Raw genomic sequence first — 57671 nt, 5'->3', positions numbered from 1 at the left:
ATCAGAAAAATGGACAGAAAAGAATTTATAAAAAATTCAGCAATTCTTGGAGGAGCAACCATTCTTCCTATAAACAATGTTTTTTCCCAAAGTGTTAATGAAGCAAGTATTGACAAACTGGTAGACAGCAACGGAAACTTTATCCAAAAGCCGTTACCATATAAGAAGACCTTTTTAGAGCCTTATATGGACGAAGAGACCTTGCACTTGCATTATGAATTTCACCACGGTGGTGCAGTCAAAGGTGCCAATAAGGATTTGGAAAATATCAAGAAAAATCTCGACTCCGGTGAAATGGATAGTGTCGATTTGTGGACCAGGAAATTGTCCTATCATTTTTCAAGCCACGTACTACACACTATTTTTTGGACAAATCTCACAAACAAGAAAAGCGAGCCCAAGGCAGAGCTTCTAAAGCAAATAGAAAAGGACTTTGGTTCATTTGATAAACTCAAGTCCTACATAGCAAAAGTTTCTAAAAGTGTAGAAGGCAGTGGTTGGGGAATTTTAGGTTACCAGCCTTATTCACAATCCCTCACACTTCTCCAGTGTGAAAATCATCAAAAGCTTACCCAGTGGGGTGTAATCCCGATTTTGGTAATAGACGTTTGGGAACACGCCTATTATTTAAAGCATAAAAACAAAAGAGGTGATTTTGTTGACACAATAATGGAAATCATTAACTGGGATAATGTAGCAGAGCGTTTTGCAAATGCTAAAAAGATTAACTAAGAACTAATATCGTCAAAGGCAATGTCCAGTGTATCAAATACCTCTAAAAACCGGGTGTTACCCTTCAGTGAGGCACTGAAGGTTTGGGTAAAGGTCGCCATTCATAGTTTTGGCGGTCCTGCGGGGCAAATTGCGGTTATGCACAAAATACTGGTGGAAGAAAAGAAATGGATCAGTGAAAACCGCTTTTTGCATGCGCTGAATTATTGTATGTTGCTGCCGGGCCCGGAAGCGCAGCAACTGGCTACATACATTGGCTGGCTGCTGCATAAAACGAAAGGAGGACTGGTTGCCGGACTTCTGTTTATCCTACCAGGGTTTATATCTATACTGGTTCTGAGCATTCTTTATGCCGCTTACAGGGATGTGGCTATCGTTGACGCTATATTTTTCGGCATCAAACCAGCAGTGCTGGCCATTGTAATTGGCGCAGTTATAAAAATAGGCAAGAAAGCCCTCAAAAATGAAGTAATGGTATTTATGGCCGTCTTGGCATTTGTTGCCATCTTCTTTTTTAAGGTAGACTTTCCATACATTGTCCTTGCGGCAGGGATAACAGGATTTCTTGGAGGCAAATTTTGGGAGGATAAGTTTCACGTCATTAAAGGACATGCGGATAAAACAGAGCAGGAAAATGATTACTTGATTGACAGCCATATTCAGCAGGTCAAACCCTCATTCAAGAAGACCCTTCAAACAATTTTATTGTACCTCTCTTTGTGGGCATTGCCGTTAATTTTAACCGCATTATGGGTTGGCGTTGATTCCATCTTCTTTAGCGAAGGAGTGTTTTTTAGCAAAACGGCAGTGGTTACTTTTGGAGGAGCCTACTCTGTTCTTGCCTACATAGCTCAAAAAGCAGTGGAAGATTACGGCTGGCTGAAAAGCGGAGAAATGCTGGATGGTCTGGGCATGGCAGAAGCCACACCCGGCCCGCTCATACAAGTCGTGCAATTTGTAGGATTTATGGGGGCTTACCGTTTTGCGGGTACTATGGATCCTTTACTGGCTGGAATCTTAGCTTCTTTGTTAGTGACCTGGACTACTTTTGTCCCTTGCTTCCTATTCATATTTACTGGTGCACCCTATATTGAATACCTTAGAGGTAATAAAAACCTGACTACTGCCTTGTCAGGAATTACAGCTGCGGTTGTAGGTGTTGTTCTCAATCTGGGTGTTTGGTTTACCATCCATACACTGTTTGGGAAAGTGAACGAAAGCCATTCACTTGGAATAAGATGGTTAATTCCGGAATGGGAAACAATAAACATCCCTTCATTGGTGATCGGACTAATAGCGGCTTTTACATATTTCGTTCTCAAATGGGATATGCTTAAAACCATACTAATCAGTGTGGTATGCGGTATCCTTTATTATTTCCTTTTTTAAAATAGCGGGATATTTCTGTTCCCATATTTCTACAGAATTTGGTTATAGTCTTGTGAAGAATTACATTAATGATTGATCATGAACCGAATATTTAAGTTTATCCTACTGGTATCTATTCTGGCAGTTACCTGGACAAATGTACGTTCTCAAACGCAAGTTCCCTTAAAACAGTTGTTGGATACAGCCACTAAAAACTATCCGGCAATTCTTGCCTCAGCGGCACTTGAAAAGGCATCTGAAGAGAATGTAAAATCCGTCAGGCGGACTGTAATACCCAATGTTAATGTTTCTGTTCAGGCCAATTATTCTACATATAACAATCTCACAGGGATGTTTAATCCCGAACACATTCTGCCAGTAAGCGGACCTCCATCATCCACGAATCTAAATGATATGGTTTGGGGGTCAGCTTCGGGTTTACTAATGAAATGGGAACCCTACACTTTCGGAAGAAGAAATAATGAGATAAAGGCAGCGGAAAGCACCCATGAGGCCAGCACTTCCATAAAGGATCTTACACTTTTAGAGCATAGCGTTCAACTATCGAGTACCTATCTGGATTACCTCCTTGCTATACAAATTCTTGATCTACTGGAAAGTGATCAGGAAAGATCGAGATCAAATTACGAACAGGCTGTAGCCCTGGCTAATTCAGGGTTGGTTTCAGGAGTGGATACTGCACGATTTCGGACGGAGCTTTCCAAAGTGAAAATCAATATACTGCAACAACACAATACCATTCATGAATATAAAGAGAAACTGTCTGAGTTAATTGCGGCTGATTTGCCAGAAAACCTGGCGGATTCTACCTTTTTTAAAGTACTTCCAAAGTCTCCGGGAGTTTCAGGGGTGATTCATCCAAAGGAAAAGCTGGCCATAGCCCAATGGAATGCCTCTCAATATCAATTTAGAGCTGAAAAATTAAGCTGGTTACCCACATTAAGCCTATGGGGTACTGCCTATGGTAGAGGTTCCGGGGTTCAGCTTGATAACAACGGCAACACTTTTGTTAACAACCCTACTGATGGATTTAATCTGACCCGGTTCAATTATGGCCTCGGTTTACAATTGACTATGCCGCTGACCCAAATCAGCCGATACAAAACTCATTGGAAAGCCAAGGAATGGGAAGCTGAAGCCGATCAACAGCAACTTGAAGAAGTCAGACTGGCCCTCAATAAACAAAAATCCATAGCAGATCAGTCATTACAGACAGCTATGGCCATTGCACAGGAAACCCCATTCCAGGTTCAGGATGCTCGTTTTGCTTACGAAACCGTACAATCCCGATATCAGGCCGGGTTGGTGAGCTTTACGGAACTGATTGAATCCCAAAACGAACTGATTACTGCGGAAATAGAACTACGAAAATCCTATTGGGAAGCCTGGAAAGCACTATTGTATACAGCTGCTGTCAATGGTAATCTGGAAATATTCTTAAATCAATTATAGGAGATGATCAAACTAATAATATCTGCACTGCGAAAACCCTTAACCGTCATGGTAGCCCTTTTGGCCATCGTGTTTTTTGCGGTACTATCCATCCGGAACATGTCGGTTGATATATTCCCCAAATTAGGTACCCCTACCATTTATGTGGCCCAAACATACGGAGGTCTTGCTCCTAATCAAATCGAAGGATTTATGACTTCCTATTACGAGTACCATTTTCTATATATCAATGGGATAAAGGAAGTGGAAAGCAAAACGATCCAGGGCGTATCCTTGATGAAGCTTATTTTTCATGAGGGCACAGACATGTCTCAGGCTTTGGCGGAAGTGGTAGCCCAGGTCAACAGATCCAGGGCTTTTATGCCTCCGGGTACGGTACCACCTTTTATCACACGGTTTGACGGAGGAGGTGCTCCGGTGGGCCAACTTGTTTTCAGCAGTGAAACCAGGTCATTGGGGGAAATACAGGATCTGGCACTCTTTAAGGTACGTCCAAAATTCGCTTCAATACCGGGCGTATCCGCTCCTCCGCCTTTTGGAGGAAACCAGCGTACTGTACTTATTAAGGCAGACCCTTCCAAACTGCGCAGTTATAATATCAGTCCGGATGAACTTGTCATGGCTATTGCCAAGAACAATACCATTTCGCCTGCTGGAAATATCCGAACTGCGGACAAACTTTTGATTGCTAACCAAAATACGGTGGTCAGCAATATCCAGGAACTGGCCAATATTCCCTTAAAGATGGGCTCCGGGCCCTCGGTATATGTAAAGGATGTAGCTGAAGTACAAAATGGGTCTGATGTTGCATCAGGATATGCCCTGATCAATGGCAGCCGCTCAGTGTACATTCCTGTAACCAAACGAGCCAGCGCATCAACCTGGGATGTGGTGAAACGCATCAAGGCAAGCCTGCCGGAAATGCAGGCTGCTGTGCCGGACGATATTAAAGTGAGCTATGAATTTGATCAGTCGGGCTATGTAATCAATTCCCTGAAAAACCTGTCCTTTGAGGGAGCTCTTGGAGCAGTGCTTACTGGCCTTATGGTACTGCTGTTTCTTGGTGACAGGCGAAGTGCGCTCATTGTAATTCTTACCATACCACTTGCCATATTATCGGCAGTAGTGTGCCTTTATCTAGCTGGACAGTCGATCAATATCATGACATTGGGCGGACTGGCGCTGGCAATAGGTATTCTCGTGGATGAATCGACCGTGACAATAGAGAATATCCACCGACATCAGGAAATGGGCAAGAAAAAGGGCCGTGCCATTCTGGATGCCTGCAAAGAAATTGCATTGCCCAAACTTCTTATCCTGACCAGCATTCTTGCCGTGTTTGTTCCTTCCTTTTTTATGACTGGCACTCCCAGGGCCATGTTCTTACCGCTTACACTGGCGGTAGGTTTTGCCATGATTGCTTCATTTCTACTTTCTCAAACAATGGTTCCTATTCTTTCCAATTGGTTTCTGAAAGACCATATTACTCAAAATAAAGAAGGAAAATTCCAACAGTTTAGAAACCGGGTTGTAGGATATACAAAGGGTATCACAAACAGGAGCAAGTGGGCCATCGGTATTTACCTGATAACCATTATTGCTATGCTTGCGGTACTCTGGCAGTCTACTGGTACGGAGATATTTCCAAAAGTCAATTCCGGGCAGTTGCAAGTTCGTTTAAGAATGCCTGACGGAACCCGCATTGAAAATACGGAAAGGAAAACAAAGCAGTTTCTGGAAGTTGTAAACGAAGTGGTTGGTAAAGAAAATGTTGAGATCACATCGGCATTTGTCGGTATCCAACCACCCAGCTACCCGGTCAATACTATCTTTCTCTGGACAGGTGGGCCACATGAAGCTGTTGTAAAGATCAAGCTACAGCAGACAGGAAAGCCCCTTGATGAAATTAAAGAAAATATCAGAAAAAAGGTAGCAGAAATCATACCTGAAATGAGACTCTCCTTCGAGCCAGCTGACCTGGTTGACCAGGTAATGAGCCAGGGGGCCAACACATCAGTAGAGATAGCCGTTCAGGGCAAAAACCTTTCTGAATCACGTAAATATGCGCAAGAAATAAAGGACAGGATACAAGCCGTATCTTTTATGCGGGATGTGCAATTTGGCATTCCGCTTAATTATCCTTCCATAGACTTGCAGTATGACCGTGTCCGGGCAGGCCAGTTGGGCTTAACAATTGAAGACATTAGCCGCTCTGTAACAGCCTCCACCTCTTCCAGTCGTTTCACCCAGCCCAATTATTGGTTGGATGCCGGATCGGGCAATGCATACCAGGTTCAGGTAGAATTTCCTCAGTATATGGTGGATCAACCCGATGATGTCGAAAAAGTTCCTTTAAAGTCGGAAAACGGGAAAACCGTCTATGTGGGCGATGTGAGTAAATGGGAACCTTCTACCATGATTGGGGAATACGACCGTCTGAATCAACAACGGTTCATTACCATCACCGGAAACCTGCATAACAAAGACCTGGGAAGTGCCATTAAAACGCTTAAAGACGAAGTAAATGCTATGGGTGAACCCCCCGCGGGGATGAGTATTAAATTCAGAGGACTCGCAGAACCTCTCTCTCAAACCTTTGATGAATTGAGTACCGGCCTTTTGTTGGCAGTAGCCGTGATATTTCTGTTGTTGGCAGCTAACTTTCAGTCATTCCGGCTTTCCTTCGCAGTGCTATCCACTATTCCTGCCGTAATAGCTGGTTCGTTCCTTCTGATTTGGATAAGCGGGAATACGCTCAACATTCAATCTTTTATGGGCAGTATCATGGCCATAGGTGTAGCAGTGGCCAATGCCATATTATTTGTTACCATAGCAGAGCAGTACCGGAAAGATCACAGACAAAACCCCCATCTGGAGGGGATAAAGGATCGCCTGAGGCCCATACTCATGACCAGCATTGCCATGATAGCAGGTATGTTACCGATGGCGTTAGGACTGGGTGAGGGGGGCGAACAAACGGCCCCTTTGGGAATAGCCGTGATAGGCGGATTATCCTTCTCCGTGTTTGCTACTGTATTCATCTTGCCTTCCGTCTATTGGCAGCTTTCCGGAAGGAAACTTTATAAGAGTCCGTCACTTGATCCCGATGACGAGCAGAGTACATACTTTGAACAGCAATAACCTTATATCAAACCTGAAAAGATTAAAATTCAAGAATAATGAGAAAATATATAATACCGATTTTATATGCAGCTATAGTTTCAGCCTGTTCAAATAGTGTTGAAAACAACAAGATGGAAAGCAAAAACGGGTCGTCAAAAAAAGCAGAAATTATAAAGTTAAACTTTGATAACTCCCGAAATACCCTGATGCTTCCTGCTGAATTATTGGCTTTTGAAAAAGCTGGTCTGAATGCTAAAATACAGGGTTATGTTACGGAAGTGCGGGTAGACATTGGTGATAAAGTAATGAAAGGAGAAGTCTTAATCAGGATAGAAGCACCAGAAGTTCAGGCAGCCTATTCAGAAGCACAGAGTGATGTAGAGTCAGCCAGGGCAGACTATATGAGCAGTAAGGATACGTATACCCGGTTGCTAAAAGCTTCCGAAATACAAGGTACAGTTTCAGAATCTGAACTGATTAAAGCAAAAAACAAAGCCATGTCAGACAGCACCCGGCTAAAAGCATTAGATTTTACCGCAAGAGCTAAACGGCAACTCCTGAATTATCTCACTATCCGGTCGCCATTTACTGGAGTTATTACTCAAAGGAATACAGATCCCGGAAATCTTGTGGGAGATACAGATAATAACCCCTTACTGATAATCGAAAACAACCAAAAATTGCGTTTGAAGGTGCCAGTTCCTGAGGCTTTGACCGGAAGTTCCATAGCAGAGGATTCTGCTTCATTTAGTGTAGCACCATTTCCGGGAAAAGTATTTAAGGCAGATTATTACAGGCGAGCCAAAAGTATTGATCCCGACACCCGTACAGAGATGTGGGAATTTCTTGTGGACAATCAAAAGGGTAATTTGAATGCAGGGCTTTTTGCGGAAGCACAATTGAGCATTAAACGTCCGGATGGAAGCCTGTGGGTGCCTCATAGTGCTGTCTTGACCACCCTTCGAAGAAAAGCTGTAGGAAAGGTAGAGGATGGCAAGCTAAAATGGGTAGAAGTCAGCACAGGCATGAAAGATGAAGATAGGGTTGAGATTTTTGGCACACTTAATGAAGGGGATCAAATCCTTCTGCAGCCCAATGAGGAGATGACTGAAGGTATGCCTGTAAATTAGTTCCCATATTTCTACAGAATCGGTTTTTATTTTAGGTAAATAATGAAAGGACTTTTCTTTGTCATAGGTTTACTCATGATTGTAGAATGTAGCATAGCCCAGGTAAGTTTACCAAATAGAATTTACGCAAAGTATACAGATGATGCGATTCAACTTGATGGCAAGATGGATGAACCCGCCTGGGAAAATGCAGTTCGCATTAGCAATTTTACACAGCGGGAACTGAATATTGGGGAACCGGCAACAGAAAGGACAGAAGTAGCCATTGTCTATACTGCCAAAACTCTATATATCGGATTCTGGGGTTACGACAGGGAACCGGATAAACTGGTAGCCCGTGAAATGAAACGGGATTTTAACTGGGGAGTAGAAGACAACTTTGAGGTGATCATAGATACCTACAATGACGACAGAAATGGATTTCTATTTGTAATCAATCCAAATGGCGCCCGTGCAGATGCACAGATTCTCAACAATGGCAAATCCTTTAACCTGTTCTGGAATGGCGTTTGGGATACCAGAACTACAATCACGAGCGAAGGTTGGTTCGCGGAAATAGCCATTCCTTTTTCTACTCTGAAATTTAAAACGAACGTGGAACAACATGCCTGGGGTATCAATTTTGAGCGCAATATTCGCAGGAAAAGGGAACAATTATTATGGCAGGGCTGGTCTCGTGATTCCGAACTGGAGTTGTTGAACAGAGCTGGCACTTTAATTAGTCTCGACAGTATCGTAAGTAAAAAATTCATTGAGGTCAAACCTTATACCATCGGAGGTGGCGAATTTACGCCTGGTAAAGACGAAGGACAACTGAATGCCGGTGGCGACATCAATTACCTTATCACACCTACCCTCCGTATGAATCTGACTTTTAATACAGATTTTGCACAGGTTGAAGCCGACAGACAGCAGATCAACCTTACCCGATTTCCACTGTTTTTCCCTGAACGAAGGGAATTTTTCCTTGAGGGACAAGACTATTTTGATATGGGTATGGGAAACCGCATAATCCCTTTTTATAGCAGGCGGATCGGATTAGCCGAAGATCGCTCTACGGTTCCAATAATCGCAGGGGCAAGGGTATTGGGTAAAATGGGAAATACTACGTTGGGTGCTTTGTCCATGCAGACAGCCAGTAGGGACAGCATACCCTCTACCAATTATACAGTTGTAAGCTGGAGGCAGGATGTCTTGAAACAATCTTCCATAGGCATTTTATCTGCCAATAAATACGAAAATGGACGATGGCATAGCACAACCGGAGGATATGGGCTTTACAGTATGTCCGAATTATTTGGTGACAAAAACCTGAATATTGGTGCATCATTCACACAAAACATTAACTCTGATGATTTTGATGCCAGGGCCAATGCTCACCGTATTTACCTGAGCTATCCCAACGATAAAGTTGAGTTTGATATGGCTTGGCAAAGAAGTGCCACCCCCTTCAATCCGGAAGTGGGTTTTCTGCGCAGGGAAAATTTTCAGGAGTTTTATACTGAACTTGAATGGAAACCCCGACCTAAAAACCATTTCAAATGGATACGACAGTTCAGTTTTAAAGGGTTGGACATGAATTACTTCATTTTTGACGACACAGGTGAACTGCAATCATTTTTCTACGAAATCAGACCATTAGGCTTTGAAACACGTAGTGGGGAATCCTTTGAGTTTAACCTCCAAAGGAGAGCGGAAGGTCTGCGAGAACCATTTGAGATAACGGAAGGAATTGTCATTCCTGAAGGAGAGTATTGGTACAACCGTATGGAAATACAAGCCGCTACTTTCAGCGGTCGAAACTTTGCACTCGATACGTATTTTAACTGGGGAAACTTTTTTAAAGGAAAGAGTACCCAAAGTGCTTTTGAGCTATCATGGAGAACAAGCCGTTATCTAAAGATCGCTGCTAACTACGAAAAAAACTGGATTGACTTACCGGAAGGAAGCTTTGATACAGACCTGATCGGTAACCGCATAGAGTATGCAGTAAACCCGAATCTTTTCGGCTCCCTATTTTCCCAGTGGAACAGTGAAGATGAAGAAGCACTTCTAAATTTTCGTTTGCAATGGATTCCAATTATCGGAGCTGATTTCTTTTTCATCGTCAACCAAGCTTACGACACTTCGGGAAATAGCTGGACACTTGAAAGAACAACTATTTTGGGCAAACTGATATGGAGATTTGTGATCTAAAAAGAAAACTACCAGATACCTGTTTAATGTGATACAATGTAGGTAATTGATTTTATTTGAAATAGTTAATTCAAGTAAGTTCGCAACACAGATGAGACAATAAATCTTCTCCTTGTAATCCCGAATTTCTACAGAATCGGTTTGTATCATTGAAATGGGTTTTAGTAAGAAATAAAAAAAAGATTATTATGCGATTTAAAAATGTATGCTTTGTAATAGCTTGTTTGTTATTCGTGGCTGTAACAGTAAGCTGCGAAAACAAGAACCACAATTTTAAAGAAATCAGCGAAGAGGAAATTGAATATGCTGACTTACCGGCGTCTGTACAGACTGCCTTTGAGAGCTCAGAATACAAGGACTGGGAAATAGAAGAAGTAGAAAAAGTGGAAACCGACATGGGAACTTTATATGAATTAGAAGTGGAAAGTCCTGACGATAAACATCTGGAAATCTACTTCGACAAACAAGGAAAGATTATAGCCTCTGAAAACTAGCAGCATCAAGCGAGTGCAAGAAGAACCCGATAGAGAAAAGATCAAAAACCAGGAGGGATTCAAATAACACGTAGCGGCAAAGAGAAGTTGATTTTTTATCTATTCTTCTGGTTCTTACCATTCTTCTATTATACTTTTTTGTTCTGAAAGGGATTATACACAAACGTTTGATTTAATGAAAAATCTAAAAAATAGTGAACTTAACATAACGAATCATATTCTTGTAAGCGAAGATACCTCTGAAGGCTTGAATTAGGAAAACCCAAAAATTGATACAAAAAAAAGTGGATTATAAAATTTCTCGAATCCGAGAATGTTTCCTCTCATTAAATCATTGAAAAAGCTTATTCTAAGGATAGTGTGTCATTTACCTAAAAAGCCAGGATAACTTTAATGTGCCAAAAATACAATGCCAAGACCAGAAATTTTTAACGATAAGGATTTAGTCATTGATATACTTTCCAGTTCCTTCAAAGAGAACAAATCCGTGAACCTGGTAGTTGGGGGTGATAATGAAAAAATCCCCGCACTAATGAGCTACAGCTACGAAATGGCCGAACTTACCGGTAAAATTTTTATTTCTGAAAATAGAAAGGCTGTTGGGCTAATACTTTTTCCACGAAAGAAAAAATTCAGTTTCAAGTCCTTTTATGAAGACTTAAAGTTGGCCATAAATGTTATTGGTCTAAGAAGGGTGCCGACTATTCTTAAACGAGAATCCTTAATCAAAAAGCATCATCCAAATGAGCCATTTATGCACTTGTGGTATATCGGAGTAAATCCTGTTGACTCCGGAAAAGGTTATGGGGGTATGCTCCTTAAAGAAATAATTGAATTTGCCGATAAGAAAGGGCAGGATATCCATCTGGAAACTTCGACCAAAAGGAATATAAACTTTTACGAAAATCACGGCTTCGAAAACTTTGCCAATATTGATACAGGTTTACCCTATCGACTGATGCTTTTCAGAAGAAGGGCTAAATCCACAATCTGATGACGGTATTTGGCTCTGAAATGCATATCGTCACGTTCTTCATCATAGCGGTTCAATTAATACTGCTTACGAATTTTGTGATTATTTCATTAAAGAAACGAGACAGTAAGTCGACCAACCGCTTCATCTGGTTCACAATCTCGTTGATATCGTATAATTTTTTTTCGGGAATTTTCCCAGACACGAATATTCCTATACCGCTTAGCATTCAATATATCGTGGCTTACGGCGTAGGTCTCTACACAGCCTTGTACTATGTATATTATGTGTATTCTGAATTTGACATTGGTCATTTAAAATTCTTTACCCTACGCCATTTAATGATAATTCTCATTTCCGCATTTATTTTCTTTTTTGTCCTTCCGCTAATCATCTGGCAAGATATTGGTATCGCTAAATATTCATTTATTTTCATTCCTGTTGCAGTCGCCATTGCATTTCTCGTTAAAATCAGCACACCGTTAATTGAGCTCTATAAGGAAAAAGGGGGTGCTACAAATAGGTTTTATAGGGATAGGATTGCCACTGGTTATCTTACTTTGTTATCCATAGTGCTTATGCCTATTATAGTTGCTCTCGGGGATTTTCAGGTAGTGGAACAATTGACTGTAAATGGTGGCTACTTTGTTCTTGCCGTGGCACTCATCCGTATTAACATATATCAAGATTTAAAAAAAGAACAATTCTTGCACAGGTTAGGATATACCGATGATGCTAGAGAAGCAAAAAATATTGCTATCTTAAAATATTTTTCAAAACTCGATTTATCCAAACGGGAAATTGAGGTAGCCAACCTCATACTCGAAGGCAAATCGTATAAACAAATAGGAAGCTATCTGTTTATTGCTGAAGGTACAGTTTCTAAACACGCTTCAAACATCTTTAAGAAGGCGGAAGTACAAAACAGACGCGAATTTGAAAGACGGTTTAAAGGAAAAAGAAAATAGGATTTTTGTTCCGGCACTTTGCGAGTAAGTTAAATCCGTAGTAGAATACGGATTAATCCGTAGTAGATTACGGCTTTTTGTCATTAGAACGCTCGTACTTTTCATTAATTTTAATGGATTTTGAATACGTTCAGTATTCAGTCGGGTCTTTTTGCATCAAGTTGCATCAAGCTACAGTTTGTTTGTTAAGGGACTTCAAAAACTATTACCAAACCACTAGAATCTTAAATTATGTTTTCAAACCTCAACTTGGTTGCTGATGAAACTCGACGTACTATCGGAAAACTTAACAACACAACTAGATGAAATAGCTTCTGAGAATAATTCAATATTGGAAAGGGCATATCTTTCCGTCGAGGTGTGCCGTAATCTTTTAAGCAATCTTAAAAAACAGGTTCTACAAGAGGGCTTTGATACGATGGCAACGGAAATCCGATTCTTCAAACATACGAAACAGGTACCGCTTATTGAGCTTATCTATTTTTCCGAGATTCATTCCTTTGAACTTCAATTCCCCAAGGCAGACAGGCATAGTCAGCTTAAGATCATCAAAAAGAAAGTGAACAAAATCAATCGATTTTTTCTGTATAATATCGATTTTGGCCGCTATATCGACGCTGGCCACACTCATTTTGATAAGGAATATTTTACAAGGGACTATCTGGATAGTTATCATATCACCACTTCAAAATTTTACTTTCAAGACCCTGAATTTTGTACTCCCCGGGATATGCTATTAGGTAAGTATAGGGCTTATCAAAAACTGTTGAAGTATTTAGATGAAAGACGTTTTCAACTAAAGAAATCACTCAATGGGAAAAGACACCCCATAAAACGATTGCACTGGCCTTTTAGCAATACAGATTATGTGGAATTAATTTATGCGCTTCACGCTAAAGGTCTCGGTTCTAAAAACAGTCTGAGTATTGTTAAAATTTCAGATTATTTAAGCCAGATTTTCGATGTTGAGCCAAAAGACATCTACAAAACCTATCAGGACATCAAAAACAGAAAAAAAAGCCGAACCCTGTTTCTTGATGAGTTGACCACTTCCCTTATTTCTGAAATGGATAAAAGCGAGAAATAATAGCTTGTAACAACCATTTATACTTCTAATTAAAAATATTAAGAAAAGACCGTAGTACGGTTGACCTACGGTGTTTTGGTTTTCAGCGAATGTCCATAAAATTCAGCTCGATTTGAGTATAAATTTCGGCATAAACTATATCAAACAGCACCAAAGCATACCAAATTTCAAGATGTTAAATTTTGACCGTAGTACGGTCGTACTGGTGAAGAAAATCCAATAATCCATATCAAATTTGTAGAACGAAAGTCAAATCGGGTTAAGGACTATCATTAAAAATTATAAACCTCTGATAGTCCTTTTCTTTTAAAATCGTTCTATTATGCCGACAAGTATCATCACCACAGACGACCTTCGGGAATTCAAAATGGAATTGCTCGATGACATCAAAAGTCTTTTAGCCAAACAGGCTTCTGGAAAAATCAAGAAGTATCTAAAATCTTCCGAAGTAATGGATTTGCTTCAAGTGAGTCCGGGAACACTTCAAAACCTTCGCATCAATGGCACCTTGCCATACACTAAGGTAGGCGGAATCATCTATTATGATGCCGAAGAAATTCAAAAGGTAATGGATGCCAACCGCGTGCACCACGGACTAAATTCCTGATGTTATGAACTATATAAAGCTACTCAACGCGGCTTTTGAAACGTTCTATTTTGATGACCGCCTAAACCCTACCCATATCAGTCTGTATATGGCGCTGTTCCAGGAATGGAACAGCTGTCGCTTTATGGACGAGTTCTATGTAAATCGAAGAGAATTGATGCGGGTGGCCAAGATTGGGTCAAAATCAACTTACCACAGGTGCATAACAGAGCTTCATTCTTGGGAATACCTATCCTACTTTCCTTCCAACAATCCATACAAGGGCAGTAAAATCAAGATGTCCATTTTAGGGACAAGTGATGAACCAGCTACGGGACAGTACAATCCCATATTGGAACAGCTTGCGGAACAGTACTATCCCAGAGGTGTACCGCTTGAGGGACACCACCATCCCAAAAATGGACAGGCGGTGTACCAACACCGTCCCATAGGTGGACAAGCATTGGTATCTAATACAAACAATATCAAACAAGAAAACTTAATAAAACAGCCAAAGGACTGTCTGGCCGTCATTGATTTTTTTGAAGAAAAGAATTTTGGTAAAGCTGAAGCTGAAAAGTTTTACCAGCACTACGCTGAACGAGATTGGCAAACTGGCGATGGCGAACCGATTAGGGATTGGCGAGCCGTAGCCATCAATTGGATGGATAGAACCGAATTATTTGAGTCAGAAAACAAGCCAAAGAAAAAACAACCGTCCCAAATCAAGGACAACTTGCGAACCACTAAATCGAAAGACTATGGACAACCCCTCTAAAATCATCGAAGGCGGCGTGGAATATTCGCTGGGCAAATTCGATGGAAAAAGCGTACTATACGACTTCCCAAAAATCTTGATTTATTTGAATGCCAAGGGCAAGCTGCTCTTCGGTAAAAAGTTCAGGATTTATGATGAGGACAAGGGCATTCTGTTGAAGCTTTGTTCATATTTTATCAAAGACAAGGACAACTGTGAGAAATTTGAAATAGACATTGAAAAGGGCATCTTGCTTTCTGGACCCGTAGGTTGCGGCAAGACGAGCTTGATGAAACTCTTGCGTCATATCGTTCCCTTACAACGCCCTTATGAAATGATTCCCTGCCGTAATGTAACCTTCAGCTTTAACCATTTGGGCTTTAAAACGGTTGAGGAATATGGTAATACCAAATTCTATTGTTTTGATGATTTAGGTGTAGAACCCGCTGGCCGCTTTTACGGAAAAGGCCTAAATGTAATGGGCGAAGTATTACTCTCTCGATACGAACTATACCTTGATACCAAACGCAAAATAAAGACCCACGCCACCACCAACCTTAATGCCGAAGAACTCGAAGAACGCTATGGCAACCGTGTCCGTAGCCGGATGCGGGAACTATTTAATTTGATTGCTTTTGATACAAAAGCTGTGGACAAAAGGAAGTAGCTCAATTTCTGAAAGACTTATATAGCAGAATCACTTCTGAGATGAATTGTAACACAATATCCTTTAAGCTCTTTGTTAACTCTAAAAATAGTTCTTTCATAATCAAGGTATTTTTAATAGTGATAAAATAGCGAGCGCAATGTGCTTAAGGTTTTCATATCCAGAAATATAATGACTCTCATCTTTATTGCTCAAAAAACCCAATTCCAATAGAACGGATGGCATAAAGTCCGTAGTTTCCCGAAGCACTTGAAAATTGGCAAACTTTACGCCTCTACTTTCAAAACCCAGTTTCTCATTCAAGTCAGCTTGTAATTGAAAGGCAAGCCAAGTCGATTCATCCAAAAACTTCGACCTTTGACTGGACACATATACTTCAACACCTCTTGCATTTGGATTATCGGAATGATTGCAATGCAAAGACAAGTATAAATCTGCATTCAAAGCTATCGCCATTCTTGCCCGATCCCTTAATGAAATTAAGGTATCACTATAACGTGTTTGATAAATTTCCACAGTCTGGTCGTGGTTTTTCTCGGCCAGTTCTGAAATCAACCTTGAAATTTGCAAGGTTATTGTCTTTTCTTCTGTCTGATTTACCCCAATTGCACCCAAATCATTTCCGCCGTGACCAGGGTCAATTACGATAATTTTTTTTGCATCAAATTCCTGACCCAGAAGGATGCAACTTTTGAGAAGCAAAATCATAAAACTGACGTTTTTGAGCCACTTTTTCATTTTCAATTTTTCTCTTATTAACAGTTCCACTTCAAAATTTCATAGAATTTGATGCTAAATAATAGCAACTAAAACCAAATACTATCAAATAATATTTTATTCACAAATATTTGATTTTCAAATATTTATATTCAAATATATGTAAATTTCACATAACGAAAATGAACCAAAATTTTAATCCAATTCGTTATGAAAAAAACACATTATTTGGCAGGCGTTTTTTCGCTCTTATCAACTTCGCTTTTTGCTCAGATTGGTGGTATTGAAGATTCGGTCAACGATGTTTCAGATACCATCAGAACCATTTTTCCCATCATTTTAGGTGTCATATTCCTCATCGGATTCCTGTTTAACGCCGGACACTTCTTTGGTGAAAATGCCGACCTTAAGAAAGGGATTACTCGGGTCTTGGTTTTTGTACTTATTGCTGGTGCAGTTGTCGGAATCTTCACTTATCTCATAGGCATCGTAGTATAGTGAAGAAGTTCGAGGTCTATAGAAATATGCGGAAACGGGCAGTCATCTTCGGCCTGCCCATTTCCCTGTTTGCCTTGATGATGGTTTCCATATTGGCATCATTACTCATCATCATCTTTTCTTTCAGCTTTGGCATCATCATCGGTTTAATGCTGTTCAATGGTGGACTCTACATCGCTCTGACTCGAATAGCCAATAACCCGCAACTCTTTCAGACAGGAAATCCCTTCCCAAGAATCATCAGTAACAAGCGTAATTCTGGATTCGACTATGAATAAGATGAATCTTTCGGCATATCAACCCATTGCAGATATTCAGGATAATATCGTCTTTGCCAACAATGGCAATGTTGTGCTATGCTTCAAAGGGAACTTACCTGAAATCTATTCGCTTTCTGAAAAGGACTTTGAGGATATACACGGTGCCTGGTTTCAGGCTTTGAAGTCTTTACCTGTTGGAACGGTCGTTCACAAGCAAGACATTTATTTAAAGAAATCCTATTCTTCAGAACATTTGCCCAACGAATCCTTTCTCGAAAAGGCAACTCACAATCACTTTAAAGGTCGCAATTACATCGAACATCAATGCTATCTGTTCTTTATCCTGACCAAAAACAAGGCATTCAACAATCCAAAATATGTCAACCCATTCCGTAAGGTTTCAAAAGGAATCGTACAGCAAATGGATTACAATATTAAAGTTTTTGTGAATGCGGTAAGCGATTCCGTGTCGTTCATCAACAATAGCCGAAAGATGCGTTTTGTTTCGCTTCAAGCGAAAGAGATACAGCAACTCACCACCAACTATTTCAACGGATTTAGTGAAGGATTCGATACCGACATACTATTGGAAAAAAAGAACGTCACCATTGGCGACAACCATTTTGATGCCCTGGCCGTCAACAGCGAACTGTGCTTTGGCGAAAGTGTGCAAAGTAGCAAGACCAATGAGAAATTCACTTCAGACGATTTTGTGTTTCATCAAGGGTTTATTGATGGCTTAGGGCTTACGCTTAACGAGAACCATATCGTCAACCAAATCGTGTATCTGGATGATAAACAGAAATGGCGAAAACTACTCGATAAGAAAATCGAAGAGCTAAACAAAAGTTCAAACTTCGGTTCACAGAACAAGGTGGTGCTTGGGAAAATCCGGCATATCCTTGACCAAATCAATGCTGATGACAATGCACGAATCATTCGTGGTCATCTCAACGTAGTGTATTGGGCAAAAGACAAAAAGAGCCTCGATTCAATCACTTCAAAAATCAAGACCGAGTTTAAGGAACTCGATATCACCCCTTACTATCCAAGAGGTGAAGAACGCAAAAATTATATTCTGAACAGTTACTGCTGTTTTTCATCCAACTTCTCAAACAATGATTTGTACGTAACGGATTTAAAGCACGCACTTTGCCTTTTCATCAACAATACCAACTACAAATCTGACGAAACCGGAATCATCTTTAATGACCGAGAGCATAACATTCCTGTTTTAAAGGATGTTTGGGACGAACGAAAGAAACGCATCAAAGCTCGGAACTTTGCCATTTTTGCGCCAACTGGCGAAGGCAAATCATTTTTGGCCAATAACATACTACGCCAATATTTTGAAAGTGGTGTCCGTCTGGTCATTATCGATTTGGGTGGTTCGTACACCAAATTCGCCAAGCTCTATCCTGAAAAGTATACCGTACTCAGATATGAGAGCGGAAAGAATTTGGGTATCAACCCTTTCTTCATAAGCGATAAAAATGACCTCACACCAGAACGGCTTGAAGATTTATCTGTTTTCTTGTTTGAACTCTTTGCTTCAGACTTAAAAGTGACCAAAGCGCAGTCCGTTTCCATTAAAAAGATATTGCGCCATTATTACGATAGCACTTCAGAAAATCATTCGCTGGAAAGCTTCTACAACTTTATAGAAAGGCATCAGGATAGTATTCTGAGCGACCTAAAAATCCATCCCGACTACTTCAACGTGACGAGCTTTCTGCACGTAATATCTGAGTATGTCGGTGATGGTCTATACAGTTTTCTATTTGAAGTCAGCGAAGACCAAACCTATAAAATCGAGGACCAACGATTGATTGTTTTTGAGCTGGACGAAGTAAAGGACAATAAGGAAATACTTTCCGTGATGCTCAAGCTCATCAAATCAGCCATCCAAAGAACCATCTGGCGCAATCGCGCCGAAAAAGGCATCATCTTGTTTGATGAGTTTGCTAAACAGCTGAAGTTTGACAATGTACTGGAAAGTGTGGAATTCTACTATCAAGCTATCCGAAAACAGAATGGTGCTATTGGTATCATTTTACAGTCCATTAATCAGTTACCTAACAATTCCACATCGGCCAGTATTCTGGAAAATACACAGGTCATTTACAGCTTAAACAATGAAAAAGGCTATGACGAACTGGTCAAAAGACTCAACCTTTCCAGCCACGACCTGAACCAACTCAAATCCATAAAGAACAACCTTTCCGGACCACGCAAGTACACCGAAATGTTTATCAAAATCGGGAAGGAAAGTAACATCTTCCGGTTGGAAGTTCCGAAAGAAGTTTACGCCGCCTATTTAACTGATGGATTAGAAAATGAGGAAATAATGAAGCTCTACAACGAGCATCAGGATATGGAAAAAGCAATAATTCAATTCACATCTAAAACATAATGCTATGAAATCGAAGATTCACGAATACCAAAACAAATATTTAGCAATGAGTAAAACAAAAATCAAATCAATTCTAATTGGGTTGGCTATGACAACAGCTCTTTTACTGCCAAGCGGTGCAACCGCTCAGGGTATGCCTGTTTATGACAACACCAACTTCATCAGCTTGGTAAAACAGCTATTGGAATCGGGTAAACAGACCGCGGAAATGATTAAGTCCGTAAAATTCTTGAAGGATGCCAAAGAGGCGATAGAGAAAGTATCGAGCGTTGTCCAACAGCTTAGGGCAGTTGAGGAAATCGCACAGAACAATCAGCGCCTTATCAATGTAATGCAGAATGACCTTCAGGACATTCTTAATTCGCCCTACATCAAACCCGAGGAAATTGACAAGGTTATGGGCTCTTTCGAAACCATTGTACAAAATTCATTAGACACGGTGGATTTTATAGACGAAGTCTTATCCAGCGATTATCTTAAAATGAGTGATGCCGAACGCGCCGAAATCCTGAAAGCCAAGGAACTGGAATCAAAACAGATGGTTTCAAACATCACTACAAAAACGAAACGCTACCGTGATATTATTTCTTTTAGAAAGATGCAGGATAAAGTTAATAACCGCGAAACAGAGTATTAAAAATGACCGCGACCATCATTTTAGGGATTGGGTTGGAATACATCGATACGGTGTTCCAGACTATACAGGCCAGCGACTTTTCGCAATATACCATTGCCGGAATGAAAACGCTTGCTGTCCTATTTTTCTTGGTCAACATCCTTAAAAAATACAACGAAGGTATTGCAGACAAAGACGGTTACACTTGGGGATTGAGTCCGGGTGAATTGGCAAAGAATTTTGCCATTGTCCTATTGGTCATATTCTCAACGCAGGTGTTAGGGTTTTTTGATGGGATTTTAGTGGCCATCGAAGGACAGTATAGAGGAACTGCACCAGCGTTACTTCCCTTGCAAATGCAGGATATACCATTAGAGGAAGATGTCAGCCTTTTTGATGCCGCAAGTTCGGCAATGACGCTTTTGTATGAGGCATTGGTAACACCATTATATGGGTTCAAGATATTGGCCTTCATCTTAAGTACCATTCTCTGGATATTGGATTTATTTATCTATCCGCTGTTTTTGGCAGAACGCTTTTTCCTCTTGGGAATAATGCAGGCGTTCTTTCCATTGGTCATTAGTTTGGCAGTTTTTGAAAAGTTCCGTTCGCTCGCCTATACCTTCTTTAAATTGTATGCTGCCGTGTATATGCTCGTGCCAGCCTTCTTTCTGGTCAATGTGTTTATCAATGCCATTTACACGGAAATAAATACCAATTTCTGGGTCAACCTGTTCGGAACCGATACAGGTCAGGGCTTTTTTGCGCCTGTAGTTCAACTGGGCTCAGTTGGGTTTATCGTTTTTCTGAAATTCAAACTGTATCGACGTGCCACCTCGTTTACCCTCAGATTGTTTACCAACTAATTCCATTCAGAATGAAAACACCTTACAAGAACATATACAAAATATTGAAACTGAATCGGTTTATCGTTTTAGCCGTAGTCATCTGTTCGTTGCTGTCCAGCAGCTTTTCGCTTTTAATGGTTTACAATATGAACAAAACAACGCTCAATAGTGTCTTTGCAATCAATACGGACGGCAGTATCATTCCGCTAAAGCTGGTTACACAAAAGGAAAATTTCAGGGTCGAAGCTTTGGCACATCTCGAACTGTTCCACACGTACTTCTATAACATTGATGCCAGCAACTACGAACGCAATTTGGAAAAAGCGCTGTGGTTGGGTAATAGTTCCGTGGACAATCTATACCGTCAGAAAAAAGCAGATGGTGTGTATAATCGCCTATTGCAATATTCTTTGGTGCAGAAGGTATTGAGCATTGATTCCAAAATTTCAGAGAACAACGGCGAGTATACTTTTACGACCACGACGATTTTTGAAATCAATAGAGGGTCAATCATTGATACTTACGAACTGGTTTCTACCGGAAACTTGATTATGGTAGACCGAAACTTTCCCAACAATCCGCACGGCTTGTTGATTACCAATTATTTCGAAAACACTTTAAGAAAAATAGATTATGAAAGTAGAAAAGAATAAAATCATTTTCGCTGGTGTCCTCGCCATCATTTTCCTCTTCCTTATCTCATATTCAGTGATGCTTATGGAAGATGAGGACAATGATGAAAACACGTTGCAACAGACGCTTGTTCCTGAACTGGAAGATGACCAAAAGGAATACGATTCCAAACTGGATGCCATAAACGACCTCAAGGAAGTGCGTGAAAGCACCGCACCGAGCATCTACGATGAAAAGCTCTTGGATTCTACGGGACTGTATAATCCCGATTTGCCCGAACAAAAAAAGCAACGCATCGTGGATAGCATTTACAAGGCTGGTAAGATAAAGTATTCCGAAAAACGCTACCAAAATTTGGGACATAAGCGAGTTGTTCAGCAAACGGTACCAAAGGTGGATTCTGCTGAAGTTAAAAGGGAACAAAAAATTGAAGCCAAAGAATTGGGCCTGGAACATCAACTGTTCTTTGCGGCCTCGCCAAAGCCCAATGAAATTTCAATTATAGGCAATACTGATGAAACGATTTATGTAGTCGTAGATGGTGACCAAATTGTTCAAGCAAATACCCGATTACGGATGCGCCTTACCAAATCGGCCACCATCAATGGTAAATTGATGCCAAAGAACACACCGGTTTTCGGCTTTATCAGTTTTCAGCCCAATCGTGCTTTAATCGAAATTGAGAATATTAAACACCACCCTACCAAACTAAAAGCCTTCGATTTGCAAGACGGTAGCGAGGGTATCTATGTCGAAAACAACTTTAGGGAAGAAGTAACCAGAGAGGTATTTGATGATGTTATTGGTGATATTAATATTCCCAGCGTACCACAAGTTGGTGGACTTACACAAGTATTTAGGCGTTCTAACCGCAGGGTAAAAGTAACCGTCCTGAACAATTACAGATTAATCCTAAAACCAAAACTATGAGACGATATAATTATATATTCATAATGGTATTTGTTTTCGCTTTCGTACCTCGACTATGCTCGGCACAGGCTACAGCGCAATCAACTATAGTACTCGATACCATTTATGCAAACGACACTAAAAATGTAGCACTATTCTTCCCAGAACCTATCCGGCAAGGTATAACTGGTTCAGATAATTTTGTCTTTACCTACAATCGTGAGAAAGAACAGTATTTTGGCCTGTTGCAAGCCAAGCCTGGAAAGGAAAGTAATTTACTGGTAGTCAACCGAAATGGCTCGATTTTTTCGTATATTGTAAGGTATAAAAAACAGCTTTCTAAGCTCAATTATTTTATTCCGATATCAAGTAGTATCGGGAATGAAAAACCGATTGTAACTGATTCAATTCTTGCTGAATCTTCTGAAGAACGGATAGACAACAGAACATATCATTACCAAAAATTCTGCTCGTATCTTCTCAATAGAAAACAGCGCATAGGTCGAATTAAAAAGCGAAATGAAGGTATTATTGTAAGTGTTGAGAATATCGTTTTTGATAAAGAAGAACTGTACTTCGTTGTTCAGATAGAGAACAATTCAACCTTGGATTACGATTTGAATTTCTTGAACCTTTCGATTGAAACACGACAAAAAGGAAAAAGGAAATCGTTACAACGTTTGTATCAAGAGCCGATTTACAAACATAATCTGCCTTCAAAAATTGTAGAAGGTGAAACGGTACGTTTTGTTTATGTGTTGCCAAAATTTTCATTATCCAATGACCGTAGGGCAATTTTAGAACTGAATGAAAAGGATGGTGAACGAAATATTGAAATGAAGCTATCGCACAGATATATCAATAACCCAAATTAAAGTCATTATGAAAAATATTGTGGTTTTATTGCTCGTACTGCTATTCCTTTCGTGTGCTGATTCCGCAACTAAAGTTTCAGGACCAAGTGCCACAGCCCAAATTGTTATCGAAAGCTTTTATGAAAAGGATGAAGAAGCCTTAAAAGCCAACTCAACGCCACAGGCGTATTCAAACTATATGAATACTATAAATATGTTTAACGCTACACCAAAAGATGATTCCAAGTTTACTGTTTTGCAGGACACGATTATGGGTGATGTGGCTTGGGTAAAATATACAACAGCTTACGATAAAACACCAGGTGTTTTTAAACTGGTTAAGCAAAACGGAAAGTGGCTGGCAGATGCCAGAGGTTCAAAAGATAAATCGCCTTTTTGAAAAGCGTATTTATTTATTTTTATCGAGATTGATTTCCCAATAGCCTCTTGTTCCGCCTACACGCTCTATATATCCAGCATCCTTTAAATTATTGAGGTGTTTTTGAATTGCAGACTCATTGATATGTAATATTTCTGCAATACCGGAACGACTTATTCGATTATCCTGAGCAATTAACTTCAGAACTTCTTTTTGTCTATGTGTTAATTCAGAAATGGCATCGATATCCTTTTCGATTTGACCACCTATTTGACCACCTTTTAGACCACCCATTACACCACCTATTTGACCACCTTTTGTACCACCATCTTCAACAGTAGTTTCTTTAGCTACAAACGTCATTCTAAGAAAGTTATCAGAAAAACTAAAACTCTCTTTGCCATAATGTTCCAAAATACGAGGGATGCCCGAACCCAATTGCTCTACCAGTTCCAAATCCTTGAAAATACGCATCAGTTCTTTATTCCGAGGTACAGAAAAACCTTCAAAAAACTCTTGCTTGCTCAAACCTTCAGGAAGTCCACCAGCTGATGTAATTTCTATCCTGTCCGCAAAGATTTCAAACTTTGGGGTAATCTCGTTGGTATAGTCGTTATGTACAAAAGCATTGATGATTGCTTCCCGTAGGGCAATGGGATTCCAAAGATTGGTCTGTTGCCGTTCCTTAGCGGTTATCTTGGTTGTGGTTCTATTCTCAACAGCAATCTTATCGATAACCTGCTTGGTCGCTTTCACCAGGCATTCGTGACCATATTCGTTACTTTCTATAAGATCGGTTCGGGTCTTGCCTGAATACTTGGCCACTTTAATAGAGGTATTGTTCTTATCGGCCAAAAGATAGCCAGCGTAATTGAATGCGCCATCCTCAGTAAGCAGTTCCAGGTTTTTTGCAAAGGCTTTCCCCAGATTATAGCCAGCTTCTTCGTAGTAGATTTTCAATTGACCAAAGCTCAGGTCTTATCGTCCGGCTTTAATTTTGCTGATGGAATTTCGAGTGCGCTTGGCAAAGAGCTCGTCTATCATCTTTTGGGACATCGGCTCTGCAGATGAACCCATACGGATGAAACAGCCCTTTTCGCTCATCCCATATTTTTTGAGATGATAGGGTTTTTCTGGACCACTTGCTATTATGATTTTAAGGATATCCTTGCCAGTACGTTCTTCACTCACAATGTCAAACAGACCCAATGCGGAAGGTCGGATGTTGTTCTTTAGCCTATCCTTAATTTTAAGTTGGTCGCCATCCGAATCTGCTAAACCGTAAACATTCTCGTTTTTGTCAATACCGATATAGAGAATACCACCCTCGCGATAGTTCAAAAAAGCAATAACTTCTTTTTCAAGCCCATCGGACAGTTCTCTTTTGTATTCTATACGGTTTGTTTCTGGCATACATTAATAGCCTAGTTAAATAATTTATTGAAAAATGCATTGTGTCTTTCTCTTGAGACTTCCAGCAACTTTCTGAACGTCATTACCTCTAAATTCAAATTTAACTTTGGTATGATTTTAAAATAAGTTCCGAATGGTGTTTTTTCCCATCCCTTATCCTCGTTAAACTGTTTTAAATTGGTTGGCAAAACATCCACAATTATGAAACCGAATTTCGGTGTGTTTTTAGTTACTATGACCTGATTGCCCTTGTAATTCTTTTTATCTTGTTGATATAAGAATTCATCAAAGTAAGGTTCAATCAAATCTGAAAATTCCCATCTATAATTGCCTTTACGTTTTTGGTGTGCCACTTCTCCAGGTCTTTTGAACTCAAAAATTACCATTGAATTTATCTCACCGCTATTTTTATCTCCAAAACCAATTGGATTCTCAAACATTTGTGGGTTGTCAATCATTACCAAATCAGCCTCTTTTCTGCTTTTCTTTTGTGAGTATGAAGTGATTGATTTGTCTGAGGCAATGAACTTATAATTTAGAAATCGTTCGTCCAGCAACCATAAATTGTGGTTTTCATAAACCACATCGTTGCTGGTCAAGCCCATAGGAAAAATGAGATTGTGAACATCTTCTTCCAATTTGTAATTTCCGTTTTCATCAGCATCTAAAAACTTTTCAAACAGCTCAATTATAGCCCTTCTTCTAGTCATATAATCAGCTAGACTATCGACGTCATAGGCTGTTTTCTCCTTTATGTCGTCCTTAATCTGATTTATCGTTTCCTCATTTACCTGCTTTTCATTGATAAACTTGTCAATATGGTTTTCGACTTTTTTTCGAGCAGTATAGGAAATCTTATAAAGGTGTTCTTCGAGCTTGTCCTCAGATAAATTCGGTGGAATTGAATTCAGTACTTCAGGCTTTTTTAAAAAGCTCCTATATCTAGGTGCCTTCTCTTTTATGTAACTTTTAATTTCCTCTTGACTTCGCTCTCGTGACTTCTTTACAAACTCATTGTACTCATCTTCTAACACTTTGGTCAGATTTTCCTCTATTTCTTGGAAAGATAATGGTGATGAATTGGCAAATAGTAAGTTTTCTTTTTCTTTTGGAATGTTGAAGCCATTCCGAGTGCTGAACGACTTTCGATTCAGATATTCGGATACCACATAAACATCAAGAAAATATAGACTGCCATTTCTTGAGATGGGATAGTTAAAAAGACTATTGAAGTTTTTAATGTTTTTTGGATTGCCTACTACCCTTGAATTTGCGCAATAATGAACGTAGTTATTCTTCCTGTTTCCCTCTTTGGGTGTCTTAGTTATATATATCTTGAACTGTTGTTTCTTGACCTCGAAATTCCGTTCTTTTTCTTTTGACACTTTGGCATAGAGGTCATTTATAGACTCTGCTCTACTGCTTTCTTCGTCATAAATCATAATCTTCGGAAGTGAATCGTTCAAGTAGTAAATTAAGCAGTGTTGCATAACACTTTCAGCAATGTCTTCGATTTTAAGTGCTGATTTCTGTCTAATCACTTCATTGAAGCAATTATCGAGTCTAACTTTGGTCTTGAACACATCTTCCTCTGATTTTTCAGAAGTTATAAGGTTGACCTCGTCCTTTGTGTTAAACTCAAATTCCCTGTATTTCCATACTTGATTCTCCAAATAGTTACTCTCTACCTTCAGACTTTCAAAAGCTGCTAAAACGGTAAATCTTCCTATTCCTTTGCAACCAAACTCCTTATTTGCCTGCGAGAAAGGGGTTTCAAATGACCTGTAATTTTTGTCGGTAAAACCTATACCATTATCCGTAATGACAAAGCTGTCGATGGTTTTAACACTGTCTAACAAATTAGTCTGTGAAGGCAAAGCCCCGCGAATTATCTTGATTTGAATTTCTTTCTCATTTGCCGGAAGAGAAGACTGTTGCAGACTTATGATGGAATTTACAACACACTCCAACATTGGAAGCAAAACATCGTCAGCTGTTAAGTCAACAGTCTCGACAATATTTTCCGCAGGTACAATCATTTAATAACATTTTTTGGTGGCGTACAATATAATCATATCAGAGTTCAGATTTTGCTGAAAAACATTTTTTCTTTTTATAAGCGAGATTTAAGAGCGTACTTTAACCGCACAAGTTCAAGCATAAAACGTTACCCAAATATCGACCTCGCATCATCATAAACCCTTTCAAAATTCGCTCTCAAATCTGAATCGGAATATCGCTTTGTGTCCTGTGGAAGCTGCCTTCGAATCTTTGGCAAACTGAATCGTACTTTCTTGTCCTTCCCATCGGCAAATGTGACGAACTCACCTTGTTTGAGCCTAAAGAAAATATCTGCTCTTCTTTTGGAAACCTCTCTTTCGCCTTTGGTAATTCGGGTATCGGTTTTAAAAATGTTGGCGGCCTTGCTCACGCTCTTAGTAGGATTTTTGATAATTTCAAAAAAACGTTCGTAATACTTTGCCGTGTCTGGGTCATTGACCTTGCCAAAGAATTGATAGGAAAGGTTGCTCAAAATAGCCTTACTTGCCTTGTCGCCATACATCATATCGTTTTGGATTTTATCCTGCATTACATAAATGGTGGCAATGTCATAGCTTCTTAGTGTGGCAGGAATGCGGTGCATATTCAGCAGCCGGATTGTCGGCGCTTCTTCCATCAACAAAAACGATGGTTTAGAATTACGCACACTCATCTGTTTGGTGATGGTGTGGATGATGGTAGCGATTACTGGCGAATAAGAGGTTTCAAATTTGGGATTGTTCACCACCGAAATCACGGCTGGATTTTCTTCATCATTTATGTTCAAAGGCACTTCATCCGCAGACAATGCCATAAAAATACGTTTAGTGCTGATGCGTTTTAACGCATTGGCCAAGGTACTTTTTACACCAGCTGTTTGACGTTCGGAATCCTTTCCGCTAATGAAAGCATCTGCCATTGCTCTCGATGTGGTATTGGTTTCAAGAAACTGGACCAGGCTATCGGTATCGAGCATTTGATAAATCGCAATTAAATGGGGCAACGTGCAGAATTGTGGATAATCAGCTTTCAATTTCCAAATCAATCCGCCAATCAAACCTTCGGCAGCATCGTTAAAGAATTTGGTTGTTCCGGTGGTTCCCGATTCTCGTTGTTCCAAAAGATTTTCAATGAGCACCCTTGATACTTCGTTGACGCTTTCCTCATTTTCCAGATACTTAGGTGCAATTGGATTTACCCGATGGATAATCCTATCAAATGAAATGACCTTCATTGGAACATTGCTATCGGCAAAAAGCGGGTATGCCATTTCGGTCAGCTCAAAATTCTTGTAATCGTGAATAATGCCACAAAAACTGTTTTCACGAAAGTGTTTTAAAAATCCATAGACCACGCTTTCGGTTTTCCCACTTCCTGCGGATCCGATAACGGATGCGCCACGTTTTATGTTGTCGATTTTAAAGCTTCCCGATTTTGTCGGGAACTTGACTTGATACTTTTTTTCGGTTTTATTCCTTGGTTCACTATCATAAAGGGCATAAGACAATATGGCCACAGACAGAATTGGCACTACAATATAAATCACTATTTCTATCAATGACCAACTCATATCCCAATAGAGCTTGATTTGACTGCAATCTCAGCACCTTTTCGTAGCCGCTTAAACACTCGAAGCGCCAATTGCGCCTTACTGGTCGGAATGTTTGGAATTAGCGGAATACCCGACTTGCCCATTATCTTAAAAGCCAAAGCCTTTTCATTGGCCGGCAATTTCATCAAAGCTGCAAAGTAAAGTTTCGGGTTCTTCATAAAATCTTTCTTCGCTTTGTAGGTTTCCGCATAGTTGCGTTGGTAACCGAAAGTTTTGTCAAAAGTCTTTTCTGCACGCTCAAAAAATTGGTCACGGTTAAAACCACGTTTTACTTTTTTACCGTGCATCTCTACTTCAGATGCTTTGTGTTTGCTTCCAGGGGAAAGGCTGAAGGAATTGGATGCATCCTTTCGGCTGACAATAATATGAATGTGACTTTGGTTTCCGTGTTTCTTCATTCCCTGGACAATACGTTTCCCATTCAACTGATGTGGTGCTTCTTTTTCCAACTTTCCTATCGTCAGTTTTAATCGGTCAATATTGCCTGTTGCTTGACCTTGTTGAATGCGCCTGACTTCTTGTTTCAATTCAAGAATCTTGGTAGCAAAAGGTTGGTTTTCTCGCACCTGAAAATCCGTACCCTTAAAAGTCCGTTGGTGTTCAATTTTAGCGAAGTACTTGATATCATCTACGGTTACTTTTCGCCCATTGATTTCCCTGTTGAAACTGGCTGCATAATCTTTCATCAGCTCACGGGTATATCGTTTTAAATCTTCGCTATTGTTCGCGAGTTTACGCAATTCGTGTTTTGATGGACTGACCGTGATGGAATAAAATTTTGGTTCTTTCTTTTTGAGCTTTGCGGTATTTCCGTCTATCTCTTTGATCACTTCTTTAGCCGAAATCTCATTGCCATATTGGTTAAAGAAATGTTCCATATCTTCCTTCGTCAAACCCCCATTTTCCTTTTCGAGATAGTCCACAAAATCTGCTGAGCTCTGACTGTAATTCGTTCCTAATTTTTGTGCGGTAATATTGATATACATAGCCTGTATTTTTAAAGTTGGTTTGAATTATTTCGCTTTTCGCGAAAGCGGACTTCCTTCTTTTCTTCAGTGAATTTCTTTTCCAAAATCAAGGGTTTCTTTTTAGGCTCTTCCATCTCAAAAAGGGATTGCAACATCGCTACCGTGGGTTTGGTTTGGGTCTTTTCGACATCACGCATAATGGCAATGACGGCATTGATACGCTTCAATAATTTGGCTTCGATGGTGCGCCCCGTTGGTCCTAAATTTTCTTTTGGTGAAATCTCATTGTAGAAGAAAAAATCGAGGATGGCTTCCATCGCTTCGGTGTGTGTCTTGAAGTGTGTTCTTGAGAATTCCTGAAAACGTTTTGCCGTTTCCTTCTTGAACCTGATGCCAATGAATGTGTCCATATTTCGCCCATTTGTCGCAAATCCTTTCCGAAAAATGGTCGTTTTGAGGGCGTTTGTCGCAAATCGCTGAAAATCAAAAAATCAAAATAATTTTAAACAACTGATTCTCAATACTTTGAAAACGAAAAGGAATCCGTAACATCGCGCAGCGTGTTACCCTCTTGCTATTCCTTTTCGTCAGCCGAAGGCTGACAAAAATCCATACAATCCAGCTCAAAAGCTGATTGCCATTTTCGAGGAAATAAAATTTCCGATACGTTAATTTTCGATGGGTACGGTTATCGGCGAAAGTCAAAAAGTGGATAACTGTACTTAAATTGTATGCTGTATTTCAGCGAAATAAAGATACGATTTTTTCGTGATTATGAATGCACTAAAAATGAAAACACCCCTGAAATTTCAGAGGCGCATTTCGTTCAAAAAACATCATTCAGATATTAAATACATAGGTATAGGAATATAAATTCCGTAACGCTTCCTCGTCAAGCATTTGGTCTAAATTGGTATGGTGCTTGGTAGCATAGTCCATCAAATCCTTGCCATATTTTTTCTTGACATCTTCCTTGGAATTGGTAAGCAAACGCTCTTGCGCTTCCTCGCTCAAATCGGTAAAATTTAGATAAATCATAGCATATCGATTTTAGTATTCGCTTGGTAACATCAGCGTATCGTTCACAAAGAACATCCGCAATTCATCCAGTGGAAAATCGGTCGCATTATAACGGTGGGTTTCCAAAATATTGTCGTTACCATCGCTGTAAATAATTTCAGCTTCGTAACCTGTATAGTCCTGTTTTTCTTCGGACATTCTTTTAAAGTCAATCGTGATAAACTTACTTCGGTTCATCAGACTTTTAGCGATTACCGAAGCATCCGTTATGAGCCAAAAACATTCGGCGACTTCGGACAGGTATTTCAGCCCATCTGTAAATCGGGTTCGTAGTAGCGGTATTTGGTAGAACATTTCAGTTCCCGTAAAATATTGCAACCGCTCTTTTATTTCGTTAACTTGTGCTTTCATTGTGATTTCTATTTAGAAATTAAGAATGAAAAGAGGGCGAAACTTTCCACAGGTGCGCCCTCTTTCTTTTAAGTCTATTCGTTACCATTCTTTGTACCCAACAATAGGATTTCGTTGGCTTCGATTTCGGTTACGTATCGTTTGATACCGTCCTTATCCTCATAGCTTCGGGATTTCAGTTTTCCGCTTACGCCTACCTCTTTTCCTTTGACTACATACTTCTCTATAATTTCAGCAGTCTTGCCCCAGGCAACTACGGTGTGCCATTCGGTGCTTTGCTCTTTCTCGCCTTTCTTGTTCTTGTAATATTCATTTGTGGCAAGTGAAAAACGGGCTACTTTGCTTCCGCTTTCAAGGTTCGTAATGGTTGGCTCTTGACCAACGTTTCCAATCAGTTGTACGTGATTTCTTAAAGTACTCATAACTAAAAATTTAAAGCCTGCCTTGTCGGCAGACAGGGTTAATAATTCCCTGTTTAATTCAATTGAGATGAAATTTTAAGGGGTGTTTGTTTGATTTCTTTCGTGCGTAGCACAATGGGTGATGTGGGTTTTGTCAAGACTTTCAGGGAATAAATCAGGTGTGTCTGCGACGTAGTAAAATGCTCGCATTTTCAAGGAAGTAGATACCTTATTTTTCGCTGAAACCTGCCACGGTCTTGACAAGTTCCATAAGGGCATTAGCAATTCTTTTAAAGCCAGTTGCGACCCGAGCGTACCGACAGTTAAGCGAGGTGAGCGATTGGGTTTAATGTAGAATTGGTTATGCACTGCCTGTTTTTCGATGCCCCGAAAAACATTCAAGGCTTCATCCATTATAAACCCCTTAAAATGTGTGGGACAGCGCCTTGGTTTTTAAGAATTTTCGAGCTAGGGCTCAAGAAGTTCTTGCCGCAAATTCTGTTAAGAAAATCGAGGTGCTGGTCTTCCGATTTGGTAAGGCGGACTTAATTCACAATTTTGGCTCGGGAATGTAGTGTTCCTTCCCAGCCCAGGCGGGAAGGGTGAGCGGAATGGAAAGCTAAAATTGGGGATTGTGTCCAAGACAGTTGCAGTGAAGCTCTTTTCCCGGAATGTAGAGAAACGGAATGTAGGGGAATGTGCTGAGCGGTCTAATTAAAAAAAAAGCCTTCCTAAAAATAAGAAGGCTTTATACGTCAGAACCACTAAAGGATTACTCCTGTTTTTGTATTACCAGTTGATACACACAAGGAATCACAATCAAATTCAAAATGGTTGCAGAAAGCAGCCCACCTAAAATGACCACAGCCATTGGGCTTTGAATTTCACTTCCCGGCTGCCCGCCTTTTAGCGCAAGCGGAATCAATGCCAATCCTGTGGTAAAGGCGGTCATCAGAATTGGGTTTAATCTATCCAAAGCACCAGCTTTAATCAGTTCTATACCTGTCTTACCTTCCTCTCGCAAATCTTCGTAACGAGAAACTAAAAGTATACCGTTTCTGGTGGCGATACCAAAGAGACTGATAAATCCTATGGTTGCCGCAATGCTTACGATTCCTGAAGTGAAGTACACAATAAGAATACCACCAATCAATGCCAAGGGCAGATTAATGAGCACTACAAAGGCCAGTTTTACATTTTTGAACTCATAATAAAGCAACAGGAATATGACACCAATTGCCAAAATAGCGGTAATCAACAATAATTGCGAGGCTTTGGATTCACTTTCAAACTGGCCGCCATATTGTACGCGGTAACCCTCGGGAAAATCGATGGTGGAATTTACGACTTCCTCAATCTCGTTCACGGCACTTCGCAAATCCCTTCCCTGAACATTGGCCGCTACCACAATCTTCCGTTGTACATCTTCACGGCTAATGGTGTTTGGGCTGCTGACCGATTGTACCATCGCAAGTTCGCCCAACACGGTCTGTCCACCATCAGGTAAGCTAATCAAGGCGTTTTTAAAGTTTTCCACGTTATCACGAAAGGGTTCTTCATAACGCACCACCAAATCAAAATACTTTTGGCCTTCATAAATCTCGCCTGCTTCTTCACCTGCAAACGCAATATCCACCTGTTCCATTAAATCACCGACGGTCATACCATAAGCTGACAAAATGGGACGCTTGGGTTTGATACGGATTTGTGGCACTTCTATTTGTTGGTCAACCGCCACATCGGCCAGTCCATTGATGGATTTGATGTTTTGCTCTACCTGTTTCCCCAACTCGAACAATCGCTGTAAATCCGAACCGAAAATCTTGATGGCAATATTGGCTCGTGTTCCAGAAAGCATATGGTCAATGCGGTGCGCGATGGGTTGGCCAAGCGTGATATTTACGCCAGGAATGACGCTCAACTTGGTTCGGACTTCCTCAAAAAATTCTTCTTTTGATTTGTCTTCCAAAGTAAACGGCACATCGATTTCGGCGGCGTTTACGCCTTGGGCGTGTTCGTCCAGTTCGGCACGTCCCGTTCTTCGGGTTACCACATCCACTTCAGGCATCTCCAGCAGTAGATTTTCTATTTGCTTGCCTGCCTTATTGCTTTCTTCCAGCGACATTCCCGGTGGCCCAACCACGGCTATCACCAGCGAACCTTCATTGAATTCGGGTAAAAAACTTCGTCCCAATTGGGTTGCCACGACCAAACTTAACAGGAATGCAACGACCGTTACCGCAATCACGGTTTTCGGTATTTTAATGACCCTATCCAAAGTGGAAGCATAGTGTTTTTGCAACCATTGTTCTACTTTAGTGCCTTCGGCTTGCTTTTTGAGAAGTTTTTCCTTGTTCAATAAATACGAGCACAATACGGGTGTTACCGTCACGGCCACGACCAATGAAGTCAATACAGAGGTTACAAAGGCAATCCCGAGAGGTTGCAACAATCGACCTTCCATTCCGCTTAAGAAGAACAAAGGAACAAAAGACACAATGATGATTAATGTCGCAATGATGATGGAACTCCGGATTTCCACCGAAGCATCACGCACGACCGTAATCATCGATTTGCGCTCTGCTTTTGGCAGACGGCTGTTTTCGCGCAAGCGCTTATAGACATTTTCCACATCGATAATGGCATCATCGACCAAAGCACCTATTGCAATTGCCATACCGCCCAGACTCATCGTGTTGATGGTATAGCCCAGCCATTGTAAAATAATTATAGAGACCAATAGGGATATGGGAATGGCCAATAATGAAATGACCGTGGTGCGCCAGTTCATCAAAAAGATAAACAAAACTATTACGACAAAGAATGCCCCTTCCATTAGTGTCCAATTCAAGTTGCTAATGGATGCATTGATGAAATCCGACGACCTGAAGATTTGACTTTTGATTTCTACAGTTTCCGGTAAGGTTTTTTCTAAGTCGGCAATGGCGATGTCCAAATCTTCGGTCAATTTTAGGGTGTTGACATCGGGCTGTTTGGAAATGGTAAGGATAACAGATTTATTACCATTTAAAGAACCATCGCCGATTTTATCGGATGCCCCGATTTGAACCGTCGCCACATCCTTGACTTTGATGGTCTGACCGTTGATTTGTTTTACTACAGCTTCCTGTAAATCTTCCAAAACGTAGGCCCTACCGCTTCCTTTAATGATGTATTGATTTCCGTATTGGTTCACAATACCACCTGGTGCGTTTACATTGGCTTCCTTTACGTGTTCTACCAATTCTTGCAAGCTCACGTTGTAGTGCTTCAATTTTTCAGGATTGGCAAATACCTGATACTGCTTGTAGTCGCCACCTATGACCACCACGTTGGCAATGCCACCAATGGCTTTGATGCGCGGGCGGATAGTCCAATCGGACAGCGTTCGCAATTCCATAGGCGACAGACTATCCGACGTTACGCCCAATAGCATAATCTCTCCCATAATAGATGAAATAGGTGCCATTGTGGGCGCACCGATACCTTCGGGCAAATTTTCACGTACCATTGGGATGCGCTCACTCACAATCTGGCGAGCTCTGTAGATGTCCGTTCCCCATTCAAATTCTACCCAAACAATGGAAATCCCTGCGGCGGATGACGAGCGGATACGCCTTACATTGGGCGACCCGTTCATAGCGGTTTCCAATTGGTAGGTCACCAATTTTTCCACTTCTTCCGATTCCATCCCGTGGGCTTCGGTCAAAATGGTTACGGTTGGTGCTGTCAAGTCTGGGAACACATCTACATTCATTGTTTTGGCGTAGTAAATTCCCAATCCGCTCAGTACCACTGCTCCCAACAAAATCATCAAACGATTGTGAAGGGAAAATTTTAATATTTTAGTTAACATAATTCTCCTTTTTAGTGGTCGTGTCCGTGTGCCGGTGTGGTACCGGACATTGATGCCATTTTTACCTGATAGGCTCCTGTAGTGACTACCACATCGCCAACTTTCAAGCCTTTTAGGACTTCCACGTTTTTACCGTTGCGCTTCCCGATGGTTATGGGTCGTCTTTCAAAACTTTCGCCCCCGAGTTGCAGAACTACCGAGTAATTCCCATAGTCTTCTAAAAGTGCCGACTCGGGTACCAGCGTGGTTTGCTCTCCATCGCCCATTGCAATCTGAACCTGGGTCAAGCTCCCATCAGGAACAGTAATAACATCGTTTACCTTGGCAAACACGGATATCAAAGGATTTTCCCTTTCTACATCTCTTGAAATCGATAATATCTCGCCTTCGGAATCTGAAATGTTTTTCCAATTATCCAGTTCGGTCTGGTACCACATCCCTTTGATGTTTTTCATCGTCAGGCCATAGGTGGGTGCCACTTGCGATTTCAAGACTTTGGATTCATCAGTAGCTACACTTATCAAGACAGCGCCTTGGTCCACATAATCGCCATTGGATACATTAACGGTTCTGATAAAACCATTAAAGGGTGCACGGATTTGCTTGCTCCCGCCCGAAACGCCCGAAGCGATGGACTGATATTGTGATTTGGCAATCGCATAGTTGCTCTCCACCTTTTCAAACTCAGATTTTGGGATGATTTTGCTCTCGTAGAGTTCCTTTTTACGGCTGTACTCTGATTGGGCCTGGTTAAATTTCGCTTTCGCGGAAGCGACCTCGGCACTTAGATTATTGTTTGCCAATCCCTGACTGCTCACGTTCAACAACAATTGGTCCTGTTTCACTTCCATCCCTTCGGTCAGGTTGGTCGTGGTAAAATTGACCGTCCCATTGGCCGTGGCGACCATCGTTTTTACAGAACCTTGAGCAGGTTGCCAAACACCCGATGAAGTGATGACATCGTAAATTTCCCCTTTTGTGACCTGCGCCGTTTGAAAGTCTATTTTCCAAGCCTGTTCCTTTAAAAAGGAAATGGGTGCCTCTCCACCAGCATTGCCTATCGCTTTTTTTGCTTCTTCAAAATTGGCATAGACCATCACATCTTCAATCACGATGTTGTCACTGTATTGCGGTGTGGAAAGGTCGAAAACCAATTGGTGTACGCCCGCTTCCTTCGGCTGAATGGTGGGTGAAAAAATTCCTGGGGAAGAAGGGGCATCTGCTGTGGTACGCAAACCTTTGTCTCCTTTTATCAAGCTGACCGTTACCGAGCCTTCGCGTACGGGCTGGTGTTTGTCCAAAACTGTAAAGTGTGCGGCAAACCTGCTGGATTGCCCGACAATCAATGCCGGGAACTCAACAAAGAGTTCGGTATTGTCTGTCCACAATGTATAATCCAATCTTGGGGTCTCCTCGCCTACGTGGCTCCCGTCAGCATTGTGGGCGTGTTCATCTTCGTGATTCTGTTTACAAGCTACTGCCATAAAGGCAAGCACAATTATTAAATACTTTTTCATCTTTTTCTTTTATTAATGTTGGTGTCCGTCATCATCGTTGGAATGTCCGTGGTCGTCATCGTGACGATGGCCGTGTTCTTCATTTTGAAGGGTGTCCTGACCTACTGTAAATTCCTCCTGTTTCAAATCTTCCTGTTCCATATGAGAGCCGTCTGGGTTATGCTCGTGACCGTGGTCATCTTGGGCCTCTTCCTTTTTTGTTTCTCGGCATCCTGTAAAGCTGATTGCTGCCATTACTATTAGTGCCATTATTGTTTTTGATAAATGTTTCATCTTTTTAATTTTTAAAATTGTTATAACTGATGTATTAATAATTGTGCTTGTAAAAGCTGTAGCTGTTTTTCCATTTGTAGCATTCTATCGGTTGCATCCCGATAGAATTGCACTTCCATATAGTATTCCAAAAACGAGTATTCTCCCAAGTTGTAAGCTTTAAAGAGCAATTCCTCACTATTTAGGGTTTCCATGGTGTCCTGATATTCGGTGTACTTGTCGAGCAACAATTGGTACTGATTGTACTCTTGTTGTAATTTGGCATACAGCATTTGTTGTACAACTTGTGTGTTGGACTGCTGGTATTCGTAATTGGCTTGTGCCGCTTTTACCTTGTTTTTACTGTTCCACAAAGGAATGGTCAATCCTCCATAAACACCCGAATAATTATTACCGTTGACCCCTTGGTAATTGTAACCCAATGAAAGGTCAGGCAGTATTTTGGTTTTTTCCAACTGCACGTTTTGTTGTGCCGCGGCTTCATAAGCTTTGAGCTCCAAAAGCTTGGGGTCTTTGGCCAATTTCTCATTCCATAAATCGGCTACAGTTTGTATCTGAAATGGAATATTCAATTGCAGATTGTCCAATCCAAGCGGTTGATTTCCATTCAAAGTCTGCAAAGCCGTTCTTTGATTTTGGATTTCCGCTTCCAGTTGTTCCACAACAAATTGCTCTTGAATCCAAGATACCTTAGCTTTGTTAAGGTCTAAAATGCCGACTTGCTCTCTGTTAAAAAGTTCTTGCATTTGTTCATACACCTCTTGGCTTTGTTTCTTTCTTTCATCTTCAATGGTTTTTCGCTTTTGAAGTATAAAGAGTTCTATTAGCCCTTTTTTTGCCTTGAGCAGTATTTCTTGGCGTTTTTCGCCATAGGCTGCCTGTGACTGTTCTGCTTTTAGGTTGTTCCATTTGTTACGGGCTGCATATACCGAAGGAAATTCAAAGGATTGTGAGATTTCAAACTCGGTATAGTCATCGGTTTGATGGTCGCCAAAAGGCAGATAGTATCCTGAAAGCTGTGGGTCGGGCAGGTTGTTGCCGCTCTTGTTTTGAAGCTTTTGGCCATCGATAAACGACTGATAAGCCTTCAGCTCTGTATTGTTCTGTTCTATTTCGTTAAGTAGCTCCCCTATATTTCTATCTTGAGAGAAACCAGTAACAAAGAACAGGCATCCGCATATCGCGAACACGATATATTTGTCCATTGTTTGAAAATTTAGGTTTAATCTTGCCTGATAAGAGACAGGCCTGAAGTTCAATAGGATTTCTACCTAATAGATAGATAATCCCAAACGATTAACCTAAAGATGGTGGCCCCCGTAAATAGAGGGATGAAAGGAAAGGATTAAAATAGTGGTTGAGCGGATGATAAAGCGGCGGTTCGTTGTTAGGCCTCTTATCAATAAAATATAGTTCTTGAAAACCAGAATTGGTTTTTACAACATTCTCATTCGTGTCGGTACGGTGTTCAACGATTTGTCTTTCGACAATAATATCGGTTGAAACCGAGGAATGGACGTGCATATCCATAAAGAACCCGAAAAAGCCATATGGTGATTCTTCGTCTTCGTGCGAACCATTATCGTGATGGTGGTGTTCGCCCGTATGGGCAACATCCGAATGGGAATACGAATCCTGGTGCTGATGATGCAGATGAGGAAATGCTTGGTGCAGCACCATAAGGCCAAACAGGCCCAATAAGAGAAATGCCGCTATTTTGTGTGCTTTTTGCATCATTTGCAAAGGTAGTAATTATTTCTGTTTGTTAAAATTACAATAAATATTTAATTGAAAAATCCAGTTTAAGGTACTGGACAAACCTTTTAAATCTATGCCAGAGCATACACTTCATCGAACAACTTTTTATCCAATCGTTCTTGCTGGCCAAAACTCTTTTTCAAGAAATTGTGCAATACAGAGTTGAAAGCATTATAGCCCAACCAAAGATTAGGTTTCTCGTCGAGCAATAGGGCTTCGTAATTGAGGATTTCAAGTACCTCTCTCGACTTTTTCGATGGGTCGCTATTCTTGTCACTACATTCATATCGGAACAGTTTTGTCCTGTCCAGAATAGCTTTCACGAACTCTTTGGTGTCAATGATTTTAAATTCCTTCATCTTATCGAATTTCTTGGTAATGGTATAGAATTCGTTGTCCAAGAATTTATCAAACAGGTTGTTCAACATTGGCATTATAAGGTCTGTATTGTTCCTGCTGTGCTTGATTGAAAACTCGATTTCAGCCTGTGAGACGTGCAATCCGTTAGAACAAACCTTTCTATAAAAACCGAAGTGGCCAGAGGTCTTTTCACTTCCATCGTAAGAATTCTTGAAACGAAGCATCGGTAGTATCAAGTCCTTGTTATTCTTAACCGTAAACTGGCTTTTGTCGTCAATGATAAAATCAGTGATGAACGACCTATCGTTCTTGTTGACGGTTCGTTTGTGGTAGTTGAGACCACCATCAATCAACATTTCTTCTGCTTTTTTGAAGAACAATTGGTTTGGGATGTGGCCGTAACTGTTCGATACCACATTGACGATTTTGCCATTCGAGATGATGGCATTTTCAAGCCCACGACGAGATTCCATCTGGGTCAGACTTTTTAAGGATTTCATTTCGGTTGAAACGAAAATCTCATCTTGTTGCAAATTTTGTAAATACATAGCTTTTGAATTTTAGGTTAAACATTTTGTGACAGTACGACGTAGTGTTCTGGATACTTTTCTCTGTAGTAAGCCAGATGACTTTCGGCACCTTCAATCTTGTAGTTTTCCTTACTGGATTGATAATGTACCTCGGCTTCTTCGACCGAAATCTTTGATTTTTTTGATACTTTTTCCATAATGCCGAAATTTTAGTTAAACAATATTTGGGCATCCCCAAACGGAAGCTAAAATCACGGCTCAAAAGGAAACGGAATAAATGAGAAGAGGGATATGCGCAACGGCTTTATGCCGTAGTCTTTTGATGGGTGTATTTTATGGGTTTACCTTTGCACTGATATTGATTGATGCTTTTCCTGTAAACCCGTATAGGATTATCATAAAAAGAAAAAGGGCCGACACGGATGCCGACCCTTCTTCAGAACAACAAAAGCTAATCGTTGAGTTCCTGGATTTTCTTTTCAAGAACCGCAATGCGCTCTTTTAAACGTGCTTCACGCTTGTCCCGTTTTTCGGCATATTCCTCTTCAATTGCTGCAATCTTCGATTTGAAGTATCCCTGAATGGCATTGTAGAATGAAATGTTCGTCAGGTTATTGACGTGGTTGCTCTCACCAAAATGCACTTGCCTCGTAAGTATGTAGCGAATCAGTCTATGGAAGATTTCCTTTTTGAAATGATTCTTAAAATGTTCAACAACTTCCAAATTGGTCATCTTTGAAGTCCCTGCCAAGAATTTGGAAAAGTGCTTTTGCCGACCTACATAATCCACATTGTTTTCAAACAACGAAATGGAAAAGGCGACCATTTCATCAACCGACAACGTTTTCTTGGTATTGATATAATCCGTTTCTCGAATCATCTGTACCACTTCTTCAAACTGCTTGTTGTTCTCGATCTGTCGCTTACGGATTTCACGCTCGTTGATTTTTATGATTTGCTCTTCGGGCGTACAATCTGCCATTTTCCTGTTGGCCAATGGTGTGGAATATTCATTAGAATCTTCCTTTGAATTCTCAATCACTTTGACGAACACATTCTTGTGTTGGTACGTTTCAGGATGGAATATGATACCATTTACAAAACCGTTCTTGTCTGCTGAATTATACGTTTTCAGTTCTTCCTCATATTGCCGGATAGCCTCGTCGAGCTCTGCTTTCAATTCATCTTCAGAATAATCATAATGTTGGTATTCAATCTTAACGCTATCCATTGTCGGCTCAATGGGTGTCTCAATGATTTCAACATCATCCAGCAAATAGACTTTCAACCCATTATTTTCCAGTTGTGAAATAACAAGCTGATTTTTTTCTTCATTCGCCCAATACTGCCGTATTTCAGGAATGAGCAGTATGTTGTCTTTCTTAGATTTATCAATCAGGTTTAAGAACGATTTTGTCTTTTTAGTCTCAAAACAGGCTGACTTTGTACAGACCATTTTGCCTTCGCCAAACAGATTGCCTTGATTCACAGCATTGAATGGACATTCTACGCAGGAACCCGCTTTAGCCACCAAAGTCTTATCTGCAACATCAAAGGGTGCTTTTTCCAAATCGTATGTTCGGTTGTTTATCATTCGGTTTATCTGATGTGCGTTAAATTCTTCGCCCATCGTTTCCCGCATCATCTGTTGTTCCTCTGGTTCAAAAAGCGCTACACCGACACCTAAAGAAATGGTCATTTCACCACTACGTACAAAATGCTTGAAGCCGTCAATCAATCCAGCCAACTTCAAACGTTGTCTTATGAAATTGTCCGTTCTTCCCAGGCGTTTAGCGATTTCAGAGGGTTGATACTTGTCGCTTAGATAAGCAATTGCGTCAGCTTCTTCGGTAGGTTCAACATCCTTTCGTTGCAGGTTTTCGATAATTTGAACTTCAAGCACTTCGCCGTTTTCATAAGTTCTTACGATACTGGGAATCGTTTTCTTGTGCGCCATTTTGCTTGCGCGAAACCGTCTTTCACCCATTACGATGATAAAATTCTTTCCAGATTTGCGAACCGTTATTGGTTGCAATACACCAAATTCCTTGATGCTATCCGCAAGCTGTTGTAGCTGTTTCTCATCAAAGGTCTTTCTTGGTTGGTTAGTGTCAGGCTTTATGTTGTCTATTGGAAGGTTTTCAATTTGAAGTGCAGGCACTTTCTTTTCGTTCACTTCTTTTTTGGCAGTAATCCTAGTGGTTCTGCGCTTTCTTGTGGTACTCGCTTTTGTTGTCATAATACTCAAATTTTAGATTAAACAATATTTGAGCAGTGAATCAAACGGAAGATAAAATCTTGGCTCAAAAGGAAACGGAATAAATAAGTAGGGGCTTAAGCGATGGCTTTATGCCGTAGTCTTTTGATGGAAGTATTTTACGAGTTTAACTTTCGGGAATATTGTATGATAATAAACTCCCAATCGAAGAACAAGAGTCGAGAAAACCTAAATTCTATGAATTTATTTTGATTGACATAGTAGTTAATATCAAATGGAAGTATATGACACTAAATCAAAGTTTATCTTGAAAATAGGTCAAATGTTGTACCTATGTTGTACCCGTGTCTTTTTTCAGTGTGTTTTTGAAATAAAAAAGCCGAAGATTTCTCTTCGGCTTTTAGTGCGGGTGAAGGGACTCGAACCCCCACACCTTGCGGCATCAGATCCTAAGTCTGACGTGTCTACCAATTCCACCACACCCGCATAAAGTGCAAATTAACACTTTTTATTTGGATAAATCCTAAGTCTAGCGTGTCTACCAATTCCACCACGCCCGCAGGTTCAATAAAGTGCTTATCCTTTCGGTAAGCGGATGCAAATATAAACAAATCTTTCAATACACAAACAAGGTTCAAAAAAAATTTTGAAATTCTTACCTTTGAGTAATTTCAAAATCTAAACAAAATGGACAACGTTACATCTTATGTTGAAAAGCATAAGGATAGATTTGTCTCCGAACTTATTGATTTACTTAAAATTCCGTCGATAAGTGCCGATTCAAAATTTAAAAATGAAATGATCACCACTGCACAAGCAGTGAAAACACAATTGGAAAAAGCTGGCTGTGATCTCGTCGAAATATGCGATACTCCAGGACATCCTGTGGTTTATGGAGAAAAAATTATCGATAAAAACCTGCCAACCGTATTGGTTTACGGTCATTACGATGTTCAGCCCCCTGATCCTTTAGATCTTTGGAACTCTCCTCCTTTCGAGCCGGTAATCAAAAAAACCGAGCTACATCCAGACGGTGCCATTTTTGCCCGAGGCGCATGCGATGATAAAGGCCAAATGTACATGCATGTTAAGGCGCTGGAATACATGACCAAAACCAATCAGCTTCCATGCAATGTGAAATTTATGATTGAAGGTGAAGAAGAAGTTGGCAGTGAACATTTAGGCTGGTTTATCGAAAATAATATCGAAAAATTGCAAAATGATGTGATTCTGATTTCTGATACCAGTATGATCGCTAAAGATGTGCCTAGTATCACCACAGGATTACGAGGTCTTTCTTATATGGAAGTTGAGGTTACCGGCCCCAACCGTGATTTACATTCAGGATTATATGGCGGAACGGTGGGAAACCCGATCAATATTTTAAGCAAGATGATCGCTTCCCTTACCGATGAGAATAATCATATTACCATTCCTGGATTTTATGATGAGGTTGAAGAACTTTCTAAGAAAGAAAGGGAAAAAATGGCTGAAGCACCGTACAATGAAGATGAGTATAAAAAGAAGTTGGATATAAATGATGTGTATGGCGAAGCAGGTTTCTCTACTTTGGAACGCGGTTCTATTCGACCAACACTGGATGTTAACGGAATTTGGGGTGGTTACATTGGCGAAGGTGCTAAAACAGTATTACCATCTAAAGCCTTTGCTAAAATATCAATGCGTTTAGTACCAAACCAGGATTGGAAAAAAATATCTGAATTGTTTAAAAAGCATTTTGAAAGCCTGGCTCCAAAAGCAGTAACAGTAAAAGTAAATACACACCACGGTGGTTATGCCTACGTCACCCCTATTGATAATGATGCTTACAAAGCTGCTAGTAAAGCCTACGAAACAACTTTTGGAAAAACTCCAATTCCACAACGCAGTGGCGGTAGTATACCAATTGTTTCCCTTTTCGAAAAAGCCTTAAAAAGCAAGATTATTTTAATGGGCTTTGGCCAGGATACCGATGCCATCCATTCCCCAAATGAGCATTTTGGCATCTGGAATTACCTAAAAGGTATTGAAACCATTCCTTATTTCTATCAAAACTTTGCGGAGGCTAAAAAATAATTGCTGAAATCAGTTACGGAAAGAAGGCTGTCTAATTAAGCAGCGAGCTAGATATTAACAATAAACCTCTCTGATTTTCAACTTCTGTGAGGTTTATTGTTTTAAGCGTACTGAACTGAGGAAATTTATTTTACCAAATAAGAGTTTGAATAAAATTCAGCATTCAACTCCAGTAAAAATAGATTTTTCGACTCATACTTTACGTCCTAAATGGAACGAAGAGGTCTGTTTTCAAGATACGGTTTACAGTTTACAGGCATCAGCGGTCAGCTAAAATTAATTCAAAATTCAGCATTCAAATTTTAACATTTTCAGTCTGCTGAATTCTAACAGCGAAGCGATCTAATATCTAAATACTCAATACCAACCACTATCTAAATCTTCTCGATCAAATCTCCACGAATCGGCGAATAATTTTCGATATATTTTCGATCTACTTTTAAGCGATTGAAATAAGATTTTAATCCTTTTGCACTATTCATTTTTAGCTCATCCTGAATATGCATATGCAAATGGGGTTCACTAGAATTACCCGAATTCCCACATAATCCTAATAATTGTCCTTCTTCAACCCACTCGCCTTCTTTTACCTGTATGGAATGCTTTTTAAAATGTGCCAGCCATAAATACTCATCCTCTTTTAGTTTGATCACTACCGTATTTCCGGTCACAAAATCCTGATTCATTTCGCCAGGGATATTATCATAAATCCCGTCTACCACCATTACCACTTCCCCAGCTGCAGGCGATAAAATTTCTTTTCCGAAAGCGTAATATTGTTCATTACTGCTTCCATCACCTTCATGTGTTTTAAGATCGTCGTTAATCATTAAGAAATCAAAAGCTCCGGTTTGTGCAGGATGCTCTACATGGTAATTATCTTCTTTAGTGTCGCCACCCCAAACTACATACCACTCGCCTTCAAACGGTAAATCGAGCATCGTATCGGCTTCAGCAAGATTTGTTGCCTTTCCATAGGGGGTAAATTTAAAACCCGTGATTTGTTTATTTTCTGAAAGTGCCAAACTAAACATAAATGCACCTCGATCAAATTCTGTTGCATACATGCTATACGGCGGATTAAAACCTAGAAACTCGGAATCGATAATATTTCCTGCGGAACTGTTTAGATTCTTAAAAAATTCCTCAGTCTTTTCTAAGTTCAGCGCTTCTTTCATCTGAGTGGAATAGTTATCAAAAATCGCTATATAATTATCCGAATTATATGCTGAAATTATTGATTCTTTTACCTCTTCGTAATCATTCTGATTTTGTCCAAAACTTAATTGAAAACCAAGCAAGAAGAATAAGAATAAAACTGCTTTACTCATTTTTTGTCATCTTTATATAGTTATCTACCAAATCTTCCATGAGCGTTAAGGTAACCGTTCCCTGCGATAAAATTATCCTGTGAAATTCTCGAATATCGAATGCTTCTCCTAAAATTTCTTCTGCCTTTTTACGTAATTCTTTAATCTTTAACTCTCCTATTTTGTAGGATAATGCCTGCCCCGGCCAGGAGATATAACGATCGATCTCGGTATTAATTTCATGTAAAGAAAGTGCCGTATTTTTAGTTAAAAATGCCACTGCTTTTTCCCGACTCCAGCCTTTGGCATGCATTCCGGTATCCACCACTAATCGACAGGCTCGCCATTGCTCATACGTTAGCTGTCCGAATTTTTGATACGGCGTCTCATAAATCCCCATTTCTTCACCTAAACTTTCGGCATACAATCCCCAGCCTTCTCCATAAGCCGATAGATAAAATCCGCGTCGAAATGGTGGAATACTATCCCCCAATTCGGCGTTTAAAGATATTTGCAAATGATGCCCAGGAACAGCTTCATGAAGCGCTAAAGCGGGTAATGCATACATTGGCCTACTTTCTAATTTATAGGTATTAATCCAAAAGTATCCAGGCTCGGTTGGGGAAGATGCCCCTTTATAGCGTCCTGCCGTATATTTTGGGGCGATAGCACTTGGAACCGGCGCTACTCCGTATGGTTTTCTGGGTAAAACTTTAAAAAATCGAGGTAGCTGTGCATCGATACGCTTCGTAATATCTCGCCCTTCCTTTAATAATTCCTTTCCGGTTTCGGCATAAAATTGATCGTCGGTTCTTAGAAATTCGATAAATTCATCAAAACTTCCATCAAATTCAACTTCATCAATAATCGCTTTCATTTCAGCGTTAATGCGCGCAACTTCCTTTAATCCGATCTCATGCACCTCATCGGCCGTTAGATCTAGCGTGGTATAATAGCGAATTCTGTTTTGATAATATTCGCGCCCATTAGTAATTTCAGAAACACCTATGCTTTTTCGCGTTTTTGGAAAATATTCGGTTTCAAAAAATTTCTTTATTCGTTTAAATTCTGGAATTACGTTTTCTTCTACCGCAATTTTAGCCGCTTTTAATACGGAATCTTTTTGCGTTTGCGTTAAGTTTTTAGGTAAATGCTGAAACGGACTGTAATAAAAGCTTTCTTTATAATTATCTACAATCTGATCATTATAAGTTGATTCATATCCATCAAAAATCACTAAAGGCTGAGTAATTCCCAGATTTAAACCTTCTCGCAACAATTCCAGGTTTTGATCAACATATTGCGGAATCGCATTGAGCTTTTTTAGATACCGTTTCACCTGTTCGTAATTATTTAACCGTCCAACATGATACGGTAAGCTTACATGAAATCCGGCATCTGAAAGCAAAGGATTTAAATAGGCTTTATATTGATATTGATCGACGCGCTCCTGAAGTTTAAACTTCATTAATTCGGCTGTGATTTTTTCGGTTTGTGAAAGATTTGATCTATCGATTTTGGATAAATCATCAAGTAGTTTTTGAGCAAAATCGGCCTCGGATTTATAAAGTTCTTCTGTATGTAATCCTAAAGGATATTCAGCATAATCGTAAGCTTGATGTTGACTTTCGGCCTTAAGAATACTATCTAATTGCGCTGATGGGTTTTGTGCAGAAAAAGTATTCGTGAAAAATAAACAACATGAGAATAGCAGGAATTGTAGTTTCATCAATCTGGGATTTTTACAGAGCCTAAGATAATGAAATAAGATTTTAGGAGTTAGAATATAAACAAGACGAGAGAGGAAAGAACCACAAAATTTATTTTGAATTTTGAATGGCATTCCTGCCTTCGATCTCACATCAAATTCCTGATAGCGAAGGAAGCTCGAAATATTGACATTCGTTTCATCTTTCAAAAGTGTACAAATAAACCTCACAGTCCCGATAACTATACGGGATAAACCTGTGAGGTTTGCTCCATATTTTAAGTACTTAAGGTTAAAAATATTCCAAAAAGGTCTATTTTCTAAGCTCAAATATCCAGGAATCAGGACAAAATTTTGAATTAGATTTCTAATTAAAAATTGGTTATTGCTGATTGCTGATTGCTGATTGCTGAAAGCTAAAGGCTGCCTGCTAATTGATCTCTGTTTATTGAACTTTACCACTGCCTACTGAGACTACATACTGCGACTGCACACTGAAACCTAGTTCCCTCTAATTCTTTCAAACAATCCTTTCATCATTTTAGAAGCGTCTCCGTAATCTTTTTTAACTTCGGTAGCGGTAAGTTCGCCATTTTTCACTTCAAGCTTATAGCTAAACACAAATCGGGAATCATTTCCGGTGGGATCGATAGTTCCAAAACGCAGATCATTAAAATACAAATCCCCGTTCTTTTCAGTAATGGTATACCATCCTTTAGAAATCTTTACAAGTCGGGCGAAATTTGGGTATTTTTCTAAATCTCCCAGCAAATCATAATTTTTTGGATAACGGCGAAATTCTATGGGTTGATCATCTAAAATAGAATACGTCCCCACTAAATACGATTTCTCTGTGGCTACATTGGCCGTCCAAAGTATGGTATTAAAGGGGGTTGGCTTTGTTTCGATCTCGTAATAGGAAAGGTTTTGTTCTTTTAAAGCATCTTTAAATTCATAAAAAGTATAAAGCTTTAACGGAATCGTAATACAAAGAAGGTAAAAACAACTTAACTGTAACCCCATATAGTTCAGTTTTCTTCGGCTGATGGAATCTTTAGGCCGAAAAGCCGCCAATACCGTGAAAAATAAAAACGGAAGTGTATAAAAAGGGTCGATCACAAAAATCGTTTTAAAAGCCAAACGAATATCCGCCGGCCAAAAAAGCTGCGTTCCCCAGGTGGTAAACATATCAAGAAGGGGGTGCGTAAAGAGCCCCCAAAACATTAGTTTAGACCATTCTTTCCAATCGACATCAGCTTTTCTTTCAATTTTAGAAATGATCCATCCGAAAATGGGTGCAAAAATCAGCGCAAAAAAGATAGAATGCGTAAATCCCCGGTGGATTTCGTTTGCCGTAATGGTGTCTGTAAAATTACTGGCAATCACATCCAAATCTGGAATAGTCCCTGCAATCGCCCCATAGAGCATTGCTTTGTTTCCTACTTTTCTACCTAAAACCACTTCGCCTACCGAAGCTCCTAACACAATCTGGGTTAATGAATCCATTAAATTAATTTTTCACCAATAATTCCTTTTAAAAAACCCAAACTTGCTCCTAAAGAAGCGATATAATTCTTATCTAGTTTACTTTCTGGTATAATTTCCTGAATTAATAAATAAAGAATTCCACCACTGGCAAAGGTCATTAAGTGCGCAGTGAGATTAGGAAAATCACTTAATACAAAATGCCCCAAAAGCGCACCAAAAATCCCGCAAAAACTTAAAAAGAAAAAGATCACCAAGCTCTTTGTTACAGAATAACCGCTTTGCACCATATCACGAAAAGAGTTAAAAGCTTCAGGTAAATTTTGCAGACCTATAAAAACCGCAAGTAATGTGGCCATACTAGGATCAATAGCAAAAACAGCACCCAGAGCAATAGCCTCGGGAACAAAATCCATCATCATCGCTAAAAGTGTAGCAGTTTGACCTCCTTTTTTCGCCAAATATCTATCTATAAATAAAAAAAGTATTGTACCAAGTACAAAAGAAAAAGTCATACCGGACAGGCTCAATCGTTCCATCCCCGTTGGAATTAAAACCAATGCAATAGCAGATAAAATAATTCCTGAACCAAAAGACATAAAAAAATGAGTAATCTCGTATTTTACCGGAGACTCCTTAATGTGATGATTAAAAAAATTAGCCAAGAGACCGCCTAAAAAAACGGTAATTCCTGAAAAGCCTGAGTAAAGAATTAAGCTAGTTAACATACTATAAATCTATTCGTCTACAATCTCCATTTTTCGCAATAAAAACGAAGCATTCATATTTTGGCAAATTCCGTTCTTAAAGCGATAATCAAAATGAAGTTCATCATTTATAATTTCTGCGTCAAAATAGTGGTTTTTCACCTGAGGTAATTCTGCGGTAATTTCGCAAAGGCTCAAATCGTGGGTAGCGATAATACCTGTAGAATGCGAACGTACCAGCTTACGAACAAACTTTTTAGAACCATTAGCTTTATCGGTACTGTTTGTTCCTTTTAGAATTTCGTCTAAAATTATAAAATATCGGTCTTGTTGTATACGGTTTACGATATATTTAAGTCGTTTTAATTCAGAAAAGAAATACGATTCGTCATCGTTTAGCGAATCGCTGGTTCTCATACTGGTAATTAATTTTATAGGAGTATACTGGCAATTTTCAGCACATACAGGCAAACCAATATTACTCATTACAATTTGCAGAGAAACCGTTCTTAAAAACGTACTCTTCCCGGCCATGTTTGCTCCCGTAACAATAAAAAATTCTTTGTTATCGATATGAAAATCATTAGCCACACGTTTTTGTGGATGAAGTAATGGATGTGCTAATTGCGTTGCTGAAATTCCTTTTTCTACAGGATTTATCTTCGGAAAGCTGTACTCTGGATGATTAAAACTAAAATTCCCCAAAGAATTATAAGCATCGGTAATTTCGATTACTCCAAACCAGTTTTCAACCTGAAGTCCATAAGTTGCAATCCAATTTTCCAGTTTTAAGGACTGCCGCAGATCCCAAAGTAAAAATCCATTCCCGAAAATCCCGAACAACATATTATTACGCTGATCCAAAGCATCGATAGCCTTTGAAAATTCCCTAAAAATTTGTGATGCTTTTTTACTTTCTGTTCTAATTGCCTGTTTTTTGGCTGCCATTATTTCTGAAGAAAATTCCTCATTTTCCAGCATTCCCAGCAACTGGTGATATTGGTGAAATGTATCCTGAATTTTAGAAACACTACCCGAAAGTAGATTAATCTTTTTCAGGTAAATTCCTGTAATTAAAATTCCAACAATTAACCATAATAATAACTGAAATTCACTTACAAAACCAAGAGCATAGCCAATAATCACAGCAATGGATAAAATAGAAAACACCGGAGAAAGCCACTTTATAAATCTGGGAACAAAACGTTTATATTCTTTAAACCAGTTTACAATGGTAGTAGAAGATTCGGTTGTTTTCACCAAACTTGCCGTGGCACTAAATTCTTGTCGCCATTTAACTTTTTCAGCCAGTTCTTGTACTGCTTCCTGTTTTTGCTGGATACTTTCAATATCATTTGCCAATAAAATGCCCACCAGCTTTTTGGTGCCTTCGTAAAGTGCCGTTCTGTTTAAATACTGGAAAAAGGAACCTCTCCCAAATAGATCTATATCCTGTGCATAATCATGATTGGGAACTTCAAACTCACTACCATCAGGCAAATCTTGAAATTGCCGCGATTGCATCACATCAATTTCGGTTTGATTCAACTTAATTATCGCTTTTTGCTTATCGCTTTTGTACTTAAGATCGCTGTGCCTGGACACCAGAAAAACAAAAAGCGCGATCCCGCCAATAATCGAAGAGATGATAACCTGGGTATTGCCCCAAAAAACATACACCAATAAACAAATCACTAAAAATACTGCCAAACGCAGTAAACTGGAGGCTAGCAATTTTTTAGCGAGTTTATCAGCTGCATGTTGATGAATTTCAATCTGTTTTTTATAAAAGTTGATGTGTTGTGCCATTATAATTGGTCGAATTCTTTTTTTTGTTTTTTCGTTAGGCTATTAACGATAAGATGATACGAATGGTCTGTAAGTTCAAAAATTAATTGGGATGGAATTTCACCATCCAAAATCATGGTGTTCCAATGTTGTTTATTCATGTGATATCCGGCTATGATTTTACCATCGTATTCTTCACGAAGTTCCAAAGCTTTTTCAGGATCACATTTCAAATTCACTCGTAATGGAACAGCGTCTAATGATACCAAAGCAAACATTTTCCCCATCACTTTAAAGACAAGGGTTTCAGGATCAAAAGGTAAATGCTCGGTAACCGCTTTTTTAGCCAGGCAATAATCTCTAAAGGTATCTATATCCATGCTAGTGATATTCGGAATTATTTCTTTTCGATCTTTTTTTGCTCGTCTTCCTCTAAAATCAAGGCCGAGTAATCCAGTTTCCAACCTATGGTTTGTACAATATTTTCCATTAACAATACCGTATTTAAAGCATCTTTTCTTGCCTGTTCAAATAATGGAGATTCTGGAATTTTATCTACTATGTGTTTTTTTGCATCACGATTTATATCCGTTAAATCTGAAGTTGTAAAAGGATTGGCCCAGCCTTCGCGCTTATCATAATATTTAAAATCAGTTTCTACAGTAAGCAATTCAGGTTCTGGAAAATTGGTAAGGATAATCTGCTTTTTCTCGTTATCACTTTCCATCTTAATTTTGCTTAGGTCGAAGCCAACATGTGCCTTCGCGTTAATCAAAATAATTGCTTTCTTTTTTCCGAAAATAAGACTTATATATTTTTCCTTTAGATTTTCATAATGATAGATTTCAGAAAAATCGCCTTCTACCGTTATAAACTTACAAACACTCCTAATTTTTTCCATTAATACCACAGATTGTTCTTTGGTTTTTACCTTAGAACGATCCCTGTTAAACGCTGTAAAAATAAAGTACGCTGCAATGGCACCTGCTGCCAGCCCAATAAAAAGTAATTCCATATCCTACTTTCCGATTTCTCCCAAATGGGTGAATTTAAAACCTTTTTCGTATTTGAGTCCGTATCCTAAAATACAATCAAAAGCCGAATGAGAAAACAAAATTACACCTATTAATTGTAAAACCTGAAGATGAAGATGAAAGCCTATCTACCAAAACAAAATCGCTAAGCCTTGATGATGACATAAATTGTATAAAAACGAACCAATTTTAACATTGAAGACATAACCAATCGCACCGGTATCCGGTGCGAAAAACAAACCGATAAACCACCACCAGGAAAAGTCTAAAAAATAGAACGCAAAATGCCCAAACACAGTTTAGCCAGTTCTTCAAGCTTAAGTGTGGTTTTCATTTATTACTGAATTTTATACAACACAGGCTTAGAAGGCGCGGCATCATTTTCGAACGAAGCAATTTGCAAATTCAGAAAATAATCCCCGTCAGACACATGATTAGGAACATAAATCAGCTCTGTAATCGTAGCCTCAAAACGGGTATTTTTAGGATAGTTCCAAAAGGCTTTATGTGCTAGTAATTTTCCTTCATCTTTTTCTTTATCTACCGATGGCAGATCGATCAATAGATGCTTTATATTTAATTGCCGTATAAAAAGCATGGCTTCTTCAGATAAATATGGCCAGTTGGTATGCGAATATTTCTTGCTTCGTTTTTCGATATAATTTGGCAGTGTTCTTATCACTAAGGCCTCTGGACAGGAATCTTTAATTTGCTCTTTTAGTTTTGCTACGGAAATCACCTGATCCTCACTTTGAAGTTCTGGACTTACAGAGATCAATTTTACTTTAAAAAAGAAGTTTTTTAGGCTTTGGTTTATACTGAAAAACTCTTTACTGATATGTCCAACACATTCGGTATGCGTACCATGTGCATGTGGATTAAACTGAATATTATTAAAATTCACCGAAGCCCCTTCTGAAACTTTCCCTATAAAATCACCATCTCTAAAAGGCGTAATTTTAGGTGAATCCAAATACCATGCAATCGGGTTTTTATCGTCCCCACGCAAACTCAGCGATATATCGATAGGTTTTGAAAAATCGATCGCAAAACTTTCTCCTTCATACTGAATTTGTGCAAGCATAATTTGTAGTCTAAACTTCCTAATGTTTAAGTAAACTACCTCAGGACAAGCCCGTGAGGCATTTGTGTGAAAATCATATTTATTTCGAGGCAAGCCTCGGAGCATTTAATCTCGATTATCGAGTAAAATTAGCGATATTTTTTGAAGTTGGCAGCTGCAGTTTGCAGCTAACAATAAATTTGGCTAATTATTTAAATACGGGTGTTTCAAATATAATAGGCTACAGGAATTCTTCAATTATTTCACCCTATTGCACTTTACCCCTAGTTTACTGCGCGAATAAATGGTGTAACAAACTGTAATAATATTCTACTTACTTCTTACGAAATTCAAACTAAACCAAAAATGAAAACCAGTATCATCATGACTGCAAGTGCCGTTTTCTTAGCAGTTTTAGGACTTTTTATCTCTTTTCTACCAACTAAAATAATTGAATTTTTAAATATTGAACCCAACCTTATCACAGTACTGTTTTTGAAAATACTTAGTGCATTGTACCTGGGATTTGCAATCTTAAATTGGATGGCTAAAGGAACACTTATTGGTGGGATTTACAACAAACCGATTTCTTTTGGAAATTTAATGCATTTTGGTGTTGGTGCAGTTACTTTCTTTAAAATAGCGTTTGATATCGAACAACATCCAGAGATCTTTATTTCACTTACAGTTATCTATATACTTTTTGCGGCTGCTTTTATCTATATTTTTAGAACGAATCCGGCTGCAAGTAAAGAATAAGTGACTTCAAATGATTCAGATATTTTGAATAAAAACGCACCTCTAAAGCCAATATTCTCAGATCTAATTTCTAACAGCGAAGCGATCTAAATCTTAATCGATATAAAATAAATCGGCAGCAATGCCGTCACTTAAAAAGGTTCCTTTTTCAGTAATATGCATCACGTTATTTTCAATTCTTAAAAACTCTTTTTCAAATAATACAACCGACTGTTCCTTTAAATATTCCAGATATTCTTTACCGAATTTTGACTCAACTTCAACCAGATCTACACCAAAATACGTTCGTAAGCGGGTCATAATATATTCGTTGTAACGATCGGTAATACTTAATTCTTCAACCTCCAAAGGCAGTTCAGACCTTTCGATAGCTTTTATGTAAAGCGTGTTATTTGCAATGTTCCATTTTCGGCTATTCCCGTCGTAAGAATGTGCAGAAGGACCAATTCCCAAATATGGTTTTCCTAACCAATAGGCGGTATTGTTTTGTGAAAAATAACCGGGTTTTCCATAATTTGAAAACTCATAATGCTCAAAGCCTGCATTTTTTAATACTGTTCTTAGAGTTTCAAAATGTTGTGCCGCAGCAGCATCGTCTACCGGCTTTATTTTTCCTTTTTCAATGAATTTCTGCAAAGCGGTATTAGGCTCGACTGTTAACGCATAGCTGGAAATATGAGGAATATCCAAATCCAGTAATATCTGAATATTCTTTTGCCAACGCTCGTTACTCATTCCGGGGATCCCATAAATTAAATCGACCGAAATATTATCGAATTTTGATCTGGCTAATTTTATAGAATTTAGTGCTTCTTCAGCATTATGGGCACGATTCATTAGTTTGAGATCTTCTTCAAAAAATGATTGCACCCCAATACTTAGTCGGTTGATTTTTGAATTGGCCAACTCATTTATTTTCTCTTCAGAAAGATCATCTGGATTGGCTTCCAGCGTAATTTCCGGATTTTCAGCAATGGTAAATTCAGTATAGATCGTTTTAAAAATGGCGGTTAATTCCTCTAAATTCAGCAAGCTAGGCGTACCACCACCAAAATAAATGGTTTTGATCGGTTCATTTGGCAGCTCGTTTTTACGAAGCACTAATTCATTTTGCAAAGCGCTTACCAGTTCACTTTTCTTCTTTAAAGAAGTTGAAAAATGAAAATCGCAGTAATGACAAGCCTGCTTACAAAATGGGATGTGAATGTAGATTCCGCTCATTTTTTAATTTGAAGATTTGGAAATGTGCTAATGGGATAATTAATTTTCAAATTGTTACATTATCAAATTACAGAATTTTGTCTGGATTTTGCTTGACAAACGCGTCCCAGCCAGTGTAACTTTTACCAATATTTGGTTGTCCAGAATTATAAAAATGGCAAACTGCAGCGGCAAGACCATCGGTAGAATCCAGGTTTTTAGGCAGGGATTTTAACTTCAGCATGCTTTGCAGCATTTTAGCGACCTGTTCTTTACTGGCATTTCCGTTTCCGGTTATGGCCATTTTTATTTTTTTTGGCAAATATTCGGTAATCGGGATTTCACGTGAAAGTCCTGCTGCCATCGCAACTCCCTGTGCTCTACCCAACTTTAGCATGGATTGTACATTTTTCCCAAAGAACGGCGCTTCAATAGCGATTTCATCGGGATGAAACGTATCAATAAGCTGTATGGTTCTTTCAAAGATCAATTTAAGTTTTACGTAGTGATCATCATACTTTTTTAGCTGAAGCTCATTCAGCTGCAAAAACTCCATATTCTTATTCTTCACCTTTATCAATCCAAACCCCATAATGGTGGTTCCAGGGTCGATTCCTAAAATGATCTTTTCGCTCAAATTCGTAAGTTTTTGACAAGGAAATTAAACTATTCCTCTTTTGCAAAGCTACGGAAATCTATCTTTGCGATAAATTACCACTCCGTTACCGAAACCTCACCGGTTCGGGAAAAAGAAAAAATGCTTATGTTGATATTTGTTGTTTTGATTGCACTTTCTTACGCTTCTTTAATGATTGCCTTAAAAAAAGGCTGGAGTAGATTAGAAACACCACTTTATGACTACGAAACTCCAGAAAACAGATTTTCTATCGTCATCCCATTTCGAAATGAAGCCGAAAATCTACCAGAATTACTTGAAAGTTTATTATTGCTGAATTATCCTTTAGAGCGTTTTGAAATTTTTTTGGTGAATGACGATTCTGCAGATGATTCCGAAAAAATTATTTCTGAATTTATCGAAAAGCAACCGCAATTTGATCTAAAAGTTATACAAAACAGTCGTAGTTCTAATTCCCCAAAAAAGGATGCGATAAAAACCGCTATCGAAATTTCTAAATTTGACTATATTCTTACCACCGATGCTGATTGTAAAATACCCCAAAACTGGTTACAAAGTTTTAATACTGAAATTATAAAAAGTAATCCAGCCATGATTGCTGCGCCGGTTACTATTGAAGTCAATAACCCCAAATTTGGTACCGCTTTCGAAGCTCTTGACTTTTTAAGTCTGCAAATTTCCGGGGCCGGGGCATTCGGACTTAATAGGGCATTTATGGCCAATGGCGCTAATCTTTGTTATAAAAAAGAAGCCTTTTTTAACCAAAATGGATTCGATGGAAATTCAGATATCGCCAGTGGTGACGATGTATTTTTACTCCAAAAATTTATAAATCAACAATTAAAAGTTACTTTTCTTAAAGATAAATTTGCGGTGGTGACCACAAAACCGCTGAATAATTTTAAAAAAATGGTGCAGCAAAGGATTCGCTGGGCTTCAAAAACCTCGGCTTACACCAGTAATTTTGCTAAACTTATCGGCATAATTGTATTTATCATGAATCTGGCTTTTAGTTTAAGTTTACTTTTGGGTATTTTTAAACTGTTTCCTTTTCCATATTTTATGATCGTTTTTTTAGTAAAATTCAATGTAGACTTTGTTTTGCTATATAATGCAAGCCAGTTTTTTAAACAGGAGTCCTTAATGCGACATTATATGATAAGCAGTGTATTGCATCCTTTTTTTTCAGTTTATGTAGCATTTCTTTCGCTTTTCGGTGGTTATCAATGGAAAGGAAGAACGTTTAAGAGGTGAGTTTCACTTAACAGTCACAGTTTGCATATTTCTATCTTCCGCTGCGCTTCAGTCGAAATTACTCCTTTTTAAATTTCAATATTCAGCATAAAAATTAGATTTTCAAATTAGCAAATCACCGCATCTTCAAATTATCTTATCTCTTAATCTAATTTCTATTCCTATATTTAACGAAAATCAACGGTATGAATTATTACATCTTAACCTATCATCTGGTGGATTCTTATTTAGAAGAACGAGGAAAATATCGCGAAGAACATTTAGGAATGGCAAAAAAAGCCCAGGAAGCCGGAGAAATTATAATGGCAGGTGCGTTAGATAATCCTGCTGATAAAGCTGTTTTTATCTTTAAATCTGAATCTGAAGAAACCGCCAAGCATTTTGCTGAAAATGACCCATATTATAAAAACGGTCTCATCAAGCAATATTTGGTAAGAAAATGGAATGTGGTTATTGGTAGTGAGTAGTGAGTAGTGAGTAGTGAGTAGTGAGTAGTGAGTAGTGAGTAGTGAGTAGTGAGTAGTGAGTAGTGAGTAGTGAGTAGTGAGTAGTGAGTAGTGAGTAGTGAGTAGTGAGTAGTGAGTAGTGAGTA

General features: G+C 39.3%; 52 protein-coding genes, 1 tRNA gene and 2 pseudogenes. 26 read left to right on the top strand and 29 right to left on the bottom strand.

The annotated features are described in order from the left end of the window. Nucleotides 1-9: 9 nt before the first annotated feature. The 13 genes from AC13DP_RS21055 (at nt 10) to AC13DP_RS20995 (ending at nt 15554) form a co-directional block, all read left to right on the top strand. The gene (locus tag AC13DP_RS21055) at nt 10-732 is read left to right on the top strand and encodes a superoxide dismutase (protein ID WP_347407195.1); all 723 of its coding nucleotides are present in this window, start codon (nt 10-12) and stop codon (nt 730-732) included. A 21-nt stretch (nt 733-753) separates the two neighbouring features. Next, entirely contained in the window at nt 754-2121 is a 1368-nt protein-coding gene (chrA, locus tag AC13DP_RS21050; protein ID WP_347407194.1) for a chromate efflux transporter, read from the top strand. Nucleotides 2122-2199: 78 nt separating this feature from the next. After that, on the top strand, nt 2200-3573 hold the full coding sequence (locus AC13DP_RS21045; protein ID WP_347407193.1) for a TolC family protein: 1374 nt from the start codon (nt 2200-2202) through the stop codon (nt 3571-3573). Nucleotides 3574-3576: 3 nt separating this feature from the next. Then, nucleotides 3577-6714: an efflux RND transporter permease subunit gene (locus AC13DP_RS21040; protein ID WP_347407192.1), complete on the top strand. Its 3138-nt coding sequence runs from the start codon at nt 3577-3579 to the stop codon at nt 6712-6714. Between the two features lie 38 nt (nt 6715-6752). Beyond that, the gene (locus AC13DP_RS21035; RefSeq protein WP_347407191.1) at nt 6753-7826 is read left to right on the top strand and encodes an efflux RND transporter periplasmic adaptor subunit; all 1074 of its coding nucleotides are present in this window, start codon (nt 6753-6755) and stop codon (nt 7824-7826) included. Between the two features lie 42 nt (nt 7827-7868). Continuing rightward, entirely contained in the window at nt 7869-10022 is a 2154-nt protein-coding gene (locus tag AC13DP_RS21030; protein ID WP_347407190.1) for a DUF5916 domain-containing protein, read from the top strand. Between the two features lie 188 nt (nt 10023-10210). Further along, on the top strand, nt 10211-10516 hold the full coding sequence (locus AC13DP_RS21025; RefSeq protein WP_166250244.1) for a PepSY-like domain-containing protein: 306 nt from the start codon (nt 10211-10213) through the stop codon (nt 10514-10516). Between the two features lie 409 nt (nt 10517-10925). Continuing rightward, entirely contained in the window at nt 10926-11510 is a 585-nt protein-coding gene (locus AC13DP_RS21020) for a GNAT family N-acetyltransferase (RefSeq protein ID WP_067030820.1), read from the top strand. Continuing rightward, on the top strand, nt 11510-12457 hold the full coding sequence (locus AC13DP_RS21015; RefSeq protein WP_067030823.1) for a helix-turn-helix domain-containing protein: 948 nt from the start codon (nt 11510-11512) through the stop codon (nt 12455-12457). Before AC13DP_RS21020 ends, AC13DP_RS21015 begins: the two co-directional genes overlap by 1 nt. Nucleotides 12458-12716: 259 nt before the next feature. Then, entirely contained in the window at nt 12717-13544 is an 828-nt protein-coding gene (locus AC13DP_RS21010; RefSeq protein WP_067030826.1) for an RteC domain-containing protein, read from the top strand. A 322-nt stretch (nt 13545-13866) separates the two neighbouring features. Next, complete coding sequence (locus AC13DP_RS21005) at nt 13867-14151, top strand: helix-turn-helix domain-containing protein (protein ID WP_067030829.1); 285 nt, start codon at nt 13867-13869, stop codon at nt 14149-14151. A gap of 4 nt (nt 14152-14155) precedes the next feature. After that, nucleotides 14156-14908, top strand: coding sequence for a hypothetical protein (locus AC13DP_RS21000; RefSeq protein ID WP_067030832.1), 753 nt, complete (start codon nt 14156-14158; stop codon nt 14906-14908). Then, nucleotides 14892-15554, top strand: coding sequence for an ATPase (locus AC13DP_RS20995; protein ID WP_067030835.1), 663 nt, complete (start codon nt 14892-14894; stop codon nt 15552-15554). Before AC13DP_RS21000 ends, AC13DP_RS20995 begins: the two co-directional genes overlap by 17 nt. A 102-nt stretch (nt 15555-15656) precedes the next feature. Here the strand turns inward: AC13DP_RS20995 and AC13DP_RS20990 are convergent, their stop codons facing one another. Beyond that, the gene (locus AC13DP_RS20990) at nt 15657-16292 is read right to left on the bottom strand and encodes an N-acetylmuramoyl-L-alanine amidase family protein (protein ID WP_067030839.1); all 636 of its coding nucleotides are present in this window, start codon (nt 16290-16292) and stop codon (nt 15657-15659) included. A 189-nt stretch (nt 16293-16481) separates the two neighbouring features. Here AC13DP_RS20990 and AC13DP_RS20985 point away from each other — a divergent pair, with 189 nt between their 5' ends. The 9 genes from AC13DP_RS20985 to AC13DP_RS20945 all read left to right on the top strand — a co-directional run bounded on the left by AC13DP_RS20985 (nt 16482) and on the right by AC13DP_RS20945 (nt 23702). After that, nucleotides 16482-16769, top strand: coding sequence for a hypothetical protein (locus AC13DP_RS20985; RefSeq protein WP_067030842.1), 288 nt, complete (start codon nt 16482-16484; stop codon nt 16767-16769). Then, complete coding sequence (locus AC13DP_RS20980; protein WP_067030845.1) at nt 16769-17047, top strand: hypothetical protein; 279 nt, start codon at nt 16769-16771, stop codon at nt 17045-17047. The genes AC13DP_RS20985 and AC13DP_RS20980 overlap by 1 nt, the downstream gene beginning before the upstream one ends. Continuing rightward, the gene (locus AC13DP_RS20975) at nt 17040-19442 is read left to right on the top strand and encodes a TraG family conjugative transposon ATPase (protein WP_067030848.1); all 2403 of its coding nucleotides are present in this window, start codon (nt 17040-17042) and stop codon (nt 19440-19442) included. The genes AC13DP_RS20980 and AC13DP_RS20975 overlap by 8 nt, the downstream gene beginning before the upstream one ends. Nucleotides 19443-19530: 88 nt before the next feature. Next, the gene (locus tag AC13DP_RS20970; protein ID WP_141673220.1) at nt 19531-20079 is read left to right on the top strand and encodes a conjugal transfer protein; all 549 of its coding nucleotides are present in this window, start codon (nt 19531-19533) and stop codon (nt 20077-20079) included. Nucleotides 20080-20081: 2 nt separating this feature from the next. Further along, nucleotides 20082-20924, top strand: a complete 843-nt coding sequence (locus AC13DP_RS20965; RefSeq protein ID WP_067030851.1) for a hypothetical protein — start codon at nt 20082-20084, stop codon at nt 20922-20924. Nucleotides 20925-20935: 11 nt separating this feature from the next. Beyond that, nucleotides 20936-21559 carry a conjugal transfer protein TraK gene (locus AC13DP_RS20960; RefSeq protein ID WP_067030854.1) on the top strand — a complete coding sequence of 208 codons (624 nt, stop codon included), beginning with the start codon at nt 20936-20938 and terminating at the stop codon, nt 21557-21559. Next, nucleotides 21540-22469 (top strand): conjugative transposon protein TraM, encoded by a 930-nt coding sequence (gene traM, locus AC13DP_RS20955; protein WP_067030856.1) that lies wholly within the window; start codon nt 21540-21542, stop codon nt 22467-22469. Before AC13DP_RS20960 ends, traM begins: the two co-directional genes overlap by 20 nt. Nucleotides 22470-22492: 23 nt before the next feature. Further along, nucleotides 22493-23323, top strand: a complete 831-nt coding sequence (locus tag AC13DP_RS20950; RefSeq protein ID WP_141673222.1) for a DUF4138 domain-containing protein — start codon at nt 22493-22495, stop codon at nt 23321-23323. Between the two features lie 7 nt (nt 23324-23330). After that, nucleotides 23331-23702 (top strand): hypothetical protein, encoded by a 372-nt coding sequence (locus AC13DP_RS20945; RefSeq protein WP_067030862.1) that lies wholly within the window; start codon nt 23331-23333, stop codon nt 23700-23702. Between the two features lie 9 nt (nt 23703-23711). Here the strand turns inward: AC13DP_RS20945 and AC13DP_RS20940 are convergent. From AC13DP_RS20940 to AC13DP_RS20860, 17 genes and pseudogenes are all read right to left on the bottom strand, one after another. Beyond that, nucleotides 23712-25094 (bottom strand): annotated as a pseudogene (locus tag AC13DP_RS20940) (RNA-binding domain-containing protein). Nucleotides 25095-25105: 11 nt separating this feature from the next. Continuing rightward, the gene (locus AC13DP_RS20935; RefSeq protein ID WP_067030865.1) at nt 25106-27133 is read right to left on the bottom strand and encodes a hypothetical protein; all 2028 of its coding nucleotides are present in this window, start codon (nt 27131-27133) and stop codon (nt 25106-25108) included. A 128-nt stretch (nt 27134-27261) separates the two neighbouring features. Beyond that, on the bottom strand, nt 27262-28704 hold the full coding sequence (locus AC13DP_RS20930) for a type IV secretory system conjugative DNA transfer family protein (protein WP_083157988.1): 1443 nt from the start codon (nt 28702-28704) through the stop codon (nt 27262-27264). Further along, nucleotides 28701-29732 carry a MobB family relaxase gene (mobB, locus tag AC13DP_RS20925; RefSeq protein WP_067030868.1) on the bottom strand — a complete coding sequence of 344 codons (1032 nt, stop codon included), beginning with the start codon at nt 29730-29732 and terminating at the stop codon, nt 28701-28703. Before mobB ends, AC13DP_RS20930 begins: the two co-directional genes overlap by 4 nt. 11 nt (nt 29733-29743) lie before the next feature. Further along, a complete protein-coding gene (locus tag AC13DP_RS20920) occupies nt 29744-30124 on the bottom strand; it encodes a BfmA/BtgA family mobilization protein (RefSeq protein WP_067030871.1) in 381 nt (126 codons plus the stop codon). 430 nt (nt 30125-30554) lie between these two features. Continuing rightward, nucleotides 30555-30752: a hypothetical protein gene (locus AC13DP_RS20915; RefSeq protein ID WP_045802041.1), complete on the bottom strand. Its 198-nt coding sequence runs from the start codon at nt 30750-30752 to the stop codon at nt 30555-30557. A 12-nt stretch (nt 30753-30764) separates the two neighbouring features. Further along, nucleotides 30765-31145, bottom strand: a complete 381-nt coding sequence (locus tag AC13DP_RS20910) for a DUF6876 family protein (protein WP_067030873.1) — start codon at nt 31143-31145, stop codon at nt 30765-30767. A 74-nt stretch (nt 31146-31219) separates the two neighbouring features. Further along, on the bottom strand, nt 31220-31567 hold the full coding sequence (locus AC13DP_RS20905) for a single-stranded DNA-binding protein (protein ID WP_483068405.1): 348 nt from the start codon (nt 31565-31567) through the stop codon (nt 31220-31222). A gap of 751 nt (nt 31568-32318) precedes the next feature. After that, complete coding sequence (locus tag AC13DP_RS20900; protein WP_067030882.1) at nt 32319-35402, bottom strand: efflux RND transporter permease subunit; 3084 nt, start codon at nt 35400-35402, stop codon at nt 32319-32321. A gap of 11 nt (nt 35403-35413) precedes the next feature. Further along, the gene (locus tag AC13DP_RS20895) at nt 35414-36919 is read right to left on the bottom strand and encodes an efflux RND transporter periplasmic adaptor subunit (protein ID WP_067030885.1); all 1506 of its coding nucleotides are present in this window, start codon (nt 36917-36919) and stop codon (nt 35414-35416) included. Between the two features lie 12 nt (nt 36920-36931). Further along, complete coding sequence (locus AC13DP_RS20890; protein WP_067030888.1) at nt 36932-37192, bottom strand: ZIP family transporter; 261 nt, start codon at nt 37190-37192, stop codon at nt 36932-36934. Between the two features lie 20 nt (nt 37193-37212). Next, entirely contained in the window at nt 37213-38397 is a 1185-nt protein-coding gene (locus tag AC13DP_RS20885) for a TolC family protein (protein WP_067030891.1), read from the bottom strand. A gap of 91 nt (nt 38398-38488) precedes the next feature. Next, nucleotides 38489-38929 (bottom strand): hypothetical protein, encoded by a 441-nt coding sequence (locus AC13DP_RS20880; protein ID WP_255307386.1) that lies wholly within the window; start codon nt 38927-38929, stop codon nt 38489-38491. 92 nt (nt 38930-39021) lie between these two features. Then, nucleotides 39022-39858: a DUF932 domain-containing protein gene (locus AC13DP_RS20875; RefSeq protein ID WP_067030894.1), complete on the bottom strand. Its 837-nt coding sequence runs from the start codon at nt 39856-39858 to the stop codon at nt 39022-39024. Nucleotides 39859-39875: 17 nt separating this feature from the next. Then, nucleotides 39876-40037, bottom strand: coding sequence for a hypothetical protein (locus AC13DP_RS20870; protein ID WP_176712365.1), 162 nt, complete (start codon nt 40035-40037; stop codon nt 39876-39878). Between the two features lie 254 nt (nt 40038-40291). Next, on the bottom strand, nt 40292-42079 hold the full coding sequence (locus AC13DP_RS20865; RefSeq protein ID WP_067030901.1) for a ParB/RepB/Spo0J family partition protein: 1788 nt from the start codon (nt 42077-42079) through the stop codon (nt 40292-40294). A gap of 383 nt (nt 42080-42462) precedes the next feature. Beyond that, a tRNA-Leu gene (locus AC13DP_RS20860) sits at nt 42463-42544 on the bottom strand. 201 nt (nt 42545-42745) lie between these two features. Between AC13DP_RS20860 and AC13DP_RS20855 the strand changes: the two genes are divergently transcribed. Beyond that, nucleotides 42746-44134, top strand: a complete 1389-nt coding sequence (locus AC13DP_RS20855) for a dipeptidase (protein ID WP_483068404.1) — start codon at nt 42746-42748, stop codon at nt 44132-44134. A 374-nt stretch (nt 44135-44508) separates the two neighbouring features. On the opposite strand, the gene AC13DP_RS20850 is transcribed toward AC13DP_RS20855, so the two are convergent. The 9 genes and pseudogenes from AC13DP_RS20850 to AC13DP_RS20810 all read right to left on the bottom strand — a co-directional run bounded on the left by AC13DP_RS20850 (nt 44509) and on the right by AC13DP_RS20810 (nt 53250). Then, the gene (locus tag AC13DP_RS20850) at nt 44509-45465 is read right to left on the bottom strand and encodes a peptidoglycan DD-metalloendopeptidase family protein (protein WP_483068403.1); all 957 of its coding nucleotides are present in this window, start codon (nt 45463-45465) and stop codon (nt 44509-44511) included. Next, complete coding sequence (locus tag AC13DP_RS20845) at nt 45458-47173, bottom strand: DUF885 domain-containing protein (protein ID WP_272958616.1); 1716 nt, start codon at nt 47171-47173, stop codon at nt 45458-45460. Before AC13DP_RS20845 ends, AC13DP_RS20850 begins: the two co-directional genes overlap by 8 nt. A gap of 480 nt (nt 47174-47653) precedes the next feature. Next, the gene (locus tag AC13DP_RS20840) at nt 47654-48658 is read right to left on the bottom strand and encodes a metal-dependent hydrolase (RefSeq protein ID WP_483068402.1); all 1005 of its coding nucleotides are present in this window, start codon (nt 48656-48658) and stop codon (nt 47654-47656) included. After that, on the bottom strand, nt 48658-49365 hold the full coding sequence (locus AC13DP_RS20835) for a ZIP family metal transporter (RefSeq protein ID WP_483068401.1): 708 nt from the start codon (nt 49363-49365) through the stop codon (nt 48658-48660). Before AC13DP_RS20835 ends, AC13DP_RS20840 begins: the two co-directional genes overlap by 1 nt. Before the next feature lie 9 nt (nt 49366-49374). After that, the gene (locus tag AC13DP_RS20830) at nt 49375-51153 is read right to left on the bottom strand and encodes a MutS-related protein (RefSeq protein WP_483068400.1); all 1779 of its coding nucleotides are present in this window, start codon (nt 51151-51153) and stop codon (nt 49375-49377) included. After that, entirely contained in the window at nt 51153-51512 is a 360-nt protein-coding gene (locus tag AC13DP_RS20825) for an MmcQ/YjbR family DNA-binding protein (RefSeq protein WP_347407170.1), read from the bottom strand. Before AC13DP_RS20825 ends, AC13DP_RS20830 begins: the two co-directional genes overlap by 1 nt. Nucleotides 51513-51529: 17 nt before the next feature. Continuing rightward, nucleotides 51530-52147: a DUF4230 domain-containing protein gene (locus AC13DP_RS20820; RefSeq protein ID WP_013073655.1), complete on the bottom strand. Its 618-nt coding sequence runs from the start codon at nt 52145-52147 to the stop codon at nt 51530-51532. Nucleotides 52148-52150: 3 nt separating this feature from the next. Next, nucleotides 52151-52462 (bottom strand): annotated as a pseudogene (locus tag AC13DP_RS20815) (DUF4260 domain-containing protein). A 41-nt stretch (nt 52463-52503) separates the two neighbouring features. After that, nucleotides 52504-53250 (bottom strand): cyclase family protein, encoded by a 747-nt coding sequence (locus tag AC13DP_RS20810; RefSeq protein ID WP_013073657.1) that lies wholly within the window; start codon nt 53248-53250, stop codon nt 52504-52506. 345 nt (nt 53251-53595) lie between these two features. On the opposite strand from AC13DP_RS20810, the gene AC13DP_RS20805 reads away from it, so the two are divergent. Then, nucleotides 53596-53988 (top strand): hypothetical protein, encoded by a 393-nt coding sequence (locus AC13DP_RS20805; protein WP_013073658.1) that lies wholly within the window; start codon nt 53596-53598, stop codon nt 53986-53988. 93 nt (nt 53989-54081) lie between these two features. On the opposite strand, the gene hemW is transcribed toward AC13DP_RS20805, so the two are convergent. Both hemW and ruvC read right to left on the bottom strand, forming a co-directional pair. Continuing rightward, complete coding sequence (hemW, locus tag AC13DP_RS20800; RefSeq protein WP_483068399.1) at nt 54082-55209, bottom strand: radical SAM family heme chaperone HemW; 1128 nt, start codon at nt 55207-55209, stop codon at nt 54082-54084. Between the two features lie 67 nt (nt 55210-55276). Continuing rightward, entirely contained in the window at nt 55277-55825 is a 549-nt protein-coding gene (gene ruvC / locus AC13DP_RS20795) for a crossover junction endodeoxyribonuclease RuvC (RefSeq protein WP_483068398.1), read from the bottom strand. Nucleotides 55826-55837: 12 nt separating this feature from the next. Here ruvC and AC13DP_RS20790 point away from each other — a divergent pair, with 12 nt between their 5' ends. Beyond that, on the top strand, nt 55838-57079 hold the full coding sequence (locus AC13DP_RS20790; RefSeq protein WP_483068397.1) for a glycosyltransferase: 1242 nt from the start codon (nt 55838-55840) through the stop codon (nt 57077-57079). Nucleotides 57080-57264: 185 nt separating this feature from the next. Continuing rightward, complete coding sequence (locus AC13DP_RS20785; protein WP_347407164.1) at nt 57265-57546, top strand: YciI-like protein; 282 nt, start codon at nt 57265-57267, stop codon at nt 57544-57546. Nucleotides 57547-57671: the final 125 nt, after the last annotated feature.

Source organism: Zunongwangia sp. L-65 (genome assembly GCF_056859415.1).
This window is presented reverse-complemented; position numbering and strand designations above follow the sequence as displayed.

What these genes read in the sequence shown, in the direction of transcription:
- AC13DP_RS21055 (WP_347407195.1), top strand. Translation starts at nt 10, where the DNA reads ATGGACAGAAAAGAATTTATAAAAAATTCAGCAATTCTTGGAGGAGCA.
- chrA (WP_347407194.1), top strand. Translation starts at nt 754, where the DNA reads ATGTCCAGTGTATCAAATACCTCTAAAAACCGGGTGTTACCCTTCAGT.
- AC13DP_RS21045 (WP_347407193.1), top strand. Translation starts at nt 2,200, where the DNA reads ATGAACCGAATATTTAAGTTTATCCTACTGGTATCTATTCTGGCAGTT.
- AC13DP_RS21040 (WP_347407192.1), top strand. Translation starts at nt 3,577, where the DNA reads ATGATCAAACTAATAATATCTGCACTGCGAAAACCCTTAACCGTCATG.
- AC13DP_RS21035 (WP_347407191.1), top strand. Translation starts at nt 6,753, where the DNA reads ATGAGAAAATATATAATACCGATTTTATATGCAGCTATAGTTTCAGCC.
- AC13DP_RS21030 (WP_347407190.1), top strand. Translation starts at nt 7,869, where the DNA reads ATGAAAGGACTTTTCTTTGTCATAGGTTTACTCATGATTGTAGAATGT.
- AC13DP_RS21025 (WP_166250244.1), top strand. Translation starts at nt 10,211, where the DNA reads ATGCGATTTAAAAATGTATGCTTTGTAATAGCTTGTTTGTTATTCGTG.
- AC13DP_RS21020 (WP_067030820.1), top strand. Translation starts at nt 10,926, where the DNA reads ATGCCAAGACCAGAAATTTTTAACGATAAGGATTTAGTCATTGATATA.
- AC13DP_RS21015 (WP_067030823.1), top strand. Translation starts at nt 11,510, where the DNA reads ATGACGGTATTTGGCTCTGAAATGCATATCGTCACGTTCTTCATCATA.
- AC13DP_RS21010 (WP_067030826.1), top strand. Translation starts at nt 12,717, where the DNA reads ATGAAACTCGACGTACTATCGGAAAACTTAACAACACAACTAGATGAA.
- AC13DP_RS21005 (WP_067030829.1), top strand. Translation starts at nt 13,867, where the DNA reads ATGCCGACAAGTATCATCACCACAGACGACCTTCGGGAATTCAAAATG.
- AC13DP_RS21000 (WP_067030832.1), top strand. Translation starts at nt 14,156, where the DNA reads ATGAACTATATAAAGCTACTCAACGCGGCTTTTGAAACGTTCTATTTT.
- AC13DP_RS20995 (WP_067030835.1), top strand. Translation starts at nt 14,892, where the DNA reads ATGGACAACCCCTCTAAAATCATCGAAGGCGGCGTGGAATATTCGCTG.
- AC13DP_RS20990 (WP_067030839.1), bottom strand. Translation starts at nt 16,292, where the DNA reads ATGAAAAAGTGGCTCAAAAACGTCAGTTTTATGATTTTGCTTCTCAAA.
- AC13DP_RS20985 (WP_067030842.1), top strand. Translation starts at nt 16,482, where the DNA reads ATGAAAAAAACACATTATTTGGCAGGCGTTTTTTCGCTCTTATCAACT.
- AC13DP_RS20975 (WP_067030848.1), top strand. Translation starts at nt 17,040, where the DNA reads ATGAATAAGATGAATCTTTCGGCATATCAACCCATTGCAGATATTCAG.
- AC13DP_RS20970 (WP_141673220.1), top strand. Translation starts at nt 19,531, where the DNA reads ATGACAACAGCTCTTTTACTGCCAAGCGGTGCAACCGCTCAGGGTATG.
- AC13DP_RS20965 (WP_067030851.1), top strand. Translation starts at nt 20,082, where the DNA reads ATGACCGCGACCATCATTTTAGGGATTGGGTTGGAATACATCGATACG.
- AC13DP_RS20960 (WP_067030854.1), top strand. Translation starts at nt 20,936, where the DNA reads ATGAAAACACCTTACAAGAACATATACAAAATATTGAAACTGAATCGG.
- traM (WP_067030856.1), top strand. Translation starts at nt 21,540, where the DNA reads ATGAAAGTAGAAAAGAATAAAATCATTTTCGCTGGTGTCCTCGCCATC.
- AC13DP_RS20950 (WP_141673222.1), top strand. Translation starts at nt 22,493, where the DNA reads ATGGTATTTGTTTTCGCTTTCGTACCTCGACTATGCTCGGCACAGGCT.
- AC13DP_RS20945 (WP_067030862.1), top strand. Translation starts at nt 23,331, where the DNA reads ATGAAAAATATTGTGGTTTTATTGCTCGTACTGCTATTCCTTTCGTGT.
- AC13DP_RS20935 (WP_067030865.1), bottom strand. Translation starts at nt 27,133, where the DNA reads ATGATTGTACCTGCGGAAAATATTGTCGAGACTGTTGACTTAACAGCT.
- AC13DP_RS20930 (WP_083157988.1), bottom strand. Translation starts at nt 28,704, where the DNA reads ATGAGTTGGTCATTGATAGAAATAGTGATTTATATTGTAGTGCCAATT.
- mobB (WP_067030868.1), bottom strand. Translation starts at nt 29,732, where the DNA reads ATGTATATCAATATTACCGCACAAAAATTAGGAACGAATTACAGTCAG.
- AC13DP_RS20920 (WP_067030871.1), bottom strand. Translation starts at nt 30,124, where the DNA reads ATGGACACATTCATTGGCATCAGGTTCAAGAAGGAAACGGCAAAACGT.
- AC13DP_RS20915 (WP_045802041.1), bottom strand. Translation starts at nt 30,752, where the DNA reads ATGATTTATCTAAATTTTACCGATTTGAGCGAGGAAGCGCAAGAGCGT.
- AC13DP_RS20910 (WP_067030873.1), bottom strand. Translation starts at nt 31,145, where the DNA reads ATGAAAGCACAAGTTAACGAAATAAAAGAGCGGTTGCAATATTTTACG.
- AC13DP_RS20905 (WP_483068405.1), bottom strand. Translation starts at nt 31,567, where the DNA reads ATGAGTACTTTAAGAAATCACGTACAACTGATTGGAAACGTTGGTCAA.
- AC13DP_RS20900 (WP_067030882.1), bottom strand. Translation starts at nt 35,402, where the DNA reads ATGTTAACTAAAATATTAAAATTTTCCCTTCACAATCGTTTGATGATT.
- AC13DP_RS20895 (WP_067030885.1), bottom strand. Translation starts at nt 36,919, where the DNA reads ATGAAAAAGTATTTAATAATTGTGCTTGCCTTTATGGCAGTAGCTTGT.
- AC13DP_RS20890 (WP_067030888.1), bottom strand. Translation starts at nt 37,192, where the DNA reads ATGAAACATTTATCAAAAACAATAATGGCACTAATAGTAATGGCAGCA.
- AC13DP_RS20885 (WP_067030891.1), bottom strand. Translation starts at nt 38,397, where the DNA reads ATGGACAAATATATCGTGTTCGCGATATGCGGATGCCTGTTCTTTGTT.
- AC13DP_RS20880 (WP_255307386.1), bottom strand. Translation starts at nt 38,929, where the DNA reads ATGATGCAAAAAGCACACAAAATAGCGGCATTTCTCTTATTGGGCCTG.
- AC13DP_RS20875 (WP_067030894.1), bottom strand. Translation starts at nt 39,858, where the DNA reads ATGTATTTACAAAATTTGCAACAAGATGAGATTTTCGTTTCAACCGAA.
- AC13DP_RS20870 (WP_176712365.1), bottom strand. Translation starts at nt 40,037, where the DNA reads ATGGAAAAAGTATCAAAAAAATCAAAGATTTCGGTCGAAGAAGCCGAG.
- AC13DP_RS20865 (WP_067030901.1), bottom strand. Translation starts at nt 42,079, where the DNA reads ATGACAACAAAAGCGAGTACCACAAGAAAGCGCAGAACCACTAGGATT.
- AC13DP_RS20855 (WP_483068404.1), top strand. Translation starts at nt 42,746, where the DNA reads ATGGACAACGTTACATCTTATGTTGAAAAGCATAAGGATAGATTTGTC.
- AC13DP_RS20850 (WP_483068403.1), bottom strand. Translation starts at nt 45,465, where the DNA reads ATGAGTAAAGCAGTTTTATTCTTATTCTTCTTGCTTGGTTTTCAATTA.
- AC13DP_RS20845 (WP_272958616.1), bottom strand. Translation starts at nt 47,173, where the DNA reads ATGAAACTACAATTCCTGCTATTCTCATGTTGTTTATTTTTCACGAAT.
- AC13DP_RS20840 (WP_483068402.1), bottom strand. Translation starts at nt 48,658, where the DNA reads ATGGATTCATTAACCCAGATTGTGTTAGGAGCTTCGGTAGGCGAAGTG.
- AC13DP_RS20835 (WP_483068401.1), bottom strand. Translation starts at nt 49,365, where the DNA reads ATGTTAACTAGCTTAATTCTTTACTCAGGCTTTTCAGGAATTACCGTT.
- AC13DP_RS20830 (WP_483068400.1), bottom strand. Translation starts at nt 51,153, where the DNA reads ATGGCACAACACATCAACTTTTATAAAAAACAGATTGAAATTCATCAA.
- AC13DP_RS20825 (WP_347407170.1), bottom strand. Translation starts at nt 51,512, where the DNA reads ATGGATATAGATACCTTTAGAGATTATTGCCTGGCTAAAAAAGCGGTT.
- AC13DP_RS20820 (WP_013073655.1), bottom strand. Translation starts at nt 52,147, where the DNA reads ATGGAATTACTTTTTATTGGGCTGGCAGCAGGTGCCATTGCAGCGTAC.
- AC13DP_RS20810 (WP_013073657.1), bottom strand. Translation starts at nt 53,250, where the DNA reads ATGCTTGCACAAATTCAGTATGAAGGAGAAAGTTTTGCGATCGATTTT.
- AC13DP_RS20805 (WP_013073658.1), top strand. Translation starts at nt 53,596, where the DNA reads ATGAAAACCAGTATCATCATGACTGCAAGTGCCGTTTTCTTAGCAGTT.
- hemW (WP_483068399.1), bottom strand. Translation starts at nt 55,209, where the DNA reads ATGAGCGGAATCTACATTCACATCCCATTTTGTAAGCAGGCTTGTCAT.
- AC13DP_RS20785 (WP_347407164.1), top strand. Translation starts at nt 57,265, where the DNA reads ATGAATTATTACATCTTAACCTATCATCTGGTGGATTCTTATTTAGAA.